We start from the raw sequence: 54,282 nt of genomic DNA on the forward strand, positions 1-54,282 counted from the left end.
GTCGATCAGATGGGCGCTTTGCTCACCAAGGCCGGCGGCAACGACGGCGCAGGCGCCGCGAGCGACGCGCGGATCGACATCCAGCGCCGCGTCGAGGACAAGTACCGCACGCAGCTGATCGCGCTGCTTACGCCATTGGTCGGCGCAGGCAATTTCACCGCGGAAGTCCAGGCCGACGTCAATCTCGACGAGAGCCAGGCGACGCGCGAAAGCTATGAGAAGCAGGGCGTATTGCGCGCCGAGACGGGCAACTGGACCGGCAACCAGAAGGACGGCGCGGGTGCTGCTCCAGGCGGTATTCCGGGCGCGCTGAGCAATACGCCGCCAGCCGCGAGCACGCTGTCGACGCCACAGCCCGCGACCGGCAATCCGGGCACCGCCGCGCAGCCGGTCGCTGGCGGCGCTGCCCCCGACGCGATGAAGCAGTCGGACCAGTATCAGCGCGCGTACGACCTCGGCCGCGAAGTGTCGGTCACGCGCGCCACGCCGGGCGGGGTCAAGCGTCTCTCGGTTGCCGTCCTCCTGCGCGATCCCGAAAAGGGCCGCCGCACTGCGATGGAGATCAACCAGATCAGCGATCTCGTGAAGAGCGCGGTCGGCTTCGACCAGGCCCGCAACGACAACGTCACGGTCATCAGCCGCAAGTTCGCCGGCGCCGATGCGGCCGCGTCGAGCGGTCCGGCCTGGTACGACAATGCGTGGCTGCCGGTGCTCGCGCGCAACGGCACCGCGATCCTGATCGCGCTGCTGGTGCTGCTGCTCGGCGTCCGCCCGATCGCCAAGGCGCTGATGAAGAAGCGCGACGACGCCACGACGCGTCCCGCTTTCGGTCAGCCGATCGGCGAGGCGGGTGGCGAAGGCGCGCCGGCCGGAATCGGCGTCGCCGCCCCCGTCAGCCTCGACCAGCTCGAGAACACGCGCGGCTATGACGACCGGATCGGTGCGGTCCGCGGCTTCACGCGCGACAATCCAACGCGCGCTGCTTTGGCCGTACGCGACATGATCAAGGCGGACGCGAAGTGAGCGACGTCGCTATTCGCACCTATACCGGCGTCGAGCGCGCCGCGGTGCTGATGATGCTCGTCGGCGAGGAGGAGGCTGCGGCCATCCTCCAGAAGCTGGAGCCGGAAGAAGTGCGGCAACTCGGTGCGGCGATGTTCAAGGTCGCCGACGTGTCGGAGCAGGAAGTCGAGGACGTGCTCGACGATTTCGTCGACCGCGCGCGTGAGCGGACCGCGATCGGTTTCGATCCGCGGCCTAAGATCGAGGCGGTGATGAACCGCGCGCTCGGACGGGAAAAGGCCGAGAGCGTGCTCGCGCGGATCACGCCGGCGGAGGCTGCGTGCGAACTCGAACTGCTCGACTGGCTCGACGCGCCCGAGATCGCGGCGATGATCGAGAAGGAACATCCGCAGATCGCCGCGGTCCTGATCGCCAATCTCGATGCATCGGTCGGCGGCCAGGTACTCGAACTGCTGCCCGACGCGGTGCAGCCCGACATCCTCCACCGCATCGCGCGGCTTGGGCCGATCACGCCCGAGGCGGTCGACACGCTGCGCACGCTGCTCGCCAACCGCACCAGCACGGGTTCGACCGGCGCCGGTGTGACTTTGGGCGGCACGCGCGAGGCGGCGAAGATTCTCTCCGGCGCGCGGAAAGCGACCGAACAGCGGGTCATGCCCAAGCTGTTCAAGATCGACCGCGACGTGGCGAAAGCGATCGAGGAGGCGATGTTCGTCTTCGATAATCTGCTGGAACTCGACGACAAGAATCTGGGTACGCTGATCCGTAACGTCGACAGCGAGATCCTGACCAAGTCCTTGAAGGGCGTCGACGAGACGATCCGCAACCGTTTCCTCGGCTGCATGTCGGCACGCGCCGCCGACGGCATCCGCGACGAGATGGAGGCACGCGGGCCAATGAAGCTCGCCGAAGTGCTCGAAGCGCAGAAGGCGATGATCGCGATCGCGCGCGGCCTGGCCAAGGACGGCACGATCCAGATGGGCGGGGGGGAAGACGATTATGTCTAACGGCTTCACCGCGGGTTTCGCCTCGCGCCACACGACGACGGCGCACATCCTGGCGAGCGCGTTCGCACCACCCTCCGGGTTTGCCGCAGCGGATATCCGCGAGCGTGCGGCACCGCGTCCGACGAGCAATTTCTCGTCGCCGAGCTTCACCTCGCAACCCATTACGGAGCCGAGTGCGCCCAAGCACTTCAGCCCGGCGGACAAGGACGTGAACCCGACCGCCGGCTGGGATCCGCTCGATCCGGTCAGCGAATCGTCGTTCATCGATCCGCTCGCCGACGCGCATGCCGCCGGTTACGCCGAGGGCCTCGCCGCTGCGGCCGCCGCTTCAAAGGAGAGCGCATCACGGGACGGCGCGCTGCTTGGCGACCTCGCCACCGCGCTCGGCAACGACCGGATCGACCGCGAGCGCGTCGCAGCGCAACTCCGCCAGACCGTCCTCTTCCTCGTCTCGAAACTGGTCGGCGAAGTCGGCATCGCGCCCGACGTCCTTGCCGGTCGGATCGAGACCGCCGCCGAACTCCTGTCCGACTCCGCCGAATCCGCGCTGCTCCGCGTCCACCCGGACGACGTCGCGCTGCTCGAAGGCCGGTTGCCCAAATCGATCTTCGCCGCCGGTGATCCCAGCGTGGCGCGCGGCAGCTTCGTGCTCGAAAGCGCCTCGACGATCGTCGAGGACGGCCCCGAACTCTGGCTCGACCAACTCGCGCAGGCGATCGACCAGGTGCCGGTGCCCAAATGCTGAACCGCTTTACCGCCGACTATCTCGAAACCCTCTCCAACGCAGATTTCGTCGCCAAGCCGAAGGTCTCCGGCCGCCTCGCCTCGTTCGACGGGCTCCTCATGGAAGCGGTCGGCCTCACGCTACCGGTCGGCACCGTCTGCCAGGTCGGCGAAGGCGCGGCGAGCGTCGAGGCGGAAGTCATCGGCTTCCGCAACGGCCGCACGTTGATGATGAACCTCGGTGGCCCCGCCGCCCTCCTCCCCCGCGCGCCGGTGAAGCCGATCGGCCCTCCCGGTGAGGCCGAAGTCGGTGCCGCGCTGCTCGGTCGCGTCGTCGACGGCGCCGGCAAGCCGATCGACGGCCTCGGCCCGATCCGTGGCGCAGGACGCTGGCCGCTGGCCGGCAAGCTCCAGTCGCCGCTCGACCGTGGCCGCGTGCTCGAACCGCTCGACGTCGGCGTCCGCGCGATCAACGGCCTGCTGACGATCGGCCAGGGTCAGCGCGTCGGCATCATGGCAGGCTCGGGCGTCGGCAAATCGGTGCTGCTCGGCATGATCGTCCGCGCGGCGCAGGCCGACGTGATCGTCATCGGCCTGATCGGCGAGCGTTCGCGCGAAGTCGCCGACTTCCTCGAAACCAAGGTCGCCGGCGAAGCGCGCAAACGCTCGGTCGTCGTCGCGGTACCCGCCAATCACTCGCCCGTTCTCCGCATCCGCGGGGCCTTGCGCGCGCACGCGATCGCCGAATCCTTCCGCGACGAGGGCAAGAAGGTCCTGCTGATCATGGATTCGCTGACCCGCGTCGCGCATGCCGGTCGGGAGATCGGCCTCGCGCTCGGCGAACCCGCATCCGCACGCGGCTATCCGCCTAGCGCCATCGCGATGCTACCGAACCTGATCGAACGCGCAGGCGTCGACGTCCACACCGGCGGCTCGATCACCGCGATCTACACGGTGCTCGCGGACGGCGACGACGGCAATGATCCGGTGGTCGATTCGGCGCGCTCGATCCTCGACGGCCACATCGTCCTCAACCGCCAGCTCGCCGAACGCGGCGTCTATCCTGCGATCGACATCGGCCCGTCGGTAAGCCGGGTGATGACCGACATCGTCGACGCACCCCACGCCAAGGCCGCACGCACGCTTCGCCGTCACCTCGCCACCTATGAGGAAAATCGCGATCTCGTGCTGATGGGCGCCTACCGCCACGGTGCCGATCCTGCGATCGACGCGGCGATCGCCTGCCACCCTGCGGTCATGGAATATATCCGCCAGGACGCCGACGAGAACGTCTCGCTCGCCGACGCCGTCACCGAATTGACCGGCGTGTTCGGCGGCTGAGATGACGCGCGGCAAGACCCTCGCGCGCATCCACCGCGTCCGCACGCTCCAACTCGGCCTGACCCGCGCCGACGAAGCCCGCGCGCACGACAAGTTCGTCAGCGAACAGACGCTGTCGGGCCGTATCGCGCTGCTCGCCGAAGCGGTTGCGCCGGTCCACGAGACGCTCGCCGCCGTGTCGCTGGGCGCGTCGGCGCATTACCGGGAGCGCCTGCACCAGTCCGCCACCGCCGCGGTCGAACGCGTTCGCGCTGCCGAACGCCATGTCGAACGCGCGACCGAAGCGACCCGCGCCGCCAAGCGCGATCAGAGCGCGGTCGAGAAGCTGCTCGCACGCGCCGACGCCGATGCGGTGCTGAAAGCGATCCGCGAATTGGAAGATGCACCGGCGTTCCGGAAGGTTCGGCACGATCCTTGCTGAGTGACGGGCAGAAGCCCGAACCCGAGTGCCCGAATGATCCAGACCGCGCCCCTTTCCCCGACGTCCCCAACCCTGCGAGCGACCACGACGCCACAGGTGGGCGGTGGGACGAGCGGTAGGACGGGCAGTTTCGCGGAGTCCTTTGCGCAGGCCAGCGACGATGTACCCGCCGGTATGCTCCCGCCTTTGGCGACCGGAGACATGCTGCCGGACCCGATATTGCCGAACCCCGCCCGGCAGGAGTGGGCCGCGACCGGCAATGGCTTGCCGATCGCGAGTGTTGCCGGCGTCGGCAGGGTCTCGCTGCAAGCGGCAATCGTGCCTCATCCGGTCGACGCCAAGCCGGATGCGACACCGGCGGGATCGGACGCGGTTCTCATGGCCGTTGGGGTCGGAGTGCCAGCGCCGGCTCGTCCTGCCTTGACGGCAGGACGGCACGCGCTTGGCGCACGTCCTCTCCGGCCATCCGATATCGCCCAGGTCGGCGAAGCGGAGGACACGGACGATATGGTCATTGCCGAGTACGCAGATTCCGACACGGCACCCATTATCGCGGCGCAGGACGACGTCGCGGCAATCATTCTGCCTGCCGCCTCTCCGGTTGCCGACATCGCGAGCCCGAAAGCCGCCGCGTCCGCTGAGCCGCCTCCCTCATTTTCCGGCAACCGTGACGCAGTTGAGGCGTCGTCCGAAGCCGCACCGAAGCCAGCCGCAATTCCACAAGCCGGTGGTGCACCAGCGGGCGACCCGGTTCGCGTTGCGAGCCGCGCCGTTCCGGCGCTATCGGGTTCGCCGTATCCGATTGCCAAGCCGCCAGTCGACGTTGTGCTGTCCCTGCTGGTCGTAAGCCCGGCGCTTCAGGCGCGGGTAGCGGAGCCGATTACGAGCCCGGTGATCGGGATCCCCCAAGGCATGGCACTCGTCCCGACTGGCCCTGCTGCAAAGCGGACAGTGCAGCCCCCCGGCAAAACGGGCCGAGCCGTCGAACCGTCCCCCGGCGCGCCACCAGCCTCTGTCGCCTTCAATACTCCGACGTCAGCGGGTGTGACCATGATGGCGTTGCCGGGGTTATCGCCACCTCAGGTGGGCGCGCCAGTGCCGTTCGCGATGCCGGGGAACGCCGGACATGGCGCCATGGCAGGTCTCAGCGCGGCGGCGACCGACACCCCGGCGGACGCCGCGCCGATAGCGACGACGATACCCCCTGCGATCGGCACGCCGCGCTGGATCGCGACCGAGGCGACGGCGCCCGTCGCGCTCGCGGTGGCGCAGCCCGAGGCGATCCAGCCGCAACCCGGTACGATCGCGTCGGCGGCGCAGGTGTTCGGTGCGGCGATCCAGGTGGCAACAAAGGCGCGCGACGATTTCGAGGCGAAGACGGGAGCACTCGATGCCGCCCCCACCCCGGCTGCGCTCGCGCCGGCTTTGCAAAGCGCACCGGCGACGCCGCAAAATGCCGCGCTCGATATGCGGCAGGATCGCTGGCCGCACGCGATGATCGAGCGGATCGACATGCTCCGCGACGCCGCCAACGCGACCGACACGCGCATCCGCCTGATCCCTGATGCGCTCGGCACGATCGACGTTTCGATGAGGAAGGACGGCGACACTGTCCACGTCCACTTCAATGCCGAACAAGCCGCGACACGGACGTTGCTGGCAGATGCGCAGCCGCGTCTTGCCGAACTCGCCGAAGCGCGAGGGCTGAAGCTCGCCCAAGGCATGCTCGGCGATGGCAATGCGGGCGGCAACGCCGGTTCCAGCCAGCAGCGCGCACTGGCAACGACGAACGCCCCGAATCGCACGACCGCGCCATCCGCCGTGATCACGGACGCCACCGAAGACACCCGAATCGCTTGATCCGAAGGACCCTGACATGAGCGACAAGAAAGATACTTCCGACACGGCCCCGAAGAAAAAGGGCAAGATGAAGACGATCCTGATCGGTGGCGTCGCGCTGCTGGTGCTGGTCGGCGGCGGCATAGGCGCGGGCGTCTATGCCAGCAGCGCCGGACTGTTCGGCGGCCATGCCCAGGTCGACGACGGCAAGCCCAAGCTCGTCCCCAAAAGCGAGCAGAAGCATGCCGAGGGTGGCGAAGGCGGAGGCCATGGCGGCGAGGAGGCGGCCCCTGAAAACCACGGGATGAAGCCCCCCGAAGGGCAGGGCGGCGACAAATACGCCTCGACCTACTACCCGATGGAGAAGGACTTCATGTCGAACCTCCAGAATTCGGTGCACTTCGTCCAGGTCGGGATTGCGGTGTCCACACCGTACGACGATACGGTCATCACGAACCTCAAGACCAACGATATCGCGGTCCGTTCGGCCATCCTGATGACGCTCGGGGACACCACCGAGGAGCAGGTGATGAGCAGCGACGGCAAGCGCCAACTGCAAGTCAGGTTGGCGAAAGCGATCAACGATACGCTCAAGCAGAAGGAAGGCTTCGGCGGCATCGGTAACGTTTACTTTACCAGTTTCGTCGTTCAGTGACTCATGGTTAACGAGCCTTCAGCAAAGACACGCGAGCGACGCGACCGCGATCGTTCCGGCGCGCCCAAGGAGGGCGTGCTGCACCAGGGCGTGCTGGGCGGGGCCAAGCTCAATCCGTTCGGCGACCTGCATTCGTTGCAGCACCTCTCCGCACGGTTCGCGCGGGGTTTGCGCGGCGTGTTCGAGCCGTTGCTCCGCCAGGAAGTCCGCTGCTGGGCCGAGCCGTTGGTGGTTCAGCGCTTCACCGATTACCGGGCCGAGCGGAGCGATGCGCTGACCGCGTGGCTGCCGCTCATCATGACGCCGGGGATGGCGCAGGCGCTGTGCATCATGGATGGCAAGTTCGTGCTGGAGATGCTCGACATGTTCTTCGGCGGCACCGGTGCCGCACCGCATACGCTGCCGAGCGAGTTCTCGCCGGCGGCGGAGGCGATGGTCGCGCGGATCGGCCAGATGATCGCCGCGCCCTTGAAGACCGCATGGGAGCCGATGGCGCGGTTCGATTTCCTGCCGACTCGCGTCGAGGTGAACCCGGCGATGATCGCCGATCTCGACGGCGAGGACGCGATGATCGTCACGCGCTTCGGCATCGCCGCGGGCAGCGCCAAGCCGGTGTTCCTCGACCTGGTCTATCCCGTCTCCGCGCTGAAGCCGCACGCGCCGTCGCTGACCGCCAAGGTCGTCGGCAAGTCGGCCGAGCCCGATCCGGCATGGCGCAACGAGCTGACGCGGGCCGCGATGAACATACGCTTCCCGATCCGCTCGGTGCTTGCCGAGCCGGTCGTCAAGCTGACGATGCTGATGGACCTGAAGCCCGGCGACGTGATCCCGATCACCATCTCGGGCGACGTGCCGGTGATGGTCGGCAACAATCGGCTCGGCTGCGGCACGGTCGGCACATCGAACGGCTTTGCCGCCATCCAGCTCACCTCGATTACCCGTTTCGACGAAGGATTTGCAGCATGAACGACATGACCGGAGGCTTCCCCGTAGATGCTGCCGTCGCCGCCAATTTCCGGCTGCTCCAGGATGTCGACGTCAAGCTGACCGTCGAGATCGGCTCGACCAGCCTGACGCTGCGCGAACTGCTCGCGCTCGGCGAATCCAGCGTGATCGAACTCGATCGCCAAGCCAACGAGTTGTTGGACGTGTTCGTCAACGGCACGCTGATCGGGCGTGGCGAAGTGGTGACGGTCGGCGAGCGCTTCGGCGTGCGGATGACAGAACTCGTGTCGCCCGACAAATCTCTCGTCGCGCGCGGCTGATTCGATGCTCTGGACCTATATCCTCAAGCTCGTCATCCTGCTGCCATTGGTGTGCGGACTGATGTTCGGCTGCCTCTACCTGTGGCGCAAGTTCGAGAGCCGGATGCCGGGCAAGCCCTCGACGCGGCTGATCGGCGTCAAGGAAACGATGATGATCTCGCCGGGGCTTCGCCTCGCGGTGATCGATTTTGAGGGCCGCCGGCTGCTCGTCTCGGTCGGCCGTGGCGGCGTGCACCTGATCGACAAGGTCGACGCATGAGCGCGGTCGCTCGTCCGACAGTTACGCGCAAGGGCTCCGGCCCTGCGCTGTTTGCCGCATCGACCCCCAAGCCGTTTTCCCGCGAACGCGGGAATCCAGGAGCCACGAACGGTGCACTCATTGGTCCTGGGTCCCCGCGTTCGCGAGGAAACAGCTTAGTGTGGATAGGTCTCGCCCTTCTCCTCGCCCTCTTCCTCGCCATGCCAGCCTTCGCGCAAGCCGTCCCCGCCCCGACCAACCCAGCCGTCGGCGATGCGGTCGATCGCGCACTCGGCCAGCTCGGCGGTCAGTCCGCGGGCAATACCGGCCAGAGCGGCTCGTTGTCGCTCAGCTTGCAAGTCCTCATCATCATGGGGCTGCTCACGGTCCTGCCGGGCATCCTGCTGATGATGACCAGCTTCACGCGTATCATCATCGTACTCGCGATCCTGCGCCAGGCACTCGGGCTTCAGCAGACGCCGCCGAACCAGGTGCTGCTCGGCCTGTCGCTGTTCCTGAGCTTCTTCATCATGGCGCCGACGATCAGCCAGATCAACACGACCGCGATCCAGCCCTATGCCGCCGGGCAGCTTGCCGGCACGCAGATGATTACGACGGCTGGCGTGCCTCTGCATGCGTTCATGGTGAAGCAGACGCGGATCAAGGACGTCACGATGTTCGCGCAGATCGCGAAGTCTGGGCCGTATGCGACGCCGACCGACATCCCGTTTTCGGTCCTGCTTCCCGCGTTCGTCACGTCCGAGCTGAAGACCGCGTTCCAGATCGGGTTTCTGATCTTCCTCCCTTTCATCGTCATCGATCTCGTCGTCGCGACCGTGCTGATGTCGCTCGGCATGGCGATGCTGAGCCCGACGATCATCTCGATGCCGTTCAAGCTCCTGTTGTTCGTGCTGGTCGATGGCTGGGCGCTGACGATGGGCAGCCTCGCCAACTCGTTCGCGACCTGAGAGCATGGACGCGCAATATTTTCTGACCGTCGCCAATCAGACGATGTGGGTGCTGGCGCTCGCCAGCGCGCCGATCCTGATCCCGGCGCTGCTGGCCGGGTTGATCCTCGGCATGATCCAGGCGGCGACGTCGATCAACGAGCAGACATTGTCGTTCGTACCCAAGCTGGTCGTGGTCGCGGTGTCGATCCTGATCTTCGGGAGCCTGATCCTGGGGCTGCTGAGCGATTTCACGATCGGGATCTTCGAGCGCATTCCGGATCTGGTTAAGTGAGCAAAACGTCCCGTTCGTCCCGAGTAGACTTCGAGCTCGTCGAGAAGGCGTATCGAGGGACAGGCACATCGATACGGGCCCTCGACTTCGCTCGGTCCCTACTCGGCACGAACGGCAGCTGAGATGTTGGGTTTTGGGCTCAGTATCGAACCCCAGCTCTGGGCGCTCATCTTCGTGATGATCCGGATCGGTGCGACGTTCATCGCCGCGCCGGTGTTCGGCAACGTCTCGGTCCCGGTCACCGTGCGCGTCACGCTGTCGGGCGCGATCGGGTTTCTCGTGCTCGCCGCGCATCCGATCGTGCCGCCGCAACAGATATTCGCCGTCTCCACCATCCTCTCCGCCGCCGCCGAGGCGCTGGTCGGCCTCGCGCTCGGCTTCGTGCTGCAGATTTCGTTCGCCGCGCCGATGATCGCGGCCGAGGTGATCGGCGGCGCGATGGGGCTCGGCTTCGCCTCCTCGATCGACCCACAGAACGGCAAGTCCTCCCCCGCGCTCGGCCAGTTCTTCTCGATCATGCTCACCCTGTTGTTCCTGTCGGTCGACGGCCATCTGATCCTGATCGACCTGATCGTCCGGAGCTACGACGTGCTCCCCCCCGGCGCGGCATGGATCGGCGTCGAGCGGCTCAAGGCGATCGCGTTCTTCGGCGGTTATGCGTTTCTCGCCGGACTGTTGCTGGCACTCCCCGTCGGCTTTCTGCTGCTCTGTCTCAACATCGTCGTCGGCATGCTGAGCCGTGCCGCGCCCTCGCTCAACCTGTTCGCGGTCGGTCTCCCCGCCAGCCTCGCGGTCGGCGTCGTCACGCTGGCGATCGCGTTCCCGACGATGGGCGACTACATGCTCGTCATCGTCCGCGAAGGCCTCGCCGCCACCGAAAACCTGGTGCTCGGCTGATGTCCGAAGATTCGGGTGACAAGACAGAAGCACCAACCGCCAAGCGCAAGAAGGATGCGGTCGACAAGGGCGACATCCTCAAGTCGCGGGATTTTGCGACAGCGCTGAGCATGCTCGCCGGGGTAGCGTGGCTGATCTACGCCGGCCCGACGCTGATCTCAGCGTGCAAGGCGATCATGAGCTCCAGCTTCCAGTTCACGCACGCCGACGTCGAGGATTTCTCGCCGTGGCGCCCGCTGATGGAAGCCGGCGGCAAGCTTGCGCCGTCGCTCGTCACGCTGTTCATCGTCAGCATCGGCGCCGCGATCCTGAGCCAGGCGGGGCTCGGCTCGCTCGGCTTCAACGGCGGTCTGCTTGCGCCCAAATACAGCCGCGTCGATCCGACCGCGGGGCTCAAGCGCATGTTCGGCGCGAACGGCTGGATCGAACTCGGGAAGTCGCTGCTGAAAGTCATCCTGCTCGGCACGATCGGCGGCTGGATGCTGTGGAAGGCCGCGCATTCGACGATGGGCCTCGCCTCGTCCGCCGATCTCAACCAGGCGCTGTCGACGCTCGGCGGGATCTTCAAGGGCATCCTGATCGCGATGGCGTTCGGGCTGTGCGCGATCGCCGGCATCGACCTGCCGATCCAGATCATCCGCCGGCTCGGCAAGATGCGGATGTCGAAACAGGAGGTGAAGGACGAGCACAAGTCGACCGAGGGCAATGGCGAGGCGAAGGGCCAGATGCGCGCGAAGATGCGCGCGATGGCGAGCGGTGGTCTGCGCAAGTCGGTCGCGGAGGCGCATGTCGTGCTGACCAACCCGACGCATTTCGCGGTCGCGCTGCGCTACGATCGCGGCAAGGACCAGGTTCCGGTGGTGGTCGCCAAGGGGCGCGGTGCCACTGCGCTGGCGATCCGCGAGCTGGCTGGAGAAGGCCGCGTTCCGATCCTCGAATATCCGATGCTCGCGCGTGCCGTCTACTACACGAGCAAGGAGGGCCAGGAGGTCCGCGACGACCTGTACACAGCGATCGCGACCGTGCTGGCGTTCGTGTTCGGGCTGAACGTCGCGGCAGGGGGTGCGGCGAGCCCCATCCAGCCGTTCGTTACCGTGCCAAAGGATGCGCGGTTCGACGAAAACGGCAAGAAACAGGCCTAAACATTCGCGCCGCGCGGCCGTTCTTACAGCTGAGCGCGCACGTGCAGGGACTTTGCCATGGTAACATCGACCACCAGCACGACGGCCACGCCGACTCCCGCAGCTACGCCCGCGAACGCGCAGAGCGTGGTGAACGCGGCCACGCAGTCGCTGCTGACGTCGCTGAACGCCGGCTCGGGGGTCGATACCGGCACGCTCGTTCCCGCGCTGGTCACCGCGCAGTTCGCCGCACGCACTGCCGCGCTCAAGGCCAAGTCCGACACGCTCGCCGCGCAGATTTCAGGCGTCGGCACGCTCAAGAGCACGATGACCGGCTTTTCCACCGCGCTCGCCAACCTCGTCAAGAGCGGCAGTTTGCAGTCGCAGCCAAGCAGTTCCAACAGCGCTGTCCTGTCCGCGACCGCCATATCGGGCGCCAAACTGTCGAACCTGTCGGCCAGCGTCAGCGTCACGCGCCTTGCCACCGCGCAGGTCGCGCGCACGACGATGGCGGTGCCCGCCGCGAAACGTGGCGACTCGCTCGATACCGGTGCGCTGACCCTGGCGATCGGCGGCGGCACGGGAATTGCGATCGCGATCGGCGATGGCAGCATCGACGCGATCGCTGCCGGGATCAACGCGTCAAAGAGCGGCGTCACAGCGTCCGTCGTCACCGACGCGAACGGCGGCGCCTATCTATCGGTCAAGGGTGGCACCGGCGCCGCGCAGGCGTTCACATTGCAGGGTGACGGTGCCAGCGGCGCGGTCGACATCGGCGGCGGGTCGACCCAGACCAGCCTGGTATCGACCGCGCAGAACGCGCTGCTCACGGTCGACGGGATCGAGGTCGAACGACCGAGCAACACGGTCAGCGATCTCGTCGACGGCGTCAAATTGCAGCTCAATGCAGTGTCCACGGTCCCGATCACGCTGGGCAGCAGCACGCCGACCGATGCGCTGACCCAGGCGGTCAACGATGTCGTCACGACCTTTAACGAGGTGCTGAAGACGATCACCGAACAGACCGATCCGATCACCGGCAATCTGCGTGCCGACCCCGCCGCCACGGCGCTGCTCCGTTCGCTGAAGGCACTGGTGTCCAAGCCGCTGGTCGGCGGTGCGACCATCGGCATTCCACGCAGTCTGTCCGAGATCGGCGTCGCGACGAACACCGACGGCACGCTACGCGTCGATGCCGCGCTGCTCACCCGGCAGCTGGCGGCGTATCCCGACACGATCGAATCGATGTTCGCGCCGTCGTCCACCAACGTCCTCGGCCTGTCCGGCACGCTCAGCGCGCTCACCAACAGTGCGACCAACACGTTGACGGGCCTCGGCGCCTCGACCGCGCGGTACACGGCGGCGGTGGCCGACGTCGCCGAGCAGCAGGACAAGGTGACCGACCAGTCCGCACAGCTCACCACGCGCCTGACCCAGCAATATGCGAGCATGAATTCGCGTGTGTCCGCGTACAAATCGACCCAGGCGTTCCTCACCAACCAGATCGCAGCGTGGAACAAGAGCTCGTGACCTACGCCAGCACCCTCGCGCGCGATCCGTTCGCAACCTACCGCCAGATCGATGCAGTCGGCCGCACCGCAACCGCGGACGGCCCGGCCCTCGTGCAACTGCTCTACAAGGAACTCGTTGCCGCCCTGCGCGCCGCCGCCTGGGCGTGCGAGCACCGCAAATTCTCCGTCAAGAGCGAGCGCATCACGCGCGCCACCGCGATCCTGTTCGCGCTGGAAGCAGGGCTCGATTTCGAGAAAGGCGGGCAGGTCTCGGAAACGCTGGCGCGACTGTATGGCGGGGCTCGGAAGACCATCGTCAACGCCTCGATCGGCCACGACCCGCGACCGTTTCGCGACTCCGCGGACATGCTCGACGAGATCGCACAGGCCTGGCGGACCGCGAGCGCCGCGTAGGCGTTAGCGCTTGAACCAGTGTCGCATCGAAAAATACGCGACGACACCGACTGCGATCAGCACGCAGGCTCCGGCGATAACGTCGAACGCCCAAGGCTCCTCTGCATAAGGCAGGCCCTTCACGTTCATGCCATACAGGCCGGTCAGGAACGTCAGCGGCAGGAACACCATCGCCGCAATCGAGATGATCAGCGATCGGTTGTCGATCTGTTCGGCACGCAGGTCGGTCAGCGTCTCGTGGATCAGTGCCGAGCGTTCGCGGATCGATTCGAGCTCCTCCGCCATCCGCGCGGCGCGATCCGCCGCCGCAGCCAAATGCAGTCGGTCGTCGGCCGCCAGCCAGTCGCCGGGTAGCGCAGCCAGCTTTTCCAGGGCCGCGCGCTGCGGGCTGAGGAAGCGTTTGTAGCCGATCGCCGCGCCGCGCACCTTGCTGACCGAGCGGCGCAATTCGAACACGCGGTTGGCGTCGAGCTGTTCCTCGCAATCGTCGAGTTCGTCGCCGAGCGTCGCGACATCGGGATCGAGATCGGTGGTGATCGCGGTGGCGAAGGCGGCGATCAGGTCGCCCGGATCGCGAATTTCGTGACGCTCGACCATCGTCTCGACTTCGGCGACCGCGATCAGCGGTTTGCGGGTAACGGAATAGACCCGGCCCTTCACCGCCCAGATCCGCACCGACGCGAGCAGGTCGGAGGTGTCGAGTTCCTCCTTCGATCGCCCGCGCAAATTGAGGAACGCGCCTTCGCCGACCGCCTCGCAGCGCGGCCGAGTCTCGGTCGCGGTCAGCGCGTCGACGACATAGTCGAGCAGCTTGGCCTCGTCGCGGAGCCAGGCCTGGGCATGCTCGGCGGTGGTCGACAGGTGCACCCAGACGAGGTCGGCGGTGCAGGTGAGCGCTTCCTTGACGTCGACGCGCGTCGCTGCCCCGTCGACAATCCGAAACGCGAAACCGCTCACAGGGCCATCTCGTTCACAGGCTCATCGCGACATCGACGGACAGGCCCGTGCCGGGATCGGCAGGCATCGCCTCGCAAAGCCGCGCGGCATCGGCGCGTGCACGATCGAGAATCGCCGCAGGTACGTCGGGGCGGTGATAGACCCGGTCCGCGCTGGCCAGCGCGCGCGCCTGGCGCAACGTCAGGTCCTCGGGATCGTAGGACAGCAGGACGAGGGTTATCGCCACATCCCGCTTTGCAGAGGGCTCGCCGGTTGGGGTCAGCCACGCGTCGACGTCATGCGCCGGCGACAGCGGGTCGAGCACGCCGCCCGCCCCCATTGCCGTCGCCAGCGCACGGCGGCGCTCCCCCATGTCGGGCCAGCGCGTCCGCAACGCGCCGCGCGCGGCCTGCAACGCCAGTGCGAGCTTGCCCAGATCGGCGGGGATGAGCGCCTCCAGCCGCTGGCGCAACGCCGCCGCCAGCCCGGCCGACACGCCGCTCGTGCCGATCGCGATCAGCACCGGCGCGCGATCGACGATCGCCGGCAGCGTGAAGTCGCACAGCGCGGAACGATCGACCGCATTGACCAGAATGCCGCGCGCCTTCAATCGTGCGACCGCCGCCAGCGCTTCGTCTTCGTCGTCGATCGCGACGATCGCGAGCGACGCGGCGGCATCCTCGCCGACCACGTCCGCGCCCGCACGATCGAGCAGCCGCCGCTTCGCATCCGCCGCCTCGCCCTCGCCCAGCAGGATCACCGGGCGCCCCGCCAGCCTCACGAACAGCGGCAGGCTTTGTAGCGGGGGAGGCAGCGTAGCGGTCGATGTCACCGCTTCAGCCATTCCGGCACGCGCTCGGCGGCCAAAATCGTCTCAGGGTGGATGCGATCGGCAACCACGGCGAACCGGTCGCCGTCGACCAGCACTTCGGGGACCAGCGCGCGGCTGTTGTAGGTCGAGGCCATCGTCGCGCCATACGCGCCCGCGGTACGGAAGATGCCAAGATCGCCCGACTTCACGGTGTCGATATCGCGCCCCATCGCGAAAGTGTCGCCGGTCTCACAGACCGGCCCGGCGATGTTGGCGGTCATGCGATCGCCGGTCGGTTCGACCGCGACGAAATCGTGATACGCATCGTACATCGCGACACGCGCAAGGTCGTTCATCGCGGCGTCGACGATGACGTAGGGGTTCACGACGCCCGGCTTCACCCAGATCACCTCGGTCAGCAGCACGCCGGCATTGCCCGCGATCACGCGACCGGGCTCGAACATGAGTTCGACGTCCCAGCCGGCGGTCGCGCGTGCGACCATCGCGCCGTATTCGGCAGGCGACGGCAGCACGTCGTCGGGCTTGTACGGCACGCCGAGACCGCCGCCGAGATCGACGCGGCTGATCGTATGACCGGCAGCACGCAACTCCGCGACCAGTTCGCCGATCCGTGCGTAGGCAGCTTCGAGCGGCGCGAGATCCGCTAACTGGCTGCCGATGTGGATCGCAACGCCGCGCAGGTCGAGGCCGTCATGCTTCGACAGGCGGTCGAACATCGCCACCGCCTGGTCGATCGCGACGCCAAACTTGTTCTCCTTGCGACCGGTCGAGATTTTCGCGTGCGTGCCGGCGTCCACGTCGGGGTTCACCCGCAGCACCGCTGGCGCGCGCTCGCCACGAGCATGTGCCAGCGCGGCGAGGACTTCGCCCTCCTCCTCCAGTTCGAGATTGAACTGGCCGATCCCCGCGTCGAGCGCCTGCGCCAGCTCGCGACGCGTCTTGCCGACACCCGAGAACACGATGTCCGACGCCGGGATGCCCGCTGCCAGCGCGCGCTGCATCTCGCCCGCCGAAACCACGTCGGCGCCATAACCCTCGTCGGCGAGGACGCGCAGCACCGCGACATTGGGGTTGGCCTTGATCGCATAGGCCAGATGGACGCGCCCGGCGCCCTTCAGCGCGTCGCGAAACACCTGCGCGTGGCGGCGGAAGGTGGCGGTCGAATAGACGTAGACGGGCGTACCGACGGCCTCGGCGATCGCCGGCAGGGCGACGTCCTCGGCGTGCATGACACCGTCACGATAGGCGAAATGATCCATGGTTCAGGTCTTCAATTCGGCGGCGGCAGGTCGAACTCGTCGCTGCGGCGCGGCTGGGACGTGGTGAGCAGCTCGTCGCTGCGCTGCGGGCGTTGCTGGGTGGTGGGGGTGAGCAACTGCGCAGGAGTCGGCGGCGTTTTCGCTCCATAGGGCGCGATTGGAAGCGTTTTGCCTTCCGCCGGGACGAGCCCGTCCGCTGCGCCGCAGCCCGACAGGGCCAGCGCCAATCCCGCGATTGCAAAAAACCGTTTCATGCCGTTTCTCCCCCCGCCGTCTCGGCACGCGCCGCACGGATCGCAGCGCGCACATTGTCGGGCGCCGTGCCGCCGAAGCTGGTCCGGCTGGCGACCGACGCATCGACCGAGAGCACGCCGTACACGCGTTCGTCGATCCGCGCATCGATTGCCTTGAGGTCGTCGATCGGCAGCGCATCGAGCGCAACCTTGCGCTCCTCCGCCAGCTTCACAGCACGCCCCGTCACATGATGCGCCTCGCGGAACGGCAGCCCCGCCTCGCGCACCAGCCAGTCGGCCAGATCGGTCGCGGTCGCAAAGCCGCTTTCCGCCAGCCCGCGCATCCGATCGGTGCGGAACGTCGCGCTCTCGACCATCCCGGTCATCGCCGCAATCGACAACGCGAGCAGGTCGTGCGCCTCGAACACCGGCGGCTTGTCGTCCTGCATGTCCTTCGAATAGGCGAGCGGCAGGCCCTTCATCGTCACCATCAGCGCGGTCATGCAGCCGAGGATACGTCCCGCATGCCCGCGCACGAGCTCGGCGGCATCGGGATTGCGCTTCTGCGGCATGATCGAGCTGCCGGTCGACCATTGATCGCTGAGCGCGACGAAGCCGAACGGCTGCGACGCCCACAGCACGAACTCCTCGGCGAGCCGCGACAGATGGAGCGAGGTCTGCGTCGCGGCGGTCAGATATTCGATTGCGAAGTCGCGGTCGCTGACACCGTCGAGCGAATTGGTCATCGGCCCGTCGAAGCCGAGCGCCGCCGCCGTCATCCCGCGGTCGATCGGAAAGCCCGTGCCGGCAAGCGCGGCAGACCCGAGCGGCGAGCGGTTCATCCGCGCGCGCGCATCCGCGAACCGCCCGACGTCGCGCGAGATCATCGCGTGATACGCCATCAGGTGGTGCCCGAGCGTCACCGGCTGGGCGGACTGGAGATGCGTAAAGCCCGGCATCACGCTCGCCGCATGCTCTTCTGCGCGCACCAGCAACGCAGCCTGGAACCCGGCGAGCGCCGCCAGCGCCTGATCGATCGCGTCGCGCACCCAGAGCCGGAAATCGGTCGCGACCTGATCGTTGCGCGAGCGCGCGGTATGAAGCCGGCCCGCGACCGGCCCGATCGCGTCCGCCAGCCGCGCCTCGGTCTGCATATGGATATCCTCGAGGACCAGATCCTCCTCGACACCGTGCTCGGCATAATGCGCCGCCACCGTATCGAGCCCGGCGGAGATCGTCGCGGCGTCCTCCGCCGAAACGATGCCCTGCTGGCCGAGCATCGCGACATGCGCCTTCGAGCCGGCAATATCCTGCTGCCAGAGCCGCTTGTCGAAGGGAATGGAGGCGTTTATCTCGCGCATGACCGCCGCTGGCCCCTCGGCGAACCGCCCACCCCACATCGAATTGGAACCGTCCATGTTCTCGCGTCCTGTGTTCAATTCGCTACCGATCGCCGCCGTGATGGGGATGGGCCTGCTGGTCGCCGGCTGCGATAGGAAATCGCCCGCGCCGGAGCAAGCAAACGTCGTCGCGGCGAACACCGTGTCCGCCGACGAGGTTGCGTCCGGCCCCGCTCCCGACGAAGCGACCGGCCCCACGTCCAACGCCGACAAGCTCGATCGCAGCCACAAGGGCGAGACTGGCCCGACCGTCGCCTTCACCGCCCCTGACGGCAAGTCCGTCACGCTCGCGACGTTCAAGGGCAAGCCGCTGCTGCTCAACCTGTGGGCGACCTGGTGCGCGCCGTGCGTCGCCGAGATGCCGACGCTCGATGCCGCCGCAAAGTCGCTTGAGGGCAAGGTTCAGGTGATCGCAGTCAGCCAGGACATGCAGGGCGCGGAGAAGGTCACGCCGTTCTTCGCCGGGAAGAGGTTCTCGACCCTGCAGCCGTATCTCGATCCGAAGCTTGGGCTCAGCCTCGCCTATCAGGCGAACCTGCCAACCACGATCCTGTACGATTCGGCGGGCAAGGAAGTGTGGCGGATGACCGGCGGCTATGAATGGAACACTACAGAGGCTGCCAAGCTGATCGCGGAAGCGGCGTAGGCCTCGCGCAGGCAAAAAATGTGCCGGCCCGCCTTGGTGACGAGCCAAAGGTTGATGGCGGACCGGCACACCGCCTTAGCCCGTGTTGCGATCCCGGGGGTGTAAACAACATCGGAAACCGTGGAAACACGACGAACCGAATGCCGCCCCGTGGTGACCGGATACGATCCTGACGCCTAGACGGCGACGCGAGCTCGTCGTGTGCGTTCAGACGTTCCATGCTGTAAGCGAACGGCGCAGTTGCTCGGCGTTGGGCGTCGAGCAGCCGTCGGTGCGCTACATCTCCCACCAGCCGGACCAGACACCGCTGGCAATGCGCATCCATGATCTGGCGGCAACCCTACCGCCGCGATGGCACCGTGTACGTTTATCAGCGCAATCCCACCGTCTGACCGCCATCGACCACCATGGCGTGGCTCACCATGAACGCAGCTGGTTCGGAGCACATGTACAGCACGGCCTGCGCGATCTCTTCCGGCTTGCCCATGCGGCCGATCGGCTCCTGCTTGACCATCTCCGCCCGCCCCTCGTCCGTGCCACCCGACACGCGATCAACGATCATCGGCGTTTCGATGATACCGGGGCAGATGGCGTTGACACGAATGTTGTCCTTGATCACTTCCAGCGCCACCGACTTAGTCATGCCGATCACGCCGTGCTTGATTGCCACATAGGCGGCCTGCTCCGCTATGCCGACGATACCGGCGCCCGAGGAGGTGTTGACGATTACCCCGCCACCGCGGGCCTTTAGCAACCGAATCTGCGCCTTCATGCAGTTAAAGACACCGGTAAGGTCGACGCCAACCAACGTGTCCCATTCGCCCTCGTCCAACTCGGCAAGCGGACATTTGCTTGCTCAACACCCGCATTGTTAAAGGCAATGTCGATGCCGCCAAATGCCGCCACCGTTTCTTCAAGCGCGCGCTTCACGTCGGCACTGCGAGATATGTCGCAGCGGCAATCGTCGCCGACGCTCAATGTCAGAACGATGCGTCCTGCCATTCATTCCGTGAACGAAGCTCAACGGAGCAGTGCGGCCGTTTCAACTGCCCCTGCTTTTGTGCACTCTGAGCCTGCTTCATCGGTGATCCCGGAGGCTTCAACACGATTGGGGGCAACAATCTGGTTGCTTGCGCTATCTCGCGCCTCGCGAAGAGGGAGTGTCCGCATGACCAAGCCTCATGCGATCTGCCAGATGGCAAGCAGCCTCGACGGCCGGATCATCCCGTCGAGTCCTTTCGCGCGAGCCGATGTCCGCCTATCAGCGCCTATCCGAAGCCCCGATCCGCTCCATTCCGGCAATAGGCCGGGCTGCCCTGCCAGCTGTTGTCGTTCCTGTTCGGCACGATCATCAGCGCTCTTTCGGTCACCGGTACGCAGATCTGTACGTTGCGGCATCGCCGCGCCGGGCAAGCGATTGACCGGTGTCGTGACCACGTCCTGACTTCGGTCGCTCGTTCATTTCCGCAATGTGACCGCTTTAACCTCCGGCTACCCCCTTCGCGAAGGTCGCCAGTTGGGAAAAGCGCACATGTCCTGCTTCTGGAAAGGCAGCTCCCGGGGGAGCTGCCTTATTTCGTCCCGTTAGAAGTCGACGCGTGCGCCGACCCGAATGAAGCGACCCATGATGTTGCCGGTCGTCCAGGCAGGGTTATACTGGTTGATGCTGTAACCGCCGCTCGGATCGAACGGGGGCTTGATGTCGAGGATGTTGAGCACGTTGGTGTACAGCGTGAAACGGTCGTTGACCTTGACCGTCGCCGTCATGTCCAAGTTCCACGTTGCCTTTGCATTGCACAATACCGGCGTTCCGTCCTGATACGTCACGACCGACGACCCGATGCTGGCTTCGCAATCGCCTTTGACGCCGCTGTAGCCGTTGGAAGCATCGGTCGAAGCGAGGTCATAGCCGCCAGTGTAATAGGCAGTAGCCGAGAGTGTTGCCGCACCGACCTCGAGCGTATTCTGCCACGTTGCGCGCCACTTGGGCGAACCCGAGCAGGACGTGTTGTTGCAGGGGCTGAGCGTGCCGTCATAACGCTCGACGTCACCGTCTGCGGTCTGTTTCTCGAACTTGAGCAGGTACGACGCGTCAGCCGAGGTGCTGAACGTTACGTTGTCGCCGATCGGGAAGCGGGCATTGGCGCCGAAATCGATACCCGACACGCGCTGTTCGTCGGCGTTCTGATACGAGACCTCGATGAAGCCGATCTGCGGCAATGCAGCAGGATTGTCGTTGTCAGCCAGACCCGGCCGTACAACTACGCCCGGAAGGTTCACGACGCCATTATTCGCATAATATTGCGCGAACGCACGCGCGGAGCTCGCGGGATTGATGATGCCCTTCACCTTGATGTTGAAGTAATCGACGGTGAAGTTGATCCTCGAGGTCGGCTCGAAGATCGCGCCTAGCGTCCAGCTGGTCGACTTCTCCGGATCCAGGTCCGGGTTGCCCGTCGACGTGTTGCCGAGCGAGAACTGACCCGTTGCGTAAGAGTTGCCGCCGTGCGCCGCGATGAACGCTGCCTGCGCAGGAATGCGCGGATCGAGGGAGCGCGTCACATAGCCTGTGGTCGGCAGACCGTTGGCTTCGTTGAAGCTCGGGATGCGGAAGCCTTTCGAGAAGGTACCACGGACCGAGAACTGCTGGATCGGCGAGAATTTCGCGCCGATCTTTGGCGAGAAGTTGCTCTGGCCCGACGAGTAATCGTCGTAACGACCCGATCCGTTGATCACGAGCTGATCGAGGACCGGCGCATTAATTTCGAAGAATGCCGACTTCACGTTGCGGCTGCCGACTGCACCGACCGAATTGACGCCGTAATAGCGGTCATACGGATGCGCGTCGTTCTGCGGGTTGGCGCTTGGGTTGTCGATCGACTCCTTGCGGTAGGCCGCGCCAATAGCGACCTGCAATGGGCCGCCTGGCAACGTGAACAGCGACTTCGAGAGAGTGCCCTGGACCTGCCACAAGTCGGCCGTCGAGCGCGTACGGTTCTCAGGCGAGATATAGTTGCGGATCGCTTCCGAATTGTTGCCTGGGTTTACGAAATCATATGTCCCACGCGCGATCACGTCCATGAGCCGCTGCGGGATCAGATAGTTCTTCTGGATCACGTCGAGCTGCGTGTTCGACGCCGTGAAGTCACCGCTATACTTCCAGTCATCACCGAATGTACCGGTGATGCCGGCCGCGAGCCGCAACGCACGCGAATTCGTCTCGATCGTACGCGGACGGTCGTACAGGCTCAGCAGCTGGGCACGGCCACCGCTGGCCGCGAAAGGATTGTTGGGATTGAGAACGCCGTTACCCGCGTTACAACCCGTGTCGAGCATGGTCAGCGAGCCTACACCGCCGGCGCAGACATAGGCCGGCAGATACAGTGGATCGAGCAGAACCGAGCCTGGCGGCGTGGTCTGATTGTTGAAGCCGAGCGGGCTGATCTGCGTGAAGGTGTTGGTCCGGTAGTAATTGCCGGACACATAGGCCTGCGCGTTGTCGCCGACATTGGCCGTAAACCGCCCTGAGAATCCGTAGCGCTCCTGCTGCGGCAAGACCTGAAGATACTGCTTACGGAAATCTTGCTGGCAGACGACCGAGCCTGCTGTCGGACTCTGCCCGGGCAGAACCGTCACCGGATTCAGATCGCGGCATCCATCGGCGGCGTTGAGGATATTGTACCGGCCCAGAGCCTCGCCCGTAGGATCGACGGGACGTACCATCGCTACCGTCGTAGATGCGAGACCGGAATAGGTGCCGTCCGCGTTGAAGAAGTTGCGAGCGCCAGCGGGCTGCGCGATGCAGCTGCCTGCGTCGTTGCAGATGCGGCTGAGATCCGACGAATTGAACGGATAGCCCCGATCGCGCGCGTTTACCGCCTCGGTTTTCTGGTACTCGCCGTTGACGTAGAAGTTGAAGCCCTGGGTGGCGAGGTCGCCATAGCCCCACGTCGCGTCGAGGCGCTGTTCGGCACCATCGCCGCGATCCGAGATGCCCGCGGAGCCATTCAGGTGAAGGCCCTCGATCTGCTTCTTCATGATGACGTTGATGACGCCGGCAACCGCATCCGCGCCATAGGTCGAAGACGCTCCGTCCTTCAGAACTTCGATGCGGTCGACGAGCGAGCTCGGGATCGTATTCATGTCGACGAAGTTGCGCTGACCGTCGTCGGCGAGCGGATACGGTGCCATCCGCAGTCCGTCGAACAACGTCAGCGTCGACTGCACGGACAGACCGCGCAGCGATGCTGCCGTCGCGCCTGTTGCGAAGTTGCTACCGGTATTCCAGCCTTGGCTGATCGTGCCGGCGCCGTTCGCGGTCAGTCGCTGCACGGCCTCCGCAGCCGTATTGATGCCGCGCTGCTGAAGCGTCGCTGCCGTCAGCGTTGTTACTGGCGAAGGTCCGGTATCGGCACCGCGGAACAGTGATCCGGTAACGACGATATCATCGCCTGCATCTTCTGGGGCTGGCGCGGTTTCTGGGGAAACGGTCTTTTGCGGTTCCGATGCTCCGGTAGCATCCTGCGCGAAGCTCGCCGTGGTGGACAATACGAGCACAAAGGGTGCGGCCGCGGCGAGCAGCAGCGTCTTCGATGTAAAGCGAGCGGTAGCAACCAAGTGGAATCCCCCAATAGGACCGCAACGGCCGCTATGCGGCTGGCTGCGATAGGTTTCCGAACTGCAACTATGCCGGTTCGGAACATGTCCGCTCGGTTGGAGCCGTGCTCGATGGCTGTAAAGGCTTACGCATGAAAGTATGACGTTTCTGTCATCTTGTGACTAATATGGCACTACCTCTGTCTCATATTCTTACTATCAGATGACATGATCATCGGCCGCCAAAGCCTTGTAATAATATAACTCGCAAACAATGCCTTATGTTGGGGCAGCTTCTTCCTCATACGCCATCGCTCGTCCTCCTGCTCGAAACGCGACCCGTTCGCCGCGTCATGATGCGGAGAATGGCGCGATGGCCACGCTCCGCAGACGTTCAGACCTGCGCCTGACCGCCATCGGCAAAGAGTTCGGTGCCGTTGACGAAGCTGGAATCGCCGGACGCAAGGAAGAGGGCGGCCTTGGCGATTTCTTCGGATTCGCCGACCCGGCCGAGCGGGATGCGCGTCGCGAGAAAGTCGAGCATGCCCTGCTGCTGCACGGTGTCGTCTCCCGCAAATCCGAGCAGGAACGGGGTCTTGACCGGCCCTGGGCTCAACACGTTCACGCGGACGCCCACCTCCTTGAGATCGAGGATCCAGCTGCGCGCAAGGTTGCGGACCGCTGCCTTGGACGCGGAATAAACGCTGAACGCGGCCGAACCCTCGATGCTGGCGCTCGAACCGGCGAGGATGATCGACGAGCCCTTCACCAGCAGCGGAAGCGCCTTCTGGACCGTGAAGATCACCGCTTTCACGTTGCGGCCGAAGATGTCGTCGACATGCTCCTCGGTGATCTGGCCGAGCGGCAGCATGCCACCGCCGCCCGCATTGGCGTACAGGACGTCGATGCGTCCGGCATCGTTCCGGACCTGTTCGAAGAGCCGATCGAGATCGTCGGCGTTCGATGAATCCGCCTGGATACCGGTGACGTTGCCGCCGATTTCGACCTCTGCCGCGCGCAACGCCTCTGGGCGACGCCCCGTGATGAAGACATGCGCGCCTTCGGCCGCAAAGAGCTTGGCGGTGGCAAGGCCGATGCCGCTGGTGGCGCCTGTGATGACGGCAATCTTGCCGTCGAGCCGGTCTGACATGGTTGGTCTCCGTGGTGGCTGAAGGGCAGGCCCGGTAGGTCGGGTCGACGTCCTGACACCCAAATAGGCGGGGCCTAGACCGGCCAGAAGCGCGTCACGGTAGAGACATCATCCACCCCTGTGGATGGTTGGCCGACACGGGCCATCGTTCACGCGAATGCGGCATTCTCACGCACGAAAACCTCTACCGCCCAGTCGGCGAATACCCTGAGCTTGGCGCTCGGGTGGCGCGTCGCCGGGTAGACGAGGTGGATCGGAAGCATCGGTTGGCGCCAATCCTCCAGGACGGCAACCAGCCTGCCCTCGTCGAGGTGACGGCGCGCGCTGAAATCGAAGATCTGCCCGATCCCCAGCCCGGCGAGCACCGCATTAGTATGCGCGGTACTCTCGCTGACGCTCACCGCGGATCGCGGGTTGACCTCATAGGCGTCCGCACCCCGGCTGTAGTGCAGCGGCAAAGACTTGCCCGTCTGCGGGAAGAGATAGGTGACGGCTAAATGATTGATCTCCAGCTCTCGCGGATGGGTCGGGACGCCGTTCGCCGCCAGATAAGCGGGCGTTGCGCAGGTCACGGAGTTCAGCGTGCAAAGCCGCCGCGCGATCAGCGAACTGTCCGGCAGTTCGCCGCCCCGGATAACGCAGTCGACGCCCTCGCCGACCAAGTCGACCGGCCGGTCGCTAACGCCGAGGAACAGGTCGACCTCGGGATACCGCGCACGAAAGTCGGGCAGCTGCGGGATGAGGACGAGGTTTGCGAGCGAGGAGCCGACATCGACGCGCAATCTCCCACGCGGGACCGCCTGCGTGCCGGCGGCAGTCGCGTCCATGTCGTCCAGCTCGGCAAGCAACCGCACGGCGTGATCCCGGTACGCCTCCCCTTCCGGCGTGATCGTAAGCCCGCGCGTGTTGCGCTCGACCAGCTTCGTCCGCAGATGCCGCTCGAGGTCCTGCAACAATTTGCTGACGGACGAACGCGGCAGGTCGAGCGAGTCTGCCGCCTTGGCAAATGATCCGGCGTCCGAAATCCGGACGAAGACCCGCATGGCGAGGAGTTGGTCCAAAGGCAGGGTCCTTGGCGAGGCAGAGGCGCTCAAAGCTGCCCGGCACCCGCTGATTAGGATCATACAGGCGACCATACTACCCGCAGATGGCACGATGCACTGGGCGACGCCGTGGTTTCGGCGCGTACGATGCCCGATCCGGCGTCATCGAGCAGGAATAGGCATGATCACGGTAGGAACACGGGCAGTCGCGAAGGCCACCCATCCCGTAGACGTCTCTCAGCAACACGCGGAGACGAACAATGACCATCGCAATCATCACCGGCGGAAGCCGCGGCCTCGGGCGGAGCACGGCGCTACAGTGCGCAGCGCGTGGTAGCGGCGTCATCCTGACCTACAACAGCCATCCCGAAGGCGCAGACGCGGTCGTGCGGGCGATCGAAGCGAACGGCGGCAAGGCCGTTGCCTTGAAGCTCGACGTTTCGGACACGGCGTCCTTTCCCGAATTCAAGCAGGCGGTCGTGATGGCGCTCGCCCAGACCTGGGGCCGCACGACCTTCGACCATCTCGTCAACAATGCCGGTTATGGCCTCTTCAAGTCGATTGCCACGGTTACCGAGGACGAGTTCGACGGCCTGTTCGCCGTCCACCTCAAGGGTCCCATCTTCCTGACGCAGGCGCTCCTGCCGCTGATGGCCGATGGCGGCGCGATCGTGAACGTCACCAGCGCGACCACCCGTGTCGCCACCGCCGGCGTCGCCCCCTATGCGGCGTTCAAGGGCGGGCTCGAGGTGCTGACCCGCTACATGGCCAAGGAGTTCGGCGACCGCCGCATCCGCGCCAATGCGGTGTCGCCGGGTCCGATCCGTACCGAACTCGGCGGTGGATTGAACGACGAGTTCGAAGCGCTGCTGGCCGGGCAAACCGCGCTTGGCCGGGTCGGCGAGCCGGATGATGTGGGCCGGGTGGTTGCCGGCCTGCTCTCCGAGGACAGCGCCTGGATCAACGCGCAGACGATCGAGGTCGCGGGCGGCTACGTCGTCTGATCTCAAATCGCGCCGACACACTAAACAAGGATACGCCCATGCCCCGCGCAATCGAGATCACCACCTTCCGTCTGTCGAGCGGCCTGACGATGGCGGACTTCATCGCCGCGAACGCCGACATCGATCGCTGGCTCGCGATCCAGCCCGGCTTCGTCTCCCGCCATATTTGCGATCGGGAGGACGGGTTCGTCGTCGACATGCTCGTCTGGGAGTCTGCCGAGGCGGGGCATCGCGCCGCGACCGGCGTGACCACCGAGATGGCGTCGTCGCCGGTCCACGCCGCGATCGATCAAGCCTCGGTCACGTGGACGATCGCGACGGCGCTTCATATCGTCGAGCGCGGTCTCGTGGCCCGCTGATGCTGCACCACGCGATGACGGCCGCGACGAGGGCGATCACCGCGCCCCCTGCAAACGCCGCCGGCAGCCCGGAGGCAAACCGCCCAGGCACCGCGGCGAAGGCGTAGATCGAGGTGATCGCCGCGATCCCGAGCGCACCGCCGATCTGCTGGTCCATCTGCAACAGGCCCGAGGCGGTGCCGGCATGCTCCTCTGGTACATTGTGCAGGATGGCGACGGTTCCGGGCGCGAAGATGAAGGCGATGCCGACCGCATGGATGAGCAACGGAACGAGCACGTCCGGGAAATAATGGCTGCTCTCGCCCAGCAGTGCAAACCCCGCCAGACTGACCGCCACGATGCCGCTTCCCGCAACCAGCAGCGCGCGGGCGCCGAAAGTCGTGATCAACCGCGGCGCGAACGCGCTGATCGCGTAGACCGTGATGGTGAGCGGCATGTAGCCGAGGCCAGCGGCAAGCGGCGTCCAGCCCAGCACACGCTCGAGATATTGCACGAGCAGGAACAGCACCGCGAAGTGCACGCCAACGATCAGCGCCATCACCGCGAGGCCGCCGAGCCGCGATCGGTCGTGTAACAGCCGCAGGTCGAGCAAAGGCGCCGGGTGGCGCTTCTCGATCCGGAAGAAAGCGATCAGCAGGATTGCGGCACTGACGAAAGAGACAACCGTGCCTGCCGTCGCCCAGCCTTTGTCGGCCGCGCTGATGAACCCGTAGACCAGGGCGACCGCGCCGAACGTGGCGGTCAACGCACCAGGGACATCGAGCCGCGCCGGCTTGGGATGCGTCTCCTCGACCAGACGACTGATCGCGGTCACCACCAGGATCCCGACCGGCACGTTGATCAGCAGCGCCCAGCGCCACGAAAGATAGTCGGTCAACACCCCGCCGAGGATCAGCCCAGCGGACGCGCCGATCGAGGACACCGCGGTGAACAGCGAGAGACCCCGCGCCCTTTCCGCCCCGTCTCGTGCCATTACCATGACGAGCGCAAGGACGCTCGGCGCGGCCAGCGCTGCGCCGACACCCTGCACCACGCGTGCCGCGATCAGGATCGAAGGGGCCTGGGCCAGCCCACCGATGAGAGAGGCGACGACGAAGACGATGAGCCCGATCCGGAAGGCACGAACCTGCCCGATCATATCGCCGAGCCTGCCCCCGAGCAGGAGCAGGCCACCGAACGCCAGGCCGAACGCATTGGGCACCCACGTCAATCCGGCAGGACTGAAGCCCAGATCTTGCTGGATACGCGGCAGCGCGACGACGACGATCAGGAAATCCATCGCGAGCATGAGTTGCGCCGCAAGGACGATCCATACCGCGAGCGCGGGAGCGCGCGCGCGGGTTAGGCTTGGCATGATGCTGTATCCAATGGGTCGCGGCGTTTCAGCCGGGCAAGGCAGGTAGAAGCCGGGGACTTTCGCCCCCGGCCTTCGACGTTAGAGCCCGCGCGCGCCGCCGGTGACGCGGATGGATTCGCCGCTGATCCAGTGGGAATCATCCGATGCCAGGAAGACCGCCATCGGGGCGATGTCCTCAGGTTCACCCACGCGTCCGAGCGGCGTTTCCGCCAGCAGCCGATCGCGCAGATCGCCCGCGAACTTGCCATCGGTCGCCGGCGTGTTGGTGTAGCCCGGCATGATCGCATTCACCCGGATGTTACGCGGCCCCAGTTCGCGCGCCAGGCCGTAAGTCATGTTGTCGACCGCGCCCTTCGTTGCGGAATAGACGGTGCCGCCGGCGGAAGGGTGCGTGCTGAGGATCGAGCTGATGTTGACGATGCTGCCACCGGCCTCGCCGAAATGCTTCACCGCTTCGCGGGTCGCCAGGAAATAGCCCAGCACGTTGACGTCGAACTGCTGGTGGAACGCCTCCTCCGTCATGTCGGCGACCATCTCGAAGACCGCTACGCCGGCGTTGTTAACGAGCACGTCGACCTTGCCGTGGTCCGCAACGACCGTATCGAACAGCCGGACGACGTCAGCCGACTTGGACATATCCGCCTGGACGGCGACCGCGGTGCCACCTGCCGCCTCGATCGACGCGACCACCGCGTCGGCGCTGTCCTTGCCGTTCCGATAGTTGACGATGACGACCGCGCCCTCCGCGCCAAAGGCCTTGGCGATGCCGGAGCCGATGCCGCTCGAGGCGCCGGTTACGATGGCGACTTTTCCGTTCAAACGCATGGGAATGTCCTTGTTGGGAATGGAATGTGGCGAACGACGGTGTCGCTCGCTCGCCTCCCCAGATGGTGGACGATGGCCTTTGGCCCATGCCAGTTATTCTCCCGTTCCTGCCTATTCTTCTCACCTCGGGTTGTTTCACGTCCCGGACAGGCCAACTGGGATGCATGACAACAGCAATGGACGAGTTGCGCGCCATCGTGATGCGCGCCGGCAGCCGGTGGACGGACACGGGTATTCCGCGCGTAACGATGGTGAGGTCCGAAGGGTGCGCCGATCAGGTGTATGAGCCGATGCTGCATCTGGTCTTGCAAGGCTCCAAGAGCCTGTCGATCGGTGACCAAAACCTGCATTTCGACGAGGCGACTTATTTCATCGTGCCGGTCCACGTGCCCGCGACCGGCGAAGTCCAGTCGAATGGTACGGACCCGTATCTGGCGGTCAGCCTGAAGCTAGACCCGACGATCATCGCCAATCTGATGGCGGAGATGCACGGAGCGGGCACCACGCCGGACCCGACCGGCTTCGCGGTTTCGCCCGCCAGCCCGGAATTGATCGACGCGTGGCTGCGCATGATGCGGTTGATCGACCGGCCCAACGAGGCGCCGATCCTCGCCGCGATGATCGAGCGGGAGATCCTGTTTCGCGTGTTGATCGGCCCGCAAGGCGACAAGCTGCGCGAGGTCGCCTGCGCCGACAGCCGGCTTTCGCAGGTGCGACCCGCGATCGACTGGATCCGCGACAATTACGCCGACACCATCCTTGCCGAACCGCTTGCCGGGCTGACGGGGATGAGCGTCGCGGCCTTCTACCGCCACTTCAAGGCGGTGACGTCGATGGCGCCGATCCAGTATCAGAAGCGGATGCGCCTGTTGAAGGCACGGCGCCTGCTGCTGTTCGAGACGCACGATGTGGGGAAGATCGCCTATGCGGTCGGCTATGAAAGCGCGTCGCAGTTCAGCCGCGAATATGCGCGGATGTTCGGCATGCCGCCGGGGCGCGATGCCGCACGCTTCAGGGTAGCGGCACCTGCCGAGGAAACTCTGGTCCCCGCATTGTAATCGTGATGCGGCGGGGGGGCGGGGAACACCCCCCACCTCTAGACCGATTAAAGATCGACGATGCGGGTATCGGCGATCGTCTCCGCAAAGCCGTCGTCGAACAGACCCGCCGGCGTCTGGAAGCCCGGACGTGACTCGCCGTTCAGTACCCGCCGAGCAGCCTCCGCCGCGGCGATCGTCGTGAAGGTATAGCCGTTGACCGTCTCGAGGACCGAGCGAACCACCGTGCCGTCTGCGCCGGTCACCTCGACAGCGGCATGATAGCGGCTGGCCTCGCGCTCGGTAAGCGTCGGGCCATCGGGCATCGCGGACAGGGCACCTTCCGGAAAGACGGTATCGGTCAGGTACACGAACGTCTCGATGTTCGGGATATTCGTAGCGCGCCAGATCGTGATCAGATCGGGAAGCGTCACGGGGAAGGACGTCGCAGGCCCGTTGCCGAAATCGAAATCACGAACGTCCTCAGGGCTGCGGCTGACCAGTTCGCCATCGACGCGGTGAAGCAACTGGGTATTCAAATTTTCGCTGGCCGAGACCGCCGACCCGCGCGAAAATCCGCCCGCCACGTGCATGGCAATGCTGACGTTCCGGGGATTGGTGACACGCTTGGCGGCATGCGCGGCCAGCGAACCCAGCATCGCCACACTACCACCGCTGCCCGGTAGGAGCATCACGCCCGCGGCGGTAGCGGCTTGGTCGAGCTTTTCGGCAAGCTGGTAGCTGTCGAGTTCCGCGGCGATGTCGAGATAGTGGACGCCAGCGGCGATGCACGCCAGCATCAGCGGCTCGGCAGTCCGCATGAACGGCCCCGCGCAGTTCAGCAGCGCGCCAACGCCGTCGAGGGCTGCGTGCGCCGCAGCGACGTCATCGACCGCGAAGAGGCGGTATTCCACGCCCAGTTCGGCAGCCAACGCGACGAACTTTGCCTTGTCCTGCTCGCGGCCGGCGACCACGACGTCCACGCCAGCGTTCTTCGCGTTGGCAGCTACCATTCGGCCGGTGTACCCAGCGGCACCGTAGATCATCAGCTTCGTCATGTCGGCAACTCCAGTTTCTATGCGAACCCGCCGGCGCTCTGATCATATTCGGTCGCTGCGGCCTGCATCCCAGATAGGCCCGCACTCCATCGCCTGCCTTCACGATCCTCTTCGAAACCTGCCTGATCCTGCTCGTTGCTTGGTCCGCACGCGCGCACCGAGTACGACGGCGCATGAACACCAACCTCGAAGAACTGCGACGACTGGCCGCCCGCGCGCAGAACCGCGCCACCCCGACCGGTATTCCGAGGATTGCGATGGTCCAAGGCGAAATCCCCGAACACAAGCTCGCCGCGGTCTACAGCCCGATGATCAACGTCATCCTGACGGGCTCGAAGACGATGACGGTGGGAGAGCGCACCTTCCGCTACGATCCGGCGACTTATTTCGTGATGTCCGTCGATCTTCCGGCGGTCGGGTCCGTACATCCGAACGACGCCGGCGATCCCTATCTCGCCGTCAGCCTGACGCTCGAGCCTGCCATCGTAGCCAATCTGCTCGTCGACCTGCCCAAACCGGCCGGCGGCGAACTCTACAGTTCCGGCTTCTCCGTTGCGCCCGTCACCGACGAACTGCTCGATGCGTGGGTCCGCATGCTGCGCCTGATGGAGCGGCCGACCGACATCCCCGCACTCGCGCCCGCCTACGAACGCGAACTCCTCTACCGCGTCCTTCAGGGGCCGCAGGGCTGGATGCTGCGCGACATCGCCGCCCCCGGCACCGCGCTCTCGCGGATCGGCGTCACCATCCGCTGGATCCGCGAGAACTTCACGACGCCGCTGAGAGTCGAGGCACTGGCATCGATGGCGGCGCTGAGCATCTCGGCCTTCCACCGCCACTTCAAGGCGGTGACCGCGCTCAGCCCGCTACAGTATCAAAAACGGGTCAGACTGCTGCACGCGCGGAATATGCTGATCGCAGGCGAAGGCAATACCACGTCGGTGGCATTCGGGGTCGGCTACGAAAGCCCCACGCAGTTCAGCCGGGAATACTCCCGTTTCTTTGGACTACCGCCGTCCAAGGACACACGGCAGATCGTGCGAGCGCTACGGCCGATCTAGAGCCACGACCCAATTTCGGACGTTTACGCCCCTCCCCCGCCTCCCCAAGTTCGGATGCTGGTTCATTTCCGCGATATGATCAATTTTAACGCCCGGCTTCTCGCTTGCGAATGTCGCGATGGGGAGGAAAGCCGACTGACCGCCCTGAGAAATGGCGGATGGCGGTAGCCGACATTGCGCAGCACTGATGCCTTTCTCAAAAACGATGCTACTTTGGGAATGTCCGGGTTGGGAAAGAAAGCAGACGGTCCGCTTCTGGGAAGCTTGTCAGTCATATGCTCGGTAAGGACGGCCGCGCCCCCGTTCACGAGCGGTGCGGTGAGGTAGCCGCGTTTCAAATCGTTTGAGCTGTTTTAGATGATCAGGATCGAACCGAACCGCACGTCGCAACCAATATTGATAGGATTTAAGATCGCCTCGATTGAAAGCGTCCATAGCGAGGTGTTGTGCGGCATACTCATAGCCGCCCCTATGCGCTCGATAATACAGGCCAGCCCTACTGAACCGATCCGCAACTCGCCCCTCGATCGGGAAGGTATCAGCCAGCGTAACCATCGCCGAGAAGTCGCCATCCAAGGCTAGGTGCCATAGAATAGGCTCATACAAGCCGCATCCATGCAGGTCTTTGATCGACCAATACCGCTTCCAAAGGGCATCGCGTTTCGTAGGGCTTTTTCGCGCAATCATTTGCTCAAACTACACTGCAGGTTCGAGACCACAATGTCCGCTTCTGAGAAGATGACCACAAGCGGGCGAACGCATCCCTGCCCCAAGGCTTCCGGCCAGACCCACTTGCAGACATTCAGACCGCCCTATCCGCTTCCCAACTTCGGCCATTCATTGATCTCGCTCGTAGACTGATTTTAGCGGCTTGCATCAGCCACCCGTCCAGATGAAGCGCGGTGTCGGGCGCACCCTCAGGGCGCAGCGGTTCGTTATCGACCGCGTGGCAATCCAGCCGTCAGACGCGAAATGGGAAATGACATGCGATTTGTTCAGATCGAGATACTGCCGCACGGCAAGGCGCTGGTAGATATCGACAAGCTGACCCATGCGGTACCCGAAGGTGATGGCTCACGCTTGTTCATTGGCGCGCAGCACCTCGACGTGCCGCATTCATTGGCTGAACTCGAGAACGTCCTGGCTGGTCGCGAGCGAACCGACGATGGCGCAAACAGCACCGCGGGGTTCGGTGTCCGGTAGGCCGACACGACGTCGGGCGCTCATACACGGTTGACCTATCGGCCCTGCGCGCGAACGCACGACGCCTAAACATGATCGGCAGCCCTTCCGGTCGGTCGGAACCCTGCGTAGACAAAGTCATGACCCGTTCGCATCGACGCAGCTTTACCCTGAGACGGCGCGGCAGAACGCCGGTTTGGCTCAGGCTGCTATGGCGGGTGGGGCTTGCCGGCGCGCTCATAGCTATTGCGCTGTTCGGCCACTGGTTCGACCGCGATGGCCTGCGCGATAACATCGACGGCGCGATCAGTTTCCTCGACGTACTCTACTTCACCATGATCACGGTTACCACCGTCGGCTATGGCGACATCGTACCGGTGACGACGCAGGCACGCATGTTCGACACCTTCGTCGTCACGCCGGTCAGGCTCTTCGTCTGGATCATCTTTCTGGGAACCGCGTATGACTTTTTGCTCAAACGTGTCTGGGACAAGTGGCGCATGACCGTTATCCAGCGTCACCTTCACGGTCATGTCGTGGTCGCCGGGTATGGAACGAGCGGCGCCGAAGCAGTCGATGAGCTCGTCAAGCGAGGTGCGGATCCCGAGACAATCGTGGTCATCGACGATCGGACTGTCGCGCTCGACGCTGCTGAAGCGCGGGGAGCGACCGTGATGCACGGCGATGCGACGCGCAATGCGGCGCTGGAAGCAGCACAACTCGCGCGTGCGCGTGCCATGATCGTCGCGGCCGGGCGGGACGACACATCAATCCTCATCGTCCTGACCGCGCGTGGCTTGGCGCCGCGCGTACCCATAAGCGTCGTTATAAGATCGCATGACAACGAAGCGATTGCGCGGCAGGCCGGGGCCGATACCGTGATCAATCCCGCAAGCCTCGCCGGTGTCCTTCTGGCAGGATCAACCCATGGCGCGCATATCGCATCGTACCTGACGGACCTCGCCGCGGCAGACGGACAGGTCGTCTTGCACGAACGAGCGGTAACTGCGGCAGAGGTAGGAATGCCATTGTCGGAGATCCGTACCGGTCTCGGCCACCGTATCTACCGGGGCGACCGGAGCTTTGGATTCTGGGAGGCAGAAACGCAGCGACTCGAACCAGGCGATCTCATCGTTGAGGCCGTGCAGCGTATTCACGCCGAACCCCGCACTTGAGCAACCGCTTGCCGATACGGGCTTTGGCGGCAGATCCGGATCTAACGTGTGCTCTGCGAGATCGGCGCGTGGTGCATCGGGCTTCGTCAGTAGAGATTGGCTTCTTTGCCGCCATCTGGACCGGCTTGCCTATCACGGGGCGGCCGGCTGGCCATCGACGTGCGATGCAGCGATCCTTCGCTATCCTGGCTACGGTCACCGCGTCGCCCTGATTGCCACCAAGGACATGGTACGCCGTCGTGTCTTCGCCGACATAGAAACCGACATGCCCGCCGCCAGGACGCTCGAACACCAGCACGGCGCCCGGCGCCAACCGCTCCGGCCGCAACGACAATCCCCATGTCGACCATGACGTTGCCCGCACCGCAATGAAGACCGGCTCGATACCGTCCTCCTGAAGGCAGTATGCAACGAACACACCGCACCACGGGACGCTGTCAGCGTTGTAGACCAAGCCCAGCACCTTCGTTCCAAGCCGCTTTGCCCAACCCAGGATCGTCGCGCTATTGGCTGATCCGGCAGCTTCTTTCGTGCCGAGCTTTGCTCGCGCCGCTCTCAACCACTTCGGCTCCGTCACCATAATCCACTCGGCTTTGGGGCTGACATGCGAAAACGTCTGCGGTTGCGCTCAAATGCGGGCACTACAGCATCCTCTCCACCGTCGGCAGCATCGCCGCGACCACCGCTGCGATAGCCTTCGCGTTGGGATGCACCCGATCCACCAGCACCATGTCAGCGTGTCCCAACACGCCGGCCGGAAAGAATGGCCAGACTGTCGCGCCGTGTTCGGCGGCCAACTCCGCGTGAATGCCCAGATACGCAGCGGCCCGATCACGGATGAACGCCGGGGGATCGACGGTCGTCAGCAAGACGGGAATGCCGCAGCTAGCCAAACTCAGCAGGATCCCTTCGAGTTGCGCTCGCGTACGAGCCGCCGGAACCTGCCGCAGGACATCGTTCGGTCCCACCTGAACGATGGCGAGTACGGGGCGCTGGTCGAGGGCGGACAGCAGGCGGGGCAAGCGTCGCAGGACGTCAGCGGTGGTATCGCCCGACGCCCCGGCGTTCACCACGCGCGCGTCAGGAAATTGCTTCTGCAACGATGCCTGCAGCTGTGCTGGAAAGCTATCGGCGGCTGGTAGGCCGTAACCGGCGATCAGGCTGTCGCCTATCGCGAGGATCAAAGGTCGGTCGGTTGTCATGCGCTGCTGCGAGATAGTTCACGTTCGACGCAATGTAAGGCGTCCAGTCACCATCACGGCGAACCTTCGGCACTGGTGCTCGCTCGTCCGCGTGACAGACAAACGGACGTTGCGGCTCTCATGAGCGTATTCTTTACGGCCGACACGCATTTTACATTTCTAGACGACCGTTTGCCAACACCATTGAGATGGATGAGATGCTGGCGCGTCCAGACCGACCCACCGAGGCCGAAGTCGGAATCGCCGGCGAGCGCGAACGCCGCCGCCTCGTCCTCGACGCGGAACACCATCGCGACGGGGCCGAAGAACTCGTCGCGGAAGGCGGGTTATCTGGCGCGACGTCGGTCAGGATTGGTCGGCTGCATGAACGGGTGTGAAAGCACCGCTACGACGAGTGCGGGTAGCTGCTAACAGTCGCCCGTCAGCGTCGGAGGTCAACCGATACGGTGGTTTGGATCATCTCGATTTAACGTGGGCGTCGGGGATGGTGGCCTGAGTTGCACGACTTACTTTCCGTTTTCGAAAGCTGAGAAGTGTGAGCAAAGGCGTGGCAAAAGAAGCCGCTAGGGAGGCGCAACATCGTGCGTCCGCGGAGCTATCATACTGCCAAAGGATAAAGCGCTGGATGCCCCGTGAGGATTATTATGCGACCCGCAACGGCTTGCAGACTAGGGCAACGGCTCGCATAAAAACCCCAGCTTCTCGGCGGGATACGGCCCTATCGCCCCGCAACGGCTTGCAACCCGCCGCATTGACTTGCACCCCGTTGAAGCGCAAAAGTGTGGGAACCAACTGGTACACCGTAGGATCATGGCGCATGGGCAAGCTAACCGACCTCAGGGCAAAGAACGCTAAGCCCGGTATTCATGGCGACGGCGCCGGGCTCTACCTTCGTGTGAAGCCGAGCGGCGCGAAGTCGTGGGTTTTGCGGGTGCAGTTTCAGGGCACACGAGAAGACATCGGGCTCGGGGGATACCCTGCTGATTTATCGCTTACCGAAGCACGCGAGAAGGCCCACTTCCTGCGCAAGCTCGCGCGCCAGGGGAAGAACGCCCGCGAGGAACGCGACCGCGAAAAGGTCGTCATCCCGACGTTCAAGGAAGCCGCGGCGTCGGCCCACGCAGAGCTATCGAAAGGCTGGGCCGATAAGCACGGCGCGGCCTTCCTCGCGTCCCTCACCGAGCATGCCGTCCCCAAAATTGGGGGCAGACGGGTCGACCAGATTGCCGCGAGCGACATCATCCTAGCCCTCTCCCCTATCTGGACCGACAAGCCGCAGATAGCGCGCAAGGTCCGCGTTCGGATCGGGCAGGTCCTCGACTTCGCGAAGTCGAAGGGATGGCGCACCGAGGCAACGCCGGCACCCCGCGAGATCACCAACGGCCTCGCTCGCCAGCCCAAGGGCGGCAACTTCTCCGCTATGCCGTTCGTGGACGCGTCCGGCTTTGTATCCGACCAGCTCGCGAAGGAAGACACCGCAGGACGGCTGGCGTTGCTCTTTACGATCGTCACCGCAGCACGAAGCGGCGAAGTGAGATCCGCGCGATGGGAGCATATCGACGTCGAGGGCCGCGCCTGGAACCGTCCGGCCGACCTGATGAAGGGCGGGATCAAGCACACCGTCACCCTCAATGACGCGGCCCTATCCATCATTGAGCGCGCCAAGGCCTTGTCGGGCGCAACAGGCCTGATCTTCCCCGGCAGTCGCGCGGGCTCCCAGCTTTCCGACATGACGTTGACGAAGGTTATGCGCGCGGCGGGACGACTCGAGACCGTGCATGGCTTCCGTTCGGCGTTCCGTGACTGGGCGGCGGAGCGGATGCCGACCGTCCCCGCAATGGTGGCCGAAATGGCGCTCGCGCATAGCGTCGGCACGAAGACCGAGCAGGCCTATCTCCGCAGCGACCTCCGCGACATGCGCCGCACCCTCATGGATGCATGGTCGAGGTTCGCCGCGCCCTCCCTATCGGGCTCGCTGAGTAATGTAATCGAACTCACTTCCGCATCTGGACGATAGAAAAAAAGCACACTCCGCAACTTTCGTGCGCAATAATGTTGCGTAGGATTGAATTTTAGGCATAGAGTGTGTCCGCAACCAGTGACGGGAAACAACCGATGCAAGTATCTGCAAAGAGCGAGGCGGTGGAGCGTTTGGCCTACACCGTGACCGACGCGGCACGCGCGCTAGGGATTAGCGAACGGTCGGTTTACAACCGGATCAACGATGGCACTTTGAAGCGTGTGCGGGTCGGGGGACGAAACCTGATCCCGGCGAATGCGCTGCGGGCTCTGGTCAGTGGCGTCTAAGCGATGCCCGATAAACGAAACGCCCCCAGCCTGAGGGCTGAGAGCGTCGCATGTCACTTGGCGGTAGACATCGACGTTTCTAGCACAGGCGGTCCGATCGCGCAATTTCCTCAATTTGAGGTAATCCCGATCATTGCGCGCCATTGGCTTCGCGGATGCGATCTATTGCAGGTGCGGCAATGACCGCGCTTGCACAGCGTCGGGATCATCCCCGGCCCGCCAACGACGCCACGCCACCTAACCAGCTCGAAGCGGCCTACCGTGCCGCCGCCAGCATCCATTTCCCGAACATGGACCCATTTACGATGGACATCCGAGTTCGCCTGATGGCGCAACGCGATCGAGCAGGCGCGGCACTTCACCGTTGTTGCCCTGAGGCAATCAACACCCTTGCGGAAGCCAACCGGCTAGCAGCGCTTGCTGCATTGTCCGGAGCGTCGACCCGAACGCTGGCCTTCGTATCATCGGCGGTAGATTCTCTGATCTTCGCCGCCGAGCAGCTACATCGGGGACAGGCATGAACACCGCCGAGGCGCACGACTTTAGCGGCAACTGGGAGCGCGAGCCTAGTGGCGTGCCGTTCGACGCCCCCAAATATGGGGAGGACGCCGCCCGCGGTAGCGAGCCCGACTATGCGCGATCAGTCATCGGACGTCTTAGCCGCCTCGACACGTCATCGAGCGAATACCGGGAAGCCCTAGACACCTACGTCGAGGCTAACGGGCATCGGCTAAGCACGCCTTACACATGGCGCGCACCACAGAGCATCCCGCGGCGCGAGTACGTCTATGGGCGCGAGCTACAACGCGGGACGGTTAGCGCCATGATCGCGCCAGGATCGGCCGGGAAGACCATGCTGACGGTAGGCCGTGCCCTCGCGCTGGTGACGGGTCGCCCGTTGCTGGGCAAGCAGGTGGTAGGCGGTCCTAAGCGGGTGTGGATCTGGAACCTTGAGGATGACGCCGACGAGCTCGCGCGCATGGTCCAGGCAGGGTGCATTCACTGGGGTATCACTGAGGCCGACATGGGCGGGCGCCTGATGATCGACACGATCGAGACGTCCGCAATCATGAAGATGGCGTCCGAAGGCCCGAACGGGTTCCAGCTTAACGAGACGCTAGCCGACATGCTCAAGCACGAGCTGGTCGAGTGCGAGATAGACGTCCTGCAGATCGACCCGTTCGTGTCGGCACACCGCGCCAACGAGAACGACAACGGGCAGGTGGACGCGATCGTAAAGAAGTTCGTGGACGTGGCACAATATAGCCGCGCCGCCGTCTCGCTCGCGCACCACATCAACAAGGCCAGCGCAGGCGATGTAAGCGTCTTCTCTTCGCGTGGTGCAGTATCACTGACCGATGCCTGCCGTTCGGTGCTGACGATTAACCGCATGTCTGAGGACGAGGCTACGAAGTTCGGGGTCGAGGGCGAGAAACGCCGCCGCTACTTCCGGACCTACGACGACAAGAACAACCGCGCGCCGCCGTCCGACAAATGCGACTGGTTCCACCTTCATTCCGTCTCGCTCTGCAATGGCGACGGGGGCGAGCCTGATAGCGTCGGCGTGGTCGTTCCGTGGATCCCTCCCGATGCTTTCGAGGGGGTTACGCTGGATCACCTGAGCCTTGTGCAAGCCGCGATCAATGCGGGGACGTGGAAGGCTCACCATAGCGCGTCCGACTGGGCAGGCATCGCCGTTGCTGACGTCATGGACCTCGATCCGGGGAAGAAGATCGACCGGGCGCGCATCATCACGTTGCTCAAGCAGTGGGTGGATAACAAGCGGTTCAAGGTCGAGGAACGCAAGGACGGCAACCGCCAGGTGAAGAAGTATCTGGTGGTGGATCAATGGGCAGATGAGGCGTCTGCTACACCTAGCGCAGGTGTAGCGTAGCACGGTGTAGCAGTGTTGCGGCTGGCTGCTACGCTACACCCACCCCCCTGTAAGGGTGGTGGTGTAGCGGGTGCTGCTACAGTCGAGATTCGATCCCCTCAGATTTGAGGAGGTTAGACGGGCTCAAAAGTCAGCCGGTCGCAAAGCCAGTCCCGCCGTCTTTTTCTCTGCCCCTGTCGAGCGTGGTTATAATCCTACGTCGGAAGCCATGTAACAGGCCGAAACATACGGTTTTCCTTGCTATTCCCCGCGCAATATTGTTTCGTGTACCAGTTAGCTCCCACATTAGGCATCAAGAATGACCACCCCAAGCCCTCAGGTTGCAACGCTCAAGCCCCAAGCCCGCACCCGCGTTGGCAATGGTAGCGCTGTGTTGCAGGCACCTGATGGCCGGTCGATCGAGTTCCGCCGTTACCGTGAGATCCTAGCCACGCTGGTAGCGGACATGGGAGGCGATGTTAGCGAGGCTAAGCAGCAGATCGCACGCCGCGCCGCTATGCTCGCCATCTGGTGCGAGCAGCAGGACGCAGCAGCGGGGCTAGGGACGCCGATCGACGTCAAAGCCTACACCACTGCCAGCAACACCCTGCGACGGCTCCTAGAGTCCCTTGGGTTGGAGCGTAAGGCGCGCAACGTCACGCCCACCATTGCCGAGTATGCAGCCCGACGCGCGGCAGAGAGGGCAAGCGCATGATTAGCTTCTCGGAAGCCTGCCGCGACCCTGAGCTATTCGGGGACTGGTTCAAGGGCGATACCTGGGAAGTGTGGCGTGTGGTCGACAAGGCCATGTTCGGGGAGCCGTTGGACGCCGACGAGCTAGCCATCTTCACCGAGATCACCGGCCGCACGGAAGCCCCGACCGAGCCGTCAACGGAAGCGTGGTTCATCTGTGGCAGGCGGTCGGGCAAGGACGTGAAGGCCGCAGCGTTGGCGGCATGGCTCGCCACGTTCGGCGCTGAGCAGATGGGCTTCCTCGACCGCTTGGCAAAGGGCGAGACGGGCGTCGTGCAGCTCATCGCCGTTGACCGCAAGCAGGCCAAGGTATGCCTGGGCTATCTCCGCGCCTACTTTGAGCAACCCTTGCTTGCGCAGATGGTCGCTAACTCGACCGCGGAAGGGCTGGAGCTAACCAACGGCCTCGCGATCGAGATCACCACGAACGACTTGCGCTCTAGCCGTGGTCGCACCCTCGTTGGGGCGGTCTTTGACGAAGTGGCGTTCTGGGCGTCGGACAAGAGCGCGAACCCCGACCAGGCGGTCTACGACGCGGTGAAGCCTGCAATGGTGACGATCCCCGGCGCGATGCTGATCGGTATCTCCAGCCCCTACGCACGGCGCGGCCTGCTGTGGACCAAGCACAAGCGGCATTACGGCAAGCCGGGTAAGACGCTGGTGGTGAAGGCTCCGACGTGGCGCATGAACCCGACGATCAAACGTGACGGCGAGTTCCTAACCGACGCCTTCCGGGATGACCCTGCATCGGCCGGCGCTGAGTATGGCGCGGAGTTCAGAACCGACGTGGAGGCGTTCGTGTCGATCGAGGTGGTCGAGGCGTGCGTTGCCAATGGCGTTTACGAGCGCGCGCCGCGCACCGGCACCAGCTACAGCGCGTTTGTTGACCCGAGCGGCGGGAGTATGGATTCGTTTACCCTCGCTATAAGCCATCACGAAGGCACGGACGACGATGGTCTGATAGTTATCGACGCCACCCGCGAAGTTAAGCCGCCGTTCTCGCCCGAAGGCGTCGTGCAAGAGTTCTGTGAATTGCTGGTGCTATACGGCATCACTGAAGTAACGGGCGATGGATACGGGGGTGATTGGCCGCGCGAGCAGTTTCGTAAGCACGGCATCACCTATGAGCTATCCGACAAGCATCGTTCCGCGCTTTATCAAGCCATGCTGCCGGTCCTGAATAGTGGGCGCGTTGTCCTACTGGACGATGACAAGGCCGTTTCGCAGATCGTTGGACTGGAACGCCGCACCGCGCGCGGAGGCCGTGACAGTATCGACCACGCGCCAGGCGGACATGACGATATTGCCAACGCGCTAGCTGGAGCAATAGCGAACGCCAAGCCGGCCCCAATACGGGGATGGATCATGGGCGTTACTCAACTGAAACCCGGCACCCCCAAGACAACGCAGCGGAGTTACATGCCATGACGAACATACTGCAAAGCTTCCTCAACGCCCGCTCTGCAAAGCCGCAGCCGCCTAAGCAGCCGATCGTCAACGTGCAGGGGCCTGTCACGCGCGCGGAGTTCAATACTCTCGTGCTGGCGGTCAATGCCTTGATCGATGACTTCGACACGGTGGCCTCGCCCGAGAAGATCACCGGGATGCTTAGCGAGGCCGTCGCCAACGTGAAGGGCGGGCCGATCGTCAACGCTCGCGACAATCGGGGCTATCTCGCACCGCGCGATGACGACGAGCTGGTGGCGCCGCCGCGCACCCCGACCCCGGCAACCGTCCGCAACGCGCAGGCACCGGGCCGCAAGCCGCTCGCGCTCGCTCCCGATCATCGCGCCTACCTCGCACCCAAGGGGGACTGAGATCATGGCGCGCTATCGTCGCATCCTCGCGGACCAGTTCATTGACGGCCCTCAGGCGTGGACAGAGAGCCTACCCGTTCGGCAACCCACGCCGAATGCGGCGGGCGACCGCCAGTTTGTCTTTGGCATAGTTCCGGGATCGGCTCTCATTCTCGGCCCGGACGTGCTGCCTACAGACACCCAATGGATTCCCGCGTCTGCGCAAATCGTCCACGGTGGACCGTCTCGCACCTTCGCGCGCGCTGGCGTGAACCAAGCCGGCCCGATCTACATCGCGGACGTCAACACCCTCAACTTTGGGGACGTCTTAGAGCCTTGGCCGGGTCTCGACACTGTCACTGCCCTATTCTGGCAGCAGGGACGCGCCCTAAACGTGCTGGTCGCGATGGGCGCTAACATCGTCAAGGGCGCTGGCCTGACGACGGACGCTAACGGCCGGTTCGTCCCCGCGACGGCTGGACAGCGCGCCATCATGATCGCCGACGAATCCTTCAACAACACGACGGGCATCTATCAGCACGTCCGCGCCCTGCCTGGAGCATGACCATGTTGCATCAGAACATCATTCCCGGCCCGGATCGCACCGCCGCCCGCGCCGCCATGCCCGACCGCACCAGCATCCTCGACCCGAAGGACTTTTGGCCGAAGGGCGATTGTCCCGACTGGCCGGTCCTTGGCCCGAACCAAGGCTATGACGGTCAGCGCGGCAAGGCTGGCGCGGAAGCCCGTCTGGAGGCCATCGGCCTGCGCCTGAACCGTGGCTCACCTTCGCTGCGCGCTCCCACCGATGACGAGCGTGTCGCTGAGTTCGGCCGCACGTTCAAGCGCATCGGTTCGCATTGGCATCACCTCGGGATCGTCAATCTCGCCCCGCTCGGCAGGATGGCGGAAGACGACGCCGACTTGATGGTCGAGGCCTGCCACCTTCGCGCCTACCTTCGCAAGCTCGAGGCGGCAGTCGTCCGCGATGCCGACGCCGCGATCGAGTGGAAGAAGTCGGAAGCTCGCCGCGCGCTGGAGGAATACCGCACGACTGTCCCCGGCTATGTCGAGGAAATCACCGGCCTTGCCGAAGCCGTTGCGCGCCACAACCAGCGCATTGAGGACGAGAAGGCAGTCGGCCGTAGCCGGATGCTCCGCGATCACGCCGCAACCCTTCACAGCGCCGCCGTTTCAGCCGCGCATACCCTTGGCCTGGGCGTTCCCGACGCTCCCCAGATACTGGATTGAACCTATGGCCGTTGCCTCTCCGCTAGTCATCCAGCCGAACGGCCCCAACCGGATCGGTAGCTTCGAGCGTATCGAAGAGCCGGTGGTCGATCGTGCGGCTGTGGGCGCGGATATAGCCGCGCGGTCGAGTGGCGCCGTCGACGAGCGTGACGCCGGGTATCAAGCCGGGGTATATCATCGGCACATGAGCAGCATCGGCGCGTGCTGGTGGCGGAACGCGGAATATCTGGTGCAGGTAACGCCGGCCGCCGCAGTGGGGTTCACCAGACCCGACGCGCCGGCAGTGCTGTGGTTGCGGATATACCGGCATGATGGCGGCATCCTGCCCGACCACTGGCAGACGCTCCAGGCGATCAAGAGCGAGCTGGTTGGGCCTGAGTTCGAGGCCGTCGAGATATACCCGATGGAAAGCCGCCTAAAAGACGGCGAGAATTCCTATCACCTGTGGGTGCCGCTAGGTTGGTCGCTGCATTTCGGCTTGCCCGGTGGCCGCGCGGCGACGGCGGACGGCCAAGCTGCCGTCTCCACGCGCTTCGTCAGGCCAAAGACCGCCCCGCCGAAGGACGCGGCGTACTGCCGACTGATCGCAAGCGGGCTCGATGTGTCTCTGTTGAAGGTGCTGAGCGACAGCCGCGACGCGACGGGCGGATATCGGATGTCCAGTGGCGGCTATCATGTGGTCAATTCGACAATCGAAGAGCGGACGGGCGTCGACGTTGCGGGCGGTCTGGTCGAGCAAATCCTAGATTGCGTGGAGCCGTATATTGGACGCCCTCGCATCGAAGTGCTCAACCTGCTCCGGATGGCACCGGGTGACGAGATCCCGCCGCATGTGGATCCGCAACAGCCTCAGCAGGTGCAATTGCCGATGCGAATGCACCTCGTCATCTCAGCGGAGCCCGGTTGCGAGTTTTGGATAGGCGACGAGATGATCGAGCATCGCCCTGGCGACCTCTGGCAAATCCGCGGCACTAACAGCGTCCGGCATTTCGCTCGGAACCGTAGCACCGGCGATCGGACGATTGCGTGTTTCAACATAGCGCAGCCCGACGAATAGCGTCGGGCTGACGACGAGATGCGTGGCAGGGTCGGGAAACCTTGCTGCGCTAGAGGCCGGGGAGACTTGTCCCTTCCCGGCCTCGCACCTTTCTTCAACCCCCAATGGGGGGTGTGTCCAGATTTGGACCGACCCCCTCAAATCTGAGGAGATCGAGCGATTGCATAGCCTCGGGAGTTATGCGACCGACGCCCCCGCTGATATCAGCAAGATAATAAAGGGGGATCTATGAAGTTTCACGCGCTTTGTGCGGTGATTGTGCCTGCTATTCTGTTGTCGGCTTGTTCGGTGGCACCGTTGAACTTCTCGCCAGCGAATGTTGCGCCAAGCACCAAGCGGCTCGACGCAGCCCTTCTATCAACGAACGTGACGGTCGCTTCGAAGGACGAGGCTGTCGGCAAAATGAATACTGCCGGAGCGGAGGCAGACGTAGCGTCTCTTTGGAAAAGCACCCTGGATGACTCGCTCGTGCGAATGGCGTTGTTTCGGGATGACTCCACCCGGAAGGTTTCCCTCATAGTCAAGATATTGGAGCTCGACTCGCGAGGGCTTGGCTATGGCGCACGCACGACGGCCCGGTACGAGCTTGTCGACCGGAACAGCGGCGCTACCGTGTTCAAGACTGACGTGACGACAGACGGAAAAGCCTCGGATTATTTCGGCGCAAACAGGGCTCGCAAGTCTGCGAGCAGGTCCGTTCAGGCGAACATCGAGGAATTTCTAAAGCAGATTGTTGTAGCCGAGCTGCCAGTACGGTAACGAGGCGACCCCTTCTCCACCGTTGGTGGGTATTGCCGTCATGGCAACACCTTTACCTCCGGTGGAGTAGATGGCTCAGGTTTGGGCGATGCCAACCACTCAATTTGAGGGAGTCTCCAGATTTGGAGCGCCCCCTCACTTTTGAGGGAAAGCCACCACCCCGAATATGGGGGCGTCTCGTTCCGCGAAACGACACCCACCAACAATGGGCATGCGGTTCTTTCCGGATCGGGAATAAACCCCAGAATTGGGCAATACCCACCAACGGTGGGTATTGCCATGACGGCAACACCTTTCACTCCACCGGAGGGTATCCTCAAAAGTGAGGAAGCCCCTCACGTCCAGGCGGCGATTTGCTTTGCCGTGTTTGCCTTCCGGCGAGCCTCTTCAGCCGCTTCGTCGACAATCTCGACACATGCCACAGTGGCCATATGGAAGAGCGTCTTCACGCCTTGATCGTCTAAGACGAACATGGGCCAGTCGACCTCGACGACAACGCCCTCACGGCTTCCCATGCTCTCCCTGAGCGACCAGACGCGGTATTCCTTGCCGATTACTAACATGCAGCCCTCCTCAGATGGAGAGCAGATCATGCGCGTAATTCCACGCGCATGATAGCCGGACGCGCGAAAGCGATCCCCTTGGCGGGAGATGGCTTGCGCTTGAATGTCGAAGAGGGCATGTAGCCCGTTGGGTGTGAGAGCCCGGATAGCGATAGGCAGATACCCTTTGGCGAGGGAACCTGCCGAAAATGACAGCGTGGATTGGCGTCCGCTGCTGACCGACGACCTATGTCGGGAACGGGGCGCCAATACAAGACCCTTTTGGGGAATACGCTCCACCTGTTTCGCTACAGGCTCTCACCTCCCGGCAACCCGTCCGCCACGGGGAACGGCTGTGAGAGGCCAAGAGCGAGTACTAAACATGCAACAGGAAGCCACGCGCCGTGCGCTATTTGGGTTCGTAGGATTAGCCGGTGTCGCCGTAGCGATGCCAGCCGTCGTCGTCGGGGCAATGCGCCAGACGCCAACCGAATTCGCCGTGCTTCACGCTCTGAACAACGCCGCTAGGGCTCGCTTCAACGCCCTGCCCGAAGATCTCGAATATACCGACATGGCGCGCTTCCAACGGGAAGAGGTGCTGATGCACGACGCGACCGACGCGTTCGATCAGGCGGTGCCGACCAACTTGTCGGAGCTGGTCATTGCGATGGAGCACCGGATCGGCGACGGGAACTATGGCGGTCCCAAGATGTGTAACGAGCTGGTCGAGCATGCACGTCGAATTTCGTTGATGGGTGATGCGGCATGACCCCCGGCGATCGGAACGCGCTGGAGGCGCTGCAACGCCGTCTTGGCCATGTCGAGGCTATCGCAGACCTTTGCTCGCGGCAGGACGACACCGAACTAGGCGAAGTCGTGAGGGGCATTGCTGCAATCCTGTCCGACCTTAACGAGCGCGTAGATGCCATCCTACAAGCCGGAGGTGCGGCATGACGCGGGATGAGTACGAGGCGGTGGAGCAAATCGGCATCGACACGTCGCAGCTTGCAACCTTGCTGGCGTTCGTCGCGCGCGGCCTCGATGGCAGGGAAGCCGACGCGATGGAGGCTTGCTCTACCTTAGCCGAATCGATCGCGCATCGCTTCGATAGCATCCCCGGCTTCCTCAAAGCGCAGCGCAGCCGACCTATCGGCGGCTGAATAACCATCCCCGGCCGGCTTCGCTCGCGCCGGGGCTATTTGCGCCGATGGTACACTTATGTGGGAACTGAAAATGGAAAACCCGAGAATGTCGAGCAATCTCAACCGCTTAGGTGGGAAGCGCTGGATGCCCCGTGAGGATTCGAACCTCAATAGGCGGTATCAGAAACCGCAGTCTTACCATTAGACGACGGGGCATCAGCGAGGGCGCGATCTAGGCGGGCGGTTTCGCGCTGTCAACGCCAAGATGTCGCAGACGTGCCACTTCGCTTGCGTAATCGTCGTACCGCGCTACATTCGTATCCAAGCACCGGGCGGGCATTTTCCCGCGGCGGCAGACATAGATAGCGAGTTTTACGGCGATGGGGGATGTTTCCGCCCGAATGCCGTTCCGGCAGGGCAGTCCTGCCCGTCCGGCGGCGACCCGGCCCTTTCGTGGGCGGTGGGCCGATGCGCAGGCGTTTGCCGCGCTGGATCTCGGCACCAACAATTGCAGATTGCTGATCGCGCGACCGCAGGCCGGAGGCTTCGCGGTGATCGACGCGTTCTCGCGAATCGTCCGGCTTGGCGAAGGTCTGGCCTCGACCGGCAAGCTGAGCGATGCCGCGATCGAGCGGACGATCGCTGCTTTGCGCGTGTGTTCTGACAAGCTCCAGCGGCGCAACGTGACGCTGGCGCGCTCGGTCGCGACGGAGGCATGTCGGCAGGCGTCGAACGGGCCCGCGTTCATCGCGCGCGCGCTCGCCGAGACGGGGATCCATCTCGACATCATTTCCGCCGAGGAAGAGGCGCGGTTGGCCGTGCTCGGCTGCCATGCGCTGATCGAGCCGGGTGAAGACCCCGCGCTCGTGTTCGATATCGGTGGCGGGTCTACCGAGCTCGTGCTGGTCGATACCTCGACACCTATCCCTACCGTGCTTGACTGGCATTCGGCGCCATGGGGCGTGGTGTCGCTGACCGAACATGCCGGTGGCGGTGACGGCGAAGACGGTCGACGTGCTGCGTATGCAAAGATGCGTAAGGTGGTCGCGGACAGTTTCGCGGGGTTTGCCGCCCGCCTGCCCCGACATATCGAGCGCCCGCGATTGCTCGGCACCAGCGGCACGGTGACGACGCTCGGCAGCGTGCATCTGGGGCTCAGCCATTATGACCGGTCGGTGGTCGACGGGCTGATCGTCCCTGCCTCGGCGATGCGGCGGATCAGCGCCGACCTTTCCCATATGTCGATCACGGAGCGCGCCAAGCTGCCGTGCATCGGCAACGAGCGTGCCGACCTGGTGGTCGCAGGCTGTGCGATTTTGGAGACGATCATGGATTTGTGGCCCGCCGAACGGCTCGGCATCGCCGACCGCGGTATTCGCGAAGGCATCCTGCGCGGACTGATGGGCTCGCCCAAGCCCGGCAAAGCCACGGGAGCGACGGCATGAGCCGCGGCGGTTCCGGCGGGCATGTCCGCGTGCTCACGGCGCGGAAGCGGACCGCGCAGTCGACACGCTGGCTCGAACGCCAGCTGAACGATCCGTATGTGAAGCGCGCCAAGGCCGACGGCTATCGCAGCCGCGCCGCGTACAAGCTGATCGAGCTCGACGAGCGGTTCGAACTGATCCGGGGATCGAAGCGCGTGGTCGATCTGGGGCTCGCGCCGGGCGGCTGGGCTCAGGTGATCCGGCGGCGGATACCCAAGGCGACAGTTGTGGGGATCGATCTGCTCCCGGTCGATCCGATCGAGGGGGTGACGATCTTCGAGATGGATTTCCTCGACGATGCCGCGCCGGGGAAGCTGATCGAGGCCTTGGGTGGCGCGCCGGATCTGGTGCTGTCGGACATGGCGGCGAATACGGTCGGGCATCCGCAGACCGACGCTTTGCGGACGATGGCGTTGGTGGAAACAGCGCTGCAGTTTGCTTGCGAGGTGCTGGAGCCGGGTGGTACATTCGTGTCGAAGGTGTTCGCAGGCGGAGCGGATTCAGAGCTGGTTGCGGAGATGAAGCGGAACTTCAAGACGGTGAAGCATGCTAAGCCGCCGGCTAGCCGCAAGGGGTCGGTCGAGTGGTTCGTGGTGGCGCAGGGGTTCAAGGGCCGAGACCCGAAATAGCGCAGCTATTTTCGGACAGGTCGAAAGCCGGCCAGCGTTGCGCAGCAACGACTGACGACGCGGCTTTGCCGTGGCGCCCTGCCTTAGGGTGATATCGAGCGCGACGTCAGCAAGCTTGTTTCCCCGCGAAAGCGGGGATCCAGACTGGGCTCCCGCCTTTGCGGGAGAACAAGGGGGTGATGGCTCGCGAGTTTGAAATGATGATCCGCAAGCCACGTCTTCGTCACCTCCGCGTAGGCGGGGATTCTTATCCTCGGGCGGTCGTGATCCTTCGCGAGGCTCACCGATATAGGTTCTTGCCTTCGCGAATGACGAACGGGCCGACCATGTCGCCCGTGCCCTCACCCTTCCCACGGCGAAGTCGCCGCGGGCCCCTTCCCTCTCCCCTTCAGGGAGAGGGTATATAGAAAAAGCCCGCGGACTTGGGTCCACGGGCTCTCTCTATTTCGCGCGCCGCGGCGAAGCCGCGTCGTCGGTCGGCTATGCCCGCCCGCCGGGGGTGCGGCCGAGACACGGATTAGCTTTCGCTAATCCGCTGTCTCAACCTTCGTAATCCGCACCCAGATTCTGGTTCCGCGGCGGTGCCGCAGCCGTAAGCCGCAGAGCCTCAGCCGAAGCGGCCAGGCTGCCGACGGCATCGACCTCGTCGTCGTCGTCGACGCGAACCTTTTGCAGACCCTGGATGACCTGTTCCTTGAGATGCGCCGGCTTGACGTTCTCGTCAGCGATCTCGCGCAGGGCGACGACCGGGTTCTTGTCGCGATCGCGGTCGAGCGTCAGTTCGGCGCCGCCCGAGATCTGGCGCGCACGCTGGGCCGCGAACAACACCAGGTCGAACCGGTTGGGGATCTTGTCGACACAATCCTCGACGGTAACGCGCGCCATGCGGCTTCCTTCGTAACAACGATAGAATGAGAAAGCGTCGCCTACGGGTGATGACCCGCAAAGTCAAGAAATCTCCCGCCGACACCCCGTAGCTTGCCACCCGAGCCCCCCATGTCCATCACGCTCGCCATGGACGATCCCGCAGAACAGCCGACTTTCGCCGTCGACGGCAACCAGATGACGTTGCTCGACACGGGCCCGCGACGCCTCGACGCGGTGCTCGCGCTGATCGACGGCGCCGAGCGGACGTTGCGCGTGCTCTACTATATCTACGCCGACGACGATTCCGGGAAGCGTGTCAACGCCGCGCTGATTGCGGCTGCCAAGCGCGGCGTCGAGGTCTCGCTGATCGTCGACGGGTTCGGCAGCGACGATGCACCGCGCGCGTTCTTCGAACCGCTCGAAGCCGCGAACGTATCGGTATGCCGCTTCTCCGTACGGTTCGGTCGCCGCTATCTGCTCCGCAACCACCAGAAGCTCGCGTTGGCCGACGAAACGCGGATTATCATCGGCGGCTTCAATATCGAGGATGATTATTTCGGCACCGCCGCCGAGCAGGCTTGGCGCGACCTCGGGCTGCTGGTTGAGGGGCCGGCAGCGGGGCGGCTGGCGGGCTATTTCGATGCGCTGAAGGACTGGATCCAGGAGCCGAAAGGCAAGCTGCGCAAGCTGAACGCCGCGCTATCGCGTTGGAGCGAAACGCAGGGGCCGACCCGGTGGCTGATCGGCGGGCCAACGCGGCGACTGTCGCCCTGGGCGCGTGCGGTCCGCGATGACATGCGGCGCGGACGACGGATCGACATCATCGCCGGCTATTTCACGCCCAGCCCCGCGCTGCTGCGCCGGCTCGACAAAGCCGGGCGTCGGCAGGCCAATGTGCGCGTCGTCACCGCCAGCAAATCGGACAACAACGCGACGATCGCCGCCGCGCGGTTCACGTACGCGGGGCTGTTGCGCAAGGGCGTGCGGCTGTTCGAATACCAGCCGACCAAGTTGCATACCAAGCTCTACGTGATCGACGACGCTGTCCATATCGGCTCCGCGAACTTCGACATGCGCAGCCTGTTCATCAATCTCGAACTGATGCTGCGGATCGAGGACGCGGCGTTCGCGACGCACGTACGAGGGTATATCGACGGCGAGGTGGCCAAGTCGACCGAGGTGACGAAAGCGCTGTACCAGGCGAATACCGGCTGGGTGCAGCGGTTGAAGCAACTCGGTGCATATTTCGTGGTCGCGGTCGTGGACCCGAGCTTGTCGCGTGGACTGAACTTCGGGATCGACGAATAGGGATTCGGATTCAATACTTCCCCGCCAGGGGGAGGATCGTCGAGCTTCGTACGCTAAATGCACTAGCGCCGTCGGCAAAGCCGCCGTCGGACGGGTTCGGCTAGTTCTAGCCGACCCGCCGGCCGGGCCTGAAGCTGCGCTTTGCGCACCGGCGCGGACGTGGCCGCACCTGCGTCAGTCCTTCCACGCCCAATACAACTGCGCAGGCGGCACGTTCCACCACTCCATGTCGTGATCGATCGACTCGAAATGCGGCGTCAGGAAGTCCTTCACCTTGGGCGAGAACTGATAGACCAGGAACGCGCCGCCCGTCCGCAGCACCGAATGCGTCGCAGCCGCGATCGCCGGACCGACGCCGGGCGGCAATGTCGAAAAAGGAAGCCCGGACAGCACGTAATCCGCCTTCTCGAACCCGTGATCCGCGACGATCGTCTCGACCTCGTCCGCCGAGCCCAGCACCGCGAAGAAGCGCGGATCGGTGATCGTGTGGCGCAGATACTGGATGAACTCGGGGTTGGTATCGATCACCACCAGCTTGGCATCCGCCGCCATGCGGTCGAGGATCGGGCGGCAGAACGTGCCGACGCCCGGACCGTATTCGACGAACAGCTTGCAGTTCGCCCAGTCCACCGGACCGAGCATCTTGCGAATCAGCTTGTCCGACGACGGCACGATCGAGCCGACCATGACCGGGTGTTTCAGGAACCCTGAAAAGAACATCTGCCACGGGGACGGCACGCCAGCGGGTCGGCTGCGTGCACGCCGGGTGGCGGTGGTCGAACTGGGCATCGCGTTCCTTACGGTCAGGGGTCCCGCACGCTGGCGAGGCTTTGGCCCTCCCGTCGCACGAATTCCGAACGCGTTTCAAGGGCCGCGGGTTGCATCAGACGACGAACTGAAGTGGAAGTCGTGCGGCGCCAAGCGGCTCCGCCCGCCCTGCCACCGCCTTTGCCACCGCCTTTGCCACCGCCTTGCCAAGCCTACGGCATCGCTTAAGCACGGATCATGAACGACGATCGTACAGGACAGATTGCGGTTATTTTCGTGTCGATCCGTAGCGACGCAGACGACACCGGCTATGGGGAAGCCGCAGCGGCCATGGACGCGCTGGCTGCAACCCAGCCGGGCTATCGCGGCGTCGACAGCGCACGTGAGGCGAATGGCATGGGGATCACGGTAAGCTATTGGGCCGACGACGCCGCCGCGATCGCATGGCGCGACGATCCCGAGCACAACGCGATTCGCGAGCGCGGGCGGGCGCTCTGGTACGACAGCTATTCGGTGACCGTCGCCCGCGTCGAGCGGGCTTATGACTGGGTGCGGCCATGATCGGCTCGACGGCCGAAGGGCCGAAGATCGACCGCCGCTTCGCGCTGATGTTTCTCGTGATGCTGACGATCGCGGCGGGAAATACCGCGCTGCAGTCGGTCCTGCCCGCGCTCGGACGATCGCTCGGGGTCGCCGACAGCGCGGTGGCCGCGGCGTTCTCGGTGTCGGCCTTACTGTGGGTGATCGCCGCGCCGTTCTGGGCGAACCGGTCGGACAAGCACGGCCGGCGCGCGATGATCCTGCTTGGAGTCGGTGGGTTCAGCGTGTCGCTGACCCTGTGCGGCGTGTTCCTGCTGGCCGGGATCAATGCCTGGATCGGCGGCACGACTGCGTTCCTCTGCTTCATCGGCGGGCGACTGATCTACGGAACGTTCGGCGCCGCCGCACCGCCTGCGGTACAGGCCCTCGTCGCGGGCGAAACGACACGCGACGAACGGACCAAGGCGCTGACGCTGCTCGCCTCGGCGTTCGGGCTCGGGACCATATTGGGGCCGGCGATCGCGCCGTATCTGATCCTCGGCTCGATCGGCGGGGTCGAGATCGGCTTGGCGGGCCCCGCATTCCTGTTCGCGGTGTTCGGGGTGGCGGTGTGGATCACGGTCCGGCGAATGCTGCCCGACGACAAGATCGTCGCCCCGCACGAGACGCACGGCGCGAGTTCGGCCTACCCCTCGATCGGTGGCGCACCGACCGGTGCCTCGGTCGCCGCCGCGACTGGATCGCATGTCGAGCATGTCGGCTACACCGACCCCCGCATCCGCGCCTGGATGATTGCCGGGCTGGTGATGGGCCATGCGCAGGCGATGACGGGCCAAGCGATCGGCTTCCTCGTGATCGACCGCCTCCACCTCGCCCCTGCCCTCGCACTGGAGCCGACCGGAATCGTCCTGATGATGGGCGCAGGCGCCGCGTTGCTGGCGCAATGGGGTATCATCCCGCGCCTCAACATGAGCCCGCGGCAACTCGTGCTCACGGGCTTGGTGCTGGCAGCGGTGGGCACGGCGCTGACCGGGATCGCAACCTCGCTCTATACGATCGCCACGGCCTACGCGCTGGCGAGCCTCGGCTTCGGCTTCACGCGGCCGGGGTTCACCGCCGGGTCCTCGTTGGCGGTGGGCGCAAGCGCGCAAGGC

Annotated in this window: 59 protein-coding genes, 1 tRNA gene and 1 pseudogene (2 of these 61 cut by a window edge); 42 read left to right on the plus strand and 19 right to left on the minus strand. The window is 64.5% G+C overall.

Annotated features, from left to right (window positions below; translation table 11 throughout):
• From fliF to AC1MLZ_RS11140, 16 genes are all read left to right on the plus strand, one after another.
• Nucleotides 1-1,023 carry the 3' portion of a flagellar basal-body MS-ring/collar protein FliF gene (fliF, locus tag AC1MLZ_RS11065; RefSeq protein ID WP_480958503.1) on the plus strand. The gene continues 660 nt to the left of window position 1, outside the view, so the window shows 1,023 of its 1,683 coding nt (coding positions 661-1,683); its start codon lies off the left edge, out of view; it ends in the stop codon at nt 1,021-1,023.
• Nucleotides 1,024-1,073: 50 nt separating this feature from the next.
• On the plus strand, nt 1,074-2,030 hold the full coding sequence (gene fliG, locus AC1MLZ_RS11070; RefSeq protein ID WP_197978346.1) for a flagellar motor switch protein FliG: 957 nt from the start codon (nt 1,074-1,076) through the stop codon (nt 2,028-2,030).
• Nucleotides 2,023-2,775, plus strand: coding sequence for a FliH/SctL family protein (locus AC1MLZ_RS11075; RefSeq protein ID WP_480958504.1), 753 nt, complete (start codon nt 2,023-2,025; stop codon nt 2,773-2,775). Before fliG ends, AC1MLZ_RS11075 begins: the two co-directional genes overlap by 8 nt.
• On the plus strand, nt 2,769-4,094 hold the full coding sequence (locus tag AC1MLZ_RS11080; protein WP_480958505.1) for a FliI/YscN family ATPase: 1,326 nt from the start codon (nt 2,769-2,771) through the stop codon (nt 4,092-4,094). Before AC1MLZ_RS11075 ends, AC1MLZ_RS11080 begins: the two co-directional genes overlap by 7 nt.
• A 1-nt stretch (nt 4,095) precedes the next feature.
• Nucleotides 4,096-4,515, plus strand: a complete 420-nt coding sequence (locus tag AC1MLZ_RS11085) for a hypothetical protein (protein ID WP_480958506.1) — start codon at nt 4,096-4,098, stop codon at nt 4,513-4,515.
• Nucleotides 4,516-4,701: 186 nt separating this feature from the next.
• On the plus strand, nt 4,702-6,375 hold the full coding sequence (locus AC1MLZ_RS11090; protein WP_480958507.1) for a flagellar hook-length control protein FliK: 1,674 nt from the start codon (nt 4,702-4,704) through the stop codon (nt 6,373-6,375).
• A 16-nt stretch (nt 6,376-6,391) separates the two neighbouring features.
• Entirely contained in the window at nt 6,392-7,009 is a 618-nt protein-coding gene (locus AC1MLZ_RS11095) for a flagellar basal body-associated FliL family protein (protein ID WP_480958508.1), read from the plus strand.
• Between the two features lie 3 nt (nt 7,010-7,012).
• A complete protein-coding gene (locus AC1MLZ_RS11100) occupies nt 7,013-7,975 on the plus strand; it encodes a flagellar motor switch protein FliM (protein WP_480958509.1) in 963 nt (320 codons plus the stop codon).
• Nucleotides 7,972-8,274: a flagellar motor switch protein FliN gene (fliN, locus tag AC1MLZ_RS11105; RefSeq protein WP_480958510.1), complete on the plus strand. Its 303-nt coding sequence runs from the start codon at nt 7,972-7,974 to the stop codon at nt 8,272-8,274. The genes AC1MLZ_RS11100 and fliN overlap by 4 nt, the downstream gene beginning before the upstream one ends.
• A gap of 4 nt (nt 8,275-8,278) precedes the next feature.
• A complete protein-coding gene (locus AC1MLZ_RS11110; RefSeq protein WP_055874442.1) occupies nt 8,279-8,533 on the plus strand; it encodes a flagellar biosynthetic protein FliO in 255 nt (84 codons plus the stop codon).
• Nucleotides 8,534-8,733: 200 nt separating this feature from the next.
• Entirely contained in the window at nt 8,734-9,480 is a 747-nt protein-coding gene (gene fliP, locus AC1MLZ_RS11115; RefSeq protein ID WP_480961528.1) for a flagellar type III secretion system pore protein FliP, read from the plus strand.
• Nucleotides 9,481-9,484: 4 nt separating this feature from the next.
• On the plus strand, nt 9,485-9,754 hold the full coding sequence (gene fliQ / locus AC1MLZ_RS11120; protein WP_055874447.1) for a flagellar biosynthesis protein FliQ: 270 nt from the start codon (nt 9,485-9,487) through the stop codon (nt 9,752-9,754).
• A 123-nt stretch (nt 9,755-9,877) separates the two neighbouring features.
• Nucleotides 9,878-10,651 carry a flagellar biosynthetic protein FliR gene (gene fliR, locus AC1MLZ_RS11125; protein WP_480958511.1) on the plus strand — a complete coding sequence of 258 codons (774 nt, stop codon included), beginning with the start codon at nt 9,878-9,880 and terminating at the stop codon, nt 10,649-10,651.
• On the plus strand, nt 10,651-11,793 hold the full coding sequence (flhB, locus tag AC1MLZ_RS11130; protein WP_480958512.1) for a flagellar type III secretion system protein FlhB: 1,143 nt from the start codon (nt 10,651-10,653) through the stop codon (nt 11,791-11,793). Before fliR ends, flhB begins: the two co-directional genes overlap by 1 nt.
• 57 nt (nt 11,794-11,850) lie before the next feature.
• Nucleotides 11,851-13,302, plus strand: coding sequence for a flagellar filament capping protein FliD (fliD, locus tag AC1MLZ_RS11135; RefSeq protein ID WP_480958513.1), 1,452 nt, complete (start codon nt 11,851-11,853; stop codon nt 13,300-13,302).
• Nucleotides 13,284-13,697, plus strand: coding sequence for a flagellar export chaperone FliS (locus AC1MLZ_RS11140; protein ID WP_480958514.1), 414 nt, complete (start codon nt 13,284-13,286; stop codon nt 13,695-13,697). The genes fliD and AC1MLZ_RS11140 overlap by 19 nt, the downstream gene beginning before the upstream one ends.
• Before the next feature lie 3 nt (nt 13,698-13,700).
• Here the strand turns inward: AC1MLZ_RS11140 and AC1MLZ_RS11145 are convergent, their stop codons facing one another.
• Genes AC1MLZ_RS11145 through argH form a run of 5 tightly spaced genes read right to left on the minus strand, consistent with a single transcriptional unit; the run spans nt 13,701 to nt 18,357 of the window.
• The gene (locus tag AC1MLZ_RS11145) at nt 13,701-14,654 is read right to left on the minus strand and encodes a zinc transporter ZntB (protein ID WP_480958515.1); all 954 of its coding nucleotides are present in this window, start codon (nt 14,652-14,654) and stop codon (nt 13,701-13,703) included.
• A 13-nt stretch (nt 14,655-14,667) separates the two neighbouring features.
• A complete protein-coding gene (locus AC1MLZ_RS11150; RefSeq protein ID WP_480958516.1) occupies nt 14,668-15,477 on the minus strand; it encodes a precorrin-2 dehydrogenase/sirohydrochlorin ferrochelatase family protein in 810 nt (269 codons plus the stop codon).
• Entirely contained in the window at nt 15,462-16,724 is a 1,263-nt protein-coding gene (lysA, locus tag AC1MLZ_RS11155) for a diaminopimelate decarboxylase (RefSeq protein ID WP_480958517.1), read from the minus strand. Before lysA ends, AC1MLZ_RS11150 begins: the two co-directional genes overlap by 16 nt.
• An 11-nt stretch (nt 16,725-16,735) precedes the next feature.
• Nucleotides 16,736-16,978: a membrane lipoprotein lipid attachment site-containing protein gene (locus tag AC1MLZ_RS11160; protein WP_480958518.1), complete on the minus strand. Its 243-nt coding sequence runs from the start codon at nt 16,976-16,978 to the stop codon at nt 16,736-16,738.
• Nucleotides 16,975-18,357, minus strand: coding sequence for an argininosuccinate lyase (gene argH, locus AC1MLZ_RS11165; protein ID WP_480961529.1), 1,383 nt, complete (start codon nt 18,355-18,357; stop codon nt 16,975-16,977). Before argH ends, AC1MLZ_RS11160 begins: the two co-directional genes overlap by 4 nt.
• A gap of 16 nt (nt 18,358-18,373) precedes the next feature.
• On the opposite strand from argH, the gene AC1MLZ_RS11170 reads away from it, so the two are divergent.
• Nucleotides 18,374-19,003, plus strand: coding sequence for a TlpA family protein disulfide reductase (locus AC1MLZ_RS11170; protein WP_480958519.1), 630 nt, complete (start codon nt 18,374-18,376; stop codon nt 19,001-19,003).
• 370 nt (nt 19,004-19,373) lie between these two features.
• Here the strand turns inward: AC1MLZ_RS11170 and AC1MLZ_RS11175 are convergent.
• The 4 genes and pseudogenes from AC1MLZ_RS11175 to AC1MLZ_RS11190 form a co-directional block, all read right to left on the minus strand.
• Nucleotides 19,374-20,005 (minus strand): annotated as a pseudogene (locus AC1MLZ_RS11175) (SDR family oxidoreductase).
• Nucleotides 20,006-20,587: 582 nt separating this feature from the next.
• Nucleotides 20,588-23,620 (minus strand): TonB-dependent receptor domain-containing protein, encoded by a 3,033-nt coding sequence (locus tag AC1MLZ_RS11180; protein ID WP_480958520.1) that lies wholly within the window; start codon nt 23,618-23,620, stop codon nt 20,588-20,590.
• Between the two features lie 373 nt (nt 23,621-23,993).
• The gene (locus AC1MLZ_RS11185) at nt 23,994-24,749 is read right to left on the minus strand and encodes an SDR family NAD(P)-dependent oxidoreductase (protein WP_480958521.1); all 756 of its coding nucleotides are present in this window, start codon (nt 24,747-24,749) and stop codon (nt 23,994-23,996) included.
• A 149-nt stretch (nt 24,750-24,898) separates the two neighbouring features.
• Nucleotides 24,899-25,810 carry a LysR family transcriptional regulator gene (locus tag AC1MLZ_RS11190; RefSeq protein ID WP_480958522.1) on the minus strand — a complete coding sequence of 304 codons (912 nt, stop codon included), beginning with the start codon at nt 25,808-25,810 and terminating at the stop codon, nt 24,899-24,901.
• Between the two features lie 242 nt (nt 25,811-26,052).
• Here AC1MLZ_RS11190 and AC1MLZ_RS11195 point away from each other — a divergent pair, with 242 nt between their 5' ends.
• Together AC1MLZ_RS11195 and AC1MLZ_RS11200 are read left to right on the plus strand one after the other, a co-directional pair.
• Entirely contained in the window at nt 26,053-26,796 is a 744-nt protein-coding gene (locus tag AC1MLZ_RS11195; protein WP_480958523.1) for an SDR family NAD(P)-dependent oxidoreductase, read from the plus strand.
• 38 nt (nt 26,797-26,834) lie between these two features.
• Complete coding sequence (locus AC1MLZ_RS11200; RefSeq protein WP_480958524.1) at nt 26,835-27,155, plus strand: hypothetical protein; 321 nt, start codon at nt 26,835-26,837, stop codon at nt 27,153-27,155.
• On the opposite strand, the gene AC1MLZ_RS11205 is transcribed toward AC1MLZ_RS11200, so the two are convergent.
• Both AC1MLZ_RS11205 and AC1MLZ_RS11210 read right to left on the minus strand, forming a co-directional pair.
• A complete protein-coding gene (locus AC1MLZ_RS11205) occupies nt 27,097-28,509 on the minus strand; it encodes an MFS transporter (protein ID WP_480958525.1) in 1,413 nt (470 codons plus the stop codon). The two genes, AC1MLZ_RS11200 and AC1MLZ_RS11205, sit on opposite strands and share 59 nt — an antisense overlap.
• Nucleotides 28,510-28,590: 81 nt before the next feature.
• Nucleotides 28,591-29,337 (minus strand): SDR family NAD(P)-dependent oxidoreductase, encoded by a 747-nt coding sequence (locus AC1MLZ_RS11210; RefSeq protein ID WP_480958526.1) that lies wholly within the window; start codon nt 29,335-29,337, stop codon nt 28,591-28,593.
• 164 nt (nt 29,338-29,501) lie between these two features.
• Here AC1MLZ_RS11210 and AC1MLZ_RS11215 point away from each other — a divergent pair, with 164 nt between their 5' ends.
• Nucleotides 29,502-30,395, plus strand: coding sequence for an AraC family transcriptional regulator (locus tag AC1MLZ_RS11215; RefSeq protein ID WP_480958527.1), 894 nt, complete (start codon nt 29,502-29,504; stop codon nt 30,393-30,395).
• Between the two features lie 47 nt (nt 30,396-30,442).
• Here the strand turns inward: AC1MLZ_RS11215 and AC1MLZ_RS11220 are convergent, their stop codons facing one another.
• Nucleotides 30,443-31,432, minus strand: coding sequence for a saccharopine dehydrogenase NADP-binding domain-containing protein (locus AC1MLZ_RS11220; RefSeq protein WP_480958528.1), 990 nt, complete (start codon nt 31,430-31,432; stop codon nt 30,443-30,445).
• 173 nt (nt 31,433-31,605) lie between these two features.
• Between AC1MLZ_RS11220 and AC1MLZ_RS11225 the strand changes: the two genes are divergently transcribed.
• The 3 genes from AC1MLZ_RS11225 to AC1MLZ_RS11235 all read left to right on the plus strand — a co-directional run bounded on the left by AC1MLZ_RS11225 (nt 31,606) and on the right by AC1MLZ_RS11235 (nt 34,850).
• A complete protein-coding gene (locus AC1MLZ_RS11225) occupies nt 31,606-32,493 on the plus strand; it encodes an AraC family transcriptional regulator (protein WP_480958529.1) in 888 nt (295 codons plus the stop codon).
• A gap of 984 nt (nt 32,494-33,477) precedes the next feature.
• Entirely contained in the window at nt 33,478-33,696 is a 219-nt protein-coding gene (locus AC1MLZ_RS11230) for a hypothetical protein (protein WP_480958530.1), read from the plus strand.
• A 119-nt stretch (nt 33,697-33,815) separates the two neighbouring features.
• A complete protein-coding gene (locus AC1MLZ_RS11235) occupies nt 33,816-34,850 on the plus strand; it encodes a potassium channel family protein (RefSeq protein ID WP_480961530.1) in 1,035 nt (344 codons plus the stop codon).
• On the opposite strand, the gene AC1MLZ_RS11240 is transcribed toward AC1MLZ_RS11235, so the two are convergent.
• The 3 genes from AC1MLZ_RS11240 to AC1MLZ_RS11250 form a co-directional block, all read right to left on the minus strand.
• Entirely contained in the window at nt 34,804-35,430 is a 627-nt protein-coding gene (locus tag AC1MLZ_RS11240) for a TIGR02594 family protein (protein ID WP_480958531.1), read from the minus strand. The genes AC1MLZ_RS11235 and AC1MLZ_RS11240 overlap by 47 nt on opposite strands.
• A gap of 61 nt (nt 35,431-35,491) precedes the next feature.
• Nucleotides 35,492-36,034 carry a GDSL-type esterase/lipase family protein gene (locus AC1MLZ_RS11245; RefSeq protein WP_480958532.1) on the minus strand — a complete coding sequence of 181 codons (543 nt, stop codon included), beginning with the start codon at nt 36,032-36,034 and terminating at the stop codon, nt 35,492-35,494.
• A gap of 71 nt (nt 36,035-36,105) precedes the next feature.
• The gene (locus tag AC1MLZ_RS11250) at nt 36,106-36,342 is read right to left on the minus strand and encodes a hypothetical protein (RefSeq protein ID WP_480958533.1); all 237 of its coding nucleotides are present in this window, start codon (nt 36,340-36,342) and stop codon (nt 36,106-36,108) included.
• A 527-nt stretch (nt 36,343-36,869) separates the two neighbouring features.
• Between AC1MLZ_RS11250 and AC1MLZ_RS11255 the strand changes: the two genes are divergently transcribed.
• The 11 genes from AC1MLZ_RS11255 to AC1MLZ_RS11305 all read left to right on the plus strand — a co-directional run bounded on the left by AC1MLZ_RS11255 (nt 36,870) and on the right by AC1MLZ_RS11305 (nt 45,848).
• Complete coding sequence (locus tag AC1MLZ_RS11255) at nt 36,870-38,069, plus strand: tyrosine-type recombinase/integrase (protein WP_480958534.1); 1,200 nt, start codon at nt 36,870-36,872, stop codon at nt 38,067-38,069.
• Nucleotides 38,070-38,167: 98 nt separating this feature from the next.
• Nucleotides 38,168-38,359 (plus strand): helix-turn-helix domain-containing protein, encoded by a 192-nt coding sequence (locus AC1MLZ_RS11260; protein WP_480958535.1) that lies wholly within the window; start codon nt 38,168-38,170, stop codon nt 38,357-38,359.
• Nucleotides 38,360-38,538: 179 nt separating this feature from the next.
• Nucleotides 38,539-38,880, plus strand: a complete 342-nt coding sequence (locus AC1MLZ_RS11265) for a hypothetical protein (protein ID WP_480958536.1) — start codon at nt 38,539-38,541, stop codon at nt 38,878-38,880.
• Nucleotides 38,877-40,253, plus strand: a complete 1,377-nt coding sequence (locus AC1MLZ_RS11270; RefSeq protein ID WP_480958537.1) for an AAA family ATPase — start codon at nt 38,877-38,879, stop codon at nt 40,251-40,253. The genes AC1MLZ_RS11265 and AC1MLZ_RS11270 overlap by 4 nt, the downstream gene beginning before the upstream one ends.
• Before the next feature lie 298 nt (nt 40,254-40,551).
• Complete coding sequence (locus AC1MLZ_RS11275) at nt 40,552-40,947, plus strand: hypothetical protein (protein WP_480958538.1); 396 nt, start codon at nt 40,552-40,554, stop codon at nt 40,945-40,947.
• Complete coding sequence (locus tag AC1MLZ_RS11280) at nt 40,944-42,413, plus strand: hypothetical protein (RefSeq protein WP_480958539.1); 1,470 nt, start codon at nt 40,944-40,946, stop codon at nt 42,411-42,413. The genes AC1MLZ_RS11275 and AC1MLZ_RS11280 overlap by 4 nt, the downstream gene beginning before the upstream one ends.
• Entirely contained in the window at nt 42,410-42,802 is a 393-nt protein-coding gene (locus AC1MLZ_RS11285; protein ID WP_480958540.1) for a hypothetical protein, read from the plus strand. The genes AC1MLZ_RS11280 and AC1MLZ_RS11285 overlap by 4 nt, the downstream gene beginning before the upstream one ends.
• 4 nt (nt 42,803-42,806) lie before the next feature.
• The gene (locus AC1MLZ_RS11290; RefSeq protein ID WP_480958541.1) at nt 42,807-43,346 is read left to right on the plus strand and encodes a hypothetical protein; all 540 of its coding nucleotides are present in this window, start codon (nt 42,807-42,809) and stop codon (nt 43,344-43,346) included.
• Between the two features lie 2 nt (nt 43,347-43,348).
• Nucleotides 43,349-44,032 (plus strand): hypothetical protein, encoded by a 684-nt coding sequence (locus AC1MLZ_RS11295; RefSeq protein ID WP_480958542.1) that lies wholly within the window; start codon nt 43,349-43,351, stop codon nt 44,030-44,032.
• Between the two features lie 4 nt (nt 44,033-44,036).
• Nucleotides 44,037-45,089: a DUF7694 domain-containing protein gene (locus tag AC1MLZ_RS11300; protein WP_480958543.1), complete on the plus strand. Its 1,053-nt coding sequence runs from the start codon at nt 44,037-44,039 to the stop codon at nt 45,087-45,089.
• Nucleotides 45,090-45,317: 228 nt separating this feature from the next.
• The gene (locus AC1MLZ_RS11305; protein ID WP_480958544.1) at nt 45,318-45,848 is read left to right on the plus strand and encodes a YajG family lipoprotein; all 531 of its coding nucleotides are present in this window, start codon (nt 45,318-45,320) and stop codon (nt 45,846-45,848) included.
• Between the two features lie 335 nt (nt 45,849-46,183).
• On the opposite strand, the gene AC1MLZ_RS11310 is transcribed toward AC1MLZ_RS11305, so the two are convergent.
• The gene (locus AC1MLZ_RS11310) at nt 46,184-46,411 is read right to left on the minus strand and encodes a hypothetical protein (RefSeq protein WP_480958545.1); all 228 of its coding nucleotides are present in this window, start codon (nt 46,409-46,411) and stop codon (nt 46,184-46,186) included.
• Nucleotides 46,412-46,862: 451 nt separating this feature from the next.
• On the opposite strand from AC1MLZ_RS11310, the gene AC1MLZ_RS11315 reads away from it, so the two are divergent.
• From AC1MLZ_RS11315 to AC1MLZ_RS11325, 3 genes are read left to right on the plus strand one after another with little or no spacing between them, the layout of a single operon-like run.
• A complete protein-coding gene (locus AC1MLZ_RS11315; RefSeq protein WP_480958546.1) occupies nt 46,863-47,159 on the plus strand; it encodes a hypothetical protein in 297 nt (98 codons plus the stop codon).
• Nucleotides 47,156-47,344 carry a hypothetical protein gene (locus AC1MLZ_RS11320; RefSeq protein WP_480958547.1) on the plus strand — a complete coding sequence of 63 codons (189 nt, stop codon included), beginning with the start codon at nt 47,156-47,158 and terminating at the stop codon, nt 47,342-47,344. Before AC1MLZ_RS11315 ends, AC1MLZ_RS11320 begins: the two co-directional genes overlap by 4 nt.
• On the plus strand, nt 47,341-47,550 hold the full coding sequence (locus tag AC1MLZ_RS11325; protein WP_480958548.1) for a hypothetical protein: 210 nt from the start codon (nt 47,341-47,343) through the stop codon (nt 47,548-47,550). Before AC1MLZ_RS11320 ends, AC1MLZ_RS11325 begins: the two co-directional genes overlap by 4 nt.
• 124 nt (nt 47,551-47,674) lie before the next feature.
• On the opposite strand, the gene AC1MLZ_RS11330 is transcribed toward AC1MLZ_RS11325, so the two are convergent.
• Nucleotides 47,675-47,748, minus strand: a tRNA-Gln gene (locus AC1MLZ_RS11330).
• A gap of 185 nt (nt 47,749-47,933) precedes the next feature.
• On the opposite strand from AC1MLZ_RS11330, the gene AC1MLZ_RS11335 reads away from it, so the two are divergent.
• A complete protein-coding gene (locus tag AC1MLZ_RS11335) occupies nt 47,934-48,977 on the plus strand; it encodes a Ppx/GppA phosphatase family protein (RefSeq protein WP_480958549.1) in 1,044 nt (347 codons plus the stop codon).
• Nucleotides 48,974-49,645: an RlmE family RNA methyltransferase gene (locus AC1MLZ_RS11340; RefSeq protein ID WP_480958550.1), complete on the plus strand. Its 672-nt coding sequence runs from the start codon at nt 48,974-48,976 to the stop codon at nt 49,643-49,645. The genes AC1MLZ_RS11335 and AC1MLZ_RS11340 overlap by 4 nt, the downstream gene beginning before the upstream one ends.
• 540 nt (nt 49,646-50,185) lie before the next feature.
• Here the strand turns inward: AC1MLZ_RS11340 and rpoZ are convergent.
• Nucleotides 50,186-50,530 (minus strand): DNA-directed RNA polymerase subunit omega, encoded by a 345-nt coding sequence (gene rpoZ, locus AC1MLZ_RS11345; protein ID WP_055882033.1) that lies wholly within the window; start codon nt 50,528-50,530, stop codon nt 50,186-50,188.
• A gap of 129 nt (nt 50,531-50,659) precedes the next feature.
• Between rpoZ and AC1MLZ_RS11350 the strand changes: the two genes are divergently transcribed.
• Nucleotides 50,660-51,820 (plus strand): phospholipase D-like domain-containing protein, encoded by a 1,161-nt coding sequence (locus AC1MLZ_RS11350; protein WP_480958551.1) that lies wholly within the window; start codon nt 50,660-50,662, stop codon nt 51,818-51,820.
• Between the two features lie 174 nt (nt 51,821-51,994).
• On the opposite strand, the gene AC1MLZ_RS11355 is transcribed toward AC1MLZ_RS11350, so the two are convergent.
• Entirely contained in the window at nt 51,995-52,609 is a 615-nt protein-coding gene (locus tag AC1MLZ_RS11355; protein ID WP_480958552.1) for a class I SAM-dependent methyltransferase, read from the minus strand.
• Between the two features lie 216 nt (nt 52,610-52,825).
• On the opposite strand from AC1MLZ_RS11355, the gene AC1MLZ_RS11360 reads away from it, so the two are divergent.
• Nucleotides 52,826-53,149: an antibiotic biosynthesis monooxygenase gene (locus tag AC1MLZ_RS11360; protein WP_480958553.1), complete on the plus strand. Its 324-nt coding sequence runs from the start codon at nt 52,826-52,828 to the stop codon at nt 53,147-53,149.
• Nucleotides 53,146-54,282, plus strand: the 5' portion of a protein-coding gene (locus AC1MLZ_RS11365; protein ID WP_480958554.1) for an MFS transporter. The gene runs 174 nt beyond the window's last position; the window shows 1,137 of its 1,311 coding nt (coding positions 1-1,137); its start codon is at nt 53,146-53,148; the stop codon falls past the right edge of the window. Before AC1MLZ_RS11360 ends, AC1MLZ_RS11365 begins: the two co-directional genes overlap by 4 nt.

The organism is Sphingomonas sp. PEI4, from assembly GCF_056679955.1.

Excerpts from the sequence above, each read along its gene's own strand:
- fliG (WP_197978346.1), top strand. The coding sequence starts at position 1,074 with ATGATGCTCGTCGGCGAGGAGGAGGCTGCGGCCATCCTCCAGAAGCTG.
- AC1MLZ_RS11075 (WP_480958504.1), top strand. The coding sequence starts at position 2,023 with ATGTCTAACGGCTTCACCGCGGGTTTCGCCTCGCGCCACACGACGACG.
- AC1MLZ_RS11080 (WP_480958505.1), top strand. The coding sequence starts at position 2,769 with ATGCTGAACCGCTTTACCGCCGACTATCTCGAAACCCTCTCCAACGCA.
- AC1MLZ_RS11085 (WP_480958506.1), top strand. The coding sequence starts at position 4,096 with ATGACGCGCGGCAAGACCCTCGCGCGCATCCACCGCGTCCGCACGCTC.
- AC1MLZ_RS11095 (WP_480958508.1), top strand. The coding sequence starts at position 6,392 with ATGAGCGACAAGAAAGATACTTCCGACACGGCCCCGAAGAAAAAGGGC.
- AC1MLZ_RS11100 (WP_480958509.1), top strand. The coding sequence starts at position 7,013 with ATGGTTAACGAGCCTTCAGCAAAGACACGCGAGCGACGCGACCGCGAT.
- fliN (WP_480958510.1), top strand. The coding sequence starts at position 7,972 with ATGAACGACATGACCGGAGGCTTCCCCGTAGATGCTGCCGTCGCCGCC.
- AC1MLZ_RS11110 (WP_055874442.1), top strand. The coding sequence starts at position 8,279 with ATGCTCTGGACCTATATCCTCAAGCTCGTCATCCTGCTGCCATTGGTG.
- fliP (WP_480961528.1), top strand. The coding sequence starts at position 8,734 with ATGCCAGCCTTCGCGCAAGCCGTCCCCGCCCCGACCAACCCAGCCGTC.
- fliQ (WP_055874447.1), top strand. The coding sequence starts at position 9,485 with ATGGACGCGCAATATTTTCTGACCGTCGCCAATCAGACGATGTGGGTG.
- fliR (WP_480958511.1), top strand. The coding sequence starts at position 9,878 with ATGTTGGGTTTTGGGCTCAGTATCGAACCCCAGCTCTGGGCGCTCATC.
- flhB (WP_480958512.1), top strand. The coding sequence starts at position 10,651 with ATGTCCGAAGATTCGGGTGACAAGACAGAAGCACCAACCGCCAAGCGC.
- fliD (WP_480958513.1), top strand. The coding sequence starts at position 11,851 with ATGGTAACATCGACCACCAGCACGACGGCCACGCCGACTCCCGCAGCT.
- AC1MLZ_RS11150 (WP_480958516.1), bottom strand. The coding sequence starts at position 15,477 with ATGGCTGAAGCGGTGACATCGACCGCTACGCTGCCTCCCCCGCTACAA.
- lysA (WP_480958517.1), bottom strand. The coding sequence starts at position 16,724 with ATGGATCATTTCGCCTATCGTGACGGTGTCATGCACGCCGAGGACGTC.
- AC1MLZ_RS11160 (WP_480958518.1), bottom strand. The coding sequence starts at position 16,978 with ATGAAACGGTTTTTTGCAATCGCGGGATTGGCGCTGGCCCTGTCGGGC.
- argH (WP_480961529.1), bottom strand. The coding sequence starts at position 18,357 with ATGTGGGGTGGGCGGTTCGCCGAGGGGCCAGCGGCGGTCATGCGCGAG.
- AC1MLZ_RS11170 (WP_480958519.1), top strand. The coding sequence starts at position 18,374 with ATGTTCTCGCGTCCTGTGTTCAATTCGCTACCGATCGCCGCCGTGATG.
- AC1MLZ_RS11185 (WP_480958521.1), bottom strand. The coding sequence starts at position 24,749 with ATGTCAGACCGGCTCGACGGCAAGATTGCCGTCATCACAGGCGCCACC.
- AC1MLZ_RS11195 (WP_480958523.1), top strand. The coding sequence starts at position 26,053 with ATGACCATCGCAATCATCACCGGCGGAAGCCGCGGCCTCGGGCGGAGC.
- AC1MLZ_RS11200 (WP_480958524.1), top strand. The coding sequence starts at position 26,835 with ATGCCCCGCGCAATCGAGATCACCACCTTCCGTCTGTCGAGCGGCCTG.
- AC1MLZ_RS11205 (WP_480958525.1), bottom strand. The coding sequence starts at position 28,509 with ATGCCAAGCCTAACCCGCGCGCGCGCTCCCGCGCTCGCGGTATGGATC.
- AC1MLZ_RS11210 (WP_480958526.1), bottom strand. The coding sequence starts at position 29,337 with ATGCGTTTGAACGGAAAAGTCGCCATCGTAACCGGCGCCTCGAGCGGC.
- AC1MLZ_RS11215 (WP_480958527.1), top strand. The coding sequence starts at position 29,502 with ATGACAACAGCAATGGACGAGTTGCGCGCCATCGTGATGCGCGCCGGC.
- AC1MLZ_RS11220 (WP_480958528.1), bottom strand. The coding sequence starts at position 31,432 with ATGACGAAGCTGATGATCTACGGTGCCGCTGGGTACACCGGCCGAATG.
- AC1MLZ_RS11225 (WP_480958529.1), top strand. The coding sequence starts at position 31,606 with ATGAACACCAACCTCGAAGAACTGCGACGACTGGCCGCCCGCGCGCAG.
- AC1MLZ_RS11230 (WP_480958530.1), top strand. The coding sequence starts at position 33,478 with ATGCGATTTGTTCAGATCGAGATACTGCCGCACGGCAAGGCGCTGGTA.
- AC1MLZ_RS11235 (WP_480961530.1), top strand. The coding sequence starts at position 33,816 with ATGACCCGTTCGCATCGACGCAGCTTTACCCTGAGACGGCGCGGCAGA.
- AC1MLZ_RS11240 (WP_480958531.1), bottom strand. The coding sequence starts at position 35,430 with ATGGTGACGGAGCCGAAGTGGTTGAGAGCGGCGCGAGCAAAGCTCGGC.
- AC1MLZ_RS11250 (WP_480958533.1), bottom strand. The coding sequence starts at position 36,342 with ATGGTGTTCCGCGTCGAGGACGAGGCGGCGGCGTTCGCGCTCGCCGGC.
- AC1MLZ_RS11255 (WP_480958534.1), top strand. The coding sequence starts at position 36,870 with ATGGGCAAGCTAACCGACCTCAGGGCAAAGAACGCTAAGCCCGGTATT.
- AC1MLZ_RS11260 (WP_480958535.1), top strand. The coding sequence starts at position 38,168 with ATGCAAGTATCTGCAAAGAGCGAGGCGGTGGAGCGTTTGGCCTACACC.
- AC1MLZ_RS11265 (WP_480958536.1), top strand. The coding sequence starts at position 38,539 with ATGACCGCGCTTGCACAGCGTCGGGATCATCCCCGGCCCGCCAACGAC.
- AC1MLZ_RS11270 (WP_480958537.1), top strand. The coding sequence starts at position 38,877 with ATGAACACCGCCGAGGCGCACGACTTTAGCGGCAACTGGGAGCGCGAG.
- AC1MLZ_RS11275 (WP_480958538.1), top strand. The coding sequence starts at position 40,552 with ATGACCACCCCAAGCCCTCAGGTTGCAACGCTCAAGCCCCAAGCCCGC.
- AC1MLZ_RS11280 (WP_480958539.1), top strand. The coding sequence starts at position 40,944 with ATGATTAGCTTCTCGGAAGCCTGCCGCGACCCTGAGCTATTCGGGGAC.
- AC1MLZ_RS11285 (WP_480958540.1), top strand. The coding sequence starts at position 42,410 with ATGACGAACATACTGCAAAGCTTCCTCAACGCCCGCTCTGCAAAGCCG.
- AC1MLZ_RS11290 (WP_480958541.1), top strand. The coding sequence starts at position 42,807 with ATGGCGCGCTATCGTCGCATCCTCGCGGACCAGTTCATTGACGGCCCT.
- AC1MLZ_RS11295 (WP_480958542.1), top strand. The coding sequence starts at position 43,349 with ATGTTGCATCAGAACATCATTCCCGGCCCGGATCGCACCGCCGCCCGC.
- AC1MLZ_RS11300 (WP_480958543.1), top strand. The coding sequence starts at position 44,037 with ATGGCCGTTGCCTCTCCGCTAGTCATCCAGCCGAACGGCCCCAACCGG.
- AC1MLZ_RS11305 (WP_480958544.1), top strand. The coding sequence starts at position 45,318 with ATGAAGTTTCACGCGCTTTGTGCGGTGATTGTGCCTGCTATTCTGTTG.
- AC1MLZ_RS11310 (WP_480958545.1), bottom strand. The coding sequence starts at position 46,411 with ATGTTAGTAATCGGCAAGGAATACCGCGTCTGGTCGCTCAGGGAGAGC.
- AC1MLZ_RS11315 (WP_480958546.1), top strand. The coding sequence starts at position 46,863 with ATGCGCCAGACGCCAACCGAATTCGCCGTGCTTCACGCTCTGAACAAC.
- AC1MLZ_RS11320 (WP_480958547.1), top strand. The coding sequence starts at position 47,156 with ATGACCCCCGGCGATCGGAACGCGCTGGAGGCGCTGCAACGCCGTCTT.
- AC1MLZ_RS11325 (WP_480958548.1), top strand. The coding sequence starts at position 47,341 with ATGACGCGGGATGAGTACGAGGCGGTGGAGCAAATCGGCATCGACACG.
- AC1MLZ_RS11335 (WP_480958549.1), top strand. The coding sequence starts at position 47,934 with ATGCCGTTCCGGCAGGGCAGTCCTGCCCGTCCGGCGGCGACCCGGCCC.
- AC1MLZ_RS11340 (WP_480958550.1), top strand. The coding sequence starts at position 48,974 with ATGAGCCGCGGCGGTTCCGGCGGGCATGTCCGCGTGCTCACGGCGCGG.
- rpoZ (WP_055882033.1), bottom strand. The coding sequence starts at position 50,530 with ATGGCGCGCGTTACCGTCGAGGATTGTGTCGACAAGATCCCCAACCGG.
- AC1MLZ_RS11350 (WP_480958551.1), top strand. The coding sequence starts at position 50,660 with ATGGACGATCCCGCAGAACAGCCGACTTTCGCCGTCGACGGCAACCAG.
- AC1MLZ_RS11355 (WP_480958552.1), bottom strand. The coding sequence starts at position 52,609 with ATGCCCAGTTCGACCACCGCCACCCGGCGTGCACGCAGCCGACCCGCT.
- AC1MLZ_RS11360 (WP_480958553.1), top strand. The coding sequence starts at position 52,826 with ATGAACGACGATCGTACAGGACAGATTGCGGTTATTTTCGTGTCGATC.